Genomic DNA, 56,174 nt, shown 5'->3' with positions numbered 1-56,174 from the left:
TGGCCACGGTGGTCGGCGCCGGTTTCGGCGCGGCCACCACCGGGCGCGGTGCCGGTCGGGTGTCGCGGCTGTAGCTGATGGTGCTGCAGCGGGCACCGGCCACACGCTTGCTGACATAGCTGGTGACCCCGTCGGCGCCCTGGCACTTGAACAGGGTGCCCGCACTGGCCGGCGCAGCGGTCAGCGCAGCGATGATGATCGCCGTTGTCCCCAGTATCCCCTTCATGGCGGCGAGTGTCCCAGCTTCGCCGGGGCTTGCCAAGCGACGCCGCTCAGCCTGTGACCGGCGGCACAGCCAGCACCTGCCCCAATCCGGCCAGGCGCTGTGCCAGTTCATCGCGCAGGCCCGGCGGCGTGGTCCACAACGCTACCGGCACCCGGTCCAGGCTGAGGATCTGCGCCAGCATCATGCCGCGGCTCTCGGCGCCCATGCGCAGCAGGCAATGGTCGGGACCGTCGGCCTCCAGCACGCCACACCAAGGCGGGATGCGGCCTTCCAGCTCGGCGTGGCTGCCGGCCAGGCGCACGATGGCCTGCAGCGCGAAAGGCGCCTGGCTGACCGCCTGCCGCACCATCACATCCGGCGGTGCGGGCGTGCGGCGATGCATGCCCGGCGCGGAGCATTCGCGCACCGCGCCCATCCGGTCCACGCGCAGGGTGCGCCAGTCCTGCCGGCCCAGGTCCCAGGCCAGCAGGTACCAGCGCCGCCCGTAGTTGACCAGGTGCTGCGCCTCGACCTCGCGCTGGGTCACCGCCTCCTGCGCGCTGCGGTATTCGAAGGCCAGCCGTGACGCCTGCCGGCAGTGCTGGGCCAGCCGCCCGAGCAGGCGTGCATCGGTGGACGGAAGATCGGACAGGGTGGCGGTGGCGGCATGCACCTCGCCGGCCTGCTGGCGGCGACGGGTCGGCACCAGCGGGTCGAGCTTGGACAACAGGCCACGGGCGGTGTCGTCGATGCCGGCGACGGTCGCGGACGCGGCCCGCAGGGCGATCGCCAGGGTGGTCGCCTCCTCCTCGTCCAGCAGCATCGGCAGTACCGGTGCCCCTGCCCCCAGCTGGTAGCCGCCACCGACCCCCGACGAGGCCCGGACCGGATAGCCCAGTTCGCGCAGCCGCTCGATGTCACGCCGGATGCTGCGCCGGTCCACGCCCATGCGCTCGGCCAGCTCGGCCCCTGACCACTGGCGGCGGGCCTGCAGCAGGGCGATCAGGCGCAGCAGTCGATGGGCGGTATGGCGCATGAAGGATCGAGGACAGAAGTCGTCCGCAATAGTGCCCCAGGATGGCCTCCAGTTCACCACCCACCGCAAGGAGCAATGCCATGTCCTCACGCCAGATCACCCTGTACCACGCCGCCCGTTCCCGCTCGAGCGGCGCGGTGGCCCTGCTCGAAGCGCTGGGTGCCGACTACCGCATGCAGGTGCTGGACCTGAAGGCTGGCGCCAACCTGGCCCCGGCCTATCTGGCCATCAACCCGATGGGCAAGGTGCCGGCCATCGTCCACAACGGCGCGCTGGTGACCGAACAGGTGGCCATTTATCTGTACCTGGCCGACCTGTATCCGGAAGCCGGGCTGGCGCCGCCGATCGGCGACGCCCTGCGCGGGCCCTACCTGCGCTGGATGGCCTTCTATGGCGCCTGTTTCGAGCCGGCGATGATCGACAAGGCGATGCATCGCGAGCCGCCACCGCGCCTGATGTCGCCGTACAACGATGCGGAGACCGTGCTGCAGGTGGTCGAGGCCCAGCTGGCGCAGGGCCCGTACCTGCTCGGCGAGACGATGAGCGCCGCCGACGTGCTGTGGGGCAATGCGCTGGCCTGGACCACGGCCTTCGGCTTGGTACAGCCGGCGCCGGCCACGGCCGATTACATTGCACGGATGAGCGCGATGACCGCCTTCGACCGTTCGCGGCAGATCGATGCGGAGCTGGCGGCGGCGTAAGCGCGGTTGCAGTAGATCCGCGCCATGCGTGGATGAACCCGTTCGCGGCGCCTGCGGTACGGAATGCAGCCAGGCATGGCCTGGCTCTACCGGGCCGGCGCACGCGCCGGGATGCGGGTAGAATTGCCCGCTTTCCCGCCACCCGAATGGATTAAGCGCCATGACCGGGACGCCAGACGTCTTTCCGCCCGCCACGCCGGACGGTACCCCGCTCGTTGCCCTGCCCGCTGGTCCGCGCAAGCCCGACCAGGTCAAGGGCAAGCTGTACATCAAGACCCACGGTTGCCAGATGAACGAGTACGACTCGGCCAAGATGGCCGACGTGCTTGCCGCCAGCGATGGCCTGGAACTGACCGACAGCCCGGACGACGCCGACGTCATCCTGGTCAACACCTGCTCCATCCGCGAGAAGGCGCAGGAGAAGGTGTTCAGCCAGCTGGGCGTGTGGAAGGGCCTGAAGAACAAGGGCCGCGAAGTCATCATCGGCGTCGGCGGCTGCGTCGCCTCGCAGGAAGGCGAAGCGATCATCAAGCGCGCGCCGTTCGTGGACCTGGTGTTCGGCCCGCAGACCCTGCATCGCCTGCCGGAGCTGATCCGTGCACGTCGCGAGCAGAAGCGCCCGCAGGTCGACATCAGTTTCCCCGAGATCGAGAAGTTCGATCGCCTGCCCGAGCCGCGCGCCGAAGGTCCCTCGGCATTCGTGTCGATCATGGAAGGCTGTTCCAAGTACTGTTCGTTCTGCGTGGTGCCCTACACCCGCGGCACCGAAGTCAGCCGCCCGTTCGAGGACGTGGTGGTGGAAGTGGCGCAGCTGGCCGCACAGGGCGTGCGCGAGATCAACCTGCTCGGGCAGAACGTCAACGCGTATCGCGGGCCCTATGGTGACGGTGAGTTCGCCGACCTCGGCCTGCTGATCCGTACCATCGCCGAGATCGATGGGGTCGGCCGCATCCGCTTCACCACCTCGCACCCGCTGGAGTTCAGCGACTCGCTGATCGACGCGTTCCGCGACGTCCCGCAGCTGGCCAACTTCCTGCACCTGCCGGTGCAGGCCGGCAGCGACCGCGTGCTGTCGGCGATGAAGCGTGGGTACACCGCACTGGAATTCAAGTCGAAGATCCGCAAGCTGCGCGCGGTGCGCCCGGACATCTCGATCAGCTCGGACTTCATCGTCGGCTTCCCCGGCGAGACCGACGCCGATTTCGAAAAGACCATGAAGCTGATCGAGGACATCGGCTTCGACCACAGCTTCTCGTTCATCTATTCACGGCGCCCGGGCACGCCGGCCGCGGACCTGGAGGACACGATCAGCGATGCCGAAAAGCACGCGCGCCTGTCGCGCCTGCAGGAGCGCATCAACGCCCATGCCGCCGGCATCTCCGAGAAGATGGTCGGCACCGTGCAGGCCGTGCTGGTGGAGGGGCCGTCGCGCAAGAATCCGAACGAGCTGACCGGCAAGACCGAGAACATGCGGTCGGTGAATTTCCCGGCGCCCGCGCGGTTGATCGGCCAGTTCGTGGATGTCCTGATCACCGAGGCGCTGACCAACTCGCTGCGCGGGCGCGTGGTGGCGGAATAAGTCCCCGGTAAAGGGGATCGGAGCCCCTGCGGGGATCCGACCCCCTGCCTTCAATCCAGGCGTTTGCGGAAACGCAGGATCGCCAGGGTCATCATCACCCCGATGAAGGCCAGCAGCGCCAGTGCATCCGGCCACAGCTCCCACAACGGGGCGCCGCGCAGCATGATGCCGCGCACCAGGCGCAGGAAGTGGGTCAGCGGCAGCACTTCGGCCAGCCACTGCACCGGCCGCGGCATGCCCGCGAACGGGAACATGAAGCCCGACAGCAGGATCGACGGCAGGAACAGGAACAAGGTCATCTGCATGGCCTGGAACTGCGAGCGCGCGCGCGTGGAGATCAACAGCCCCAGCGCCAGGTTGGCCAGCACCAGCAGTACCGCGGCCAGATAGATGTCCAGCAGGCTGCCGCGAATGGGCACCTGGAACAGCCAGGTGCCCAGCACCAGCACCAGCGTGGTCTGCAGCAGGCCGATGGCTGCATAGGGCAGCACCTTGCCGACCATCAGTTCGCTGCGTGACACCGGCGTGGCGATCAGCAGCTCCATGTTGCCGCGCTCGCGTTCACGCACCACCGCCACCGCGGTGAACATCACCAGGGTCATGGTCAGGATCACCCCGATCAGGCCCGGCACGATGTTCACCGCCGAACGCCGCTGCGGGTTGTAGAAGCTGGTCACGCTGATTGGACCACTGGCGATGCTGCCTTCGCGCAGTGGCCGCGTGTTGCTGGTCGGGCGCGTGTCCAGCGGCACCTGCGCCAGCTGGATCGCCGCGCTCTGCACCACGGTGTCGCTGCCATCGACCAACACCTGCACTGCTTCGCGACCGTCGAAGCGGCGACGCTCGAAGTCGGCCGGCACCACGATGCCGACACTGATCTCGCCGCGGCGCAGCGCCTGCATCAGCTGGTCCGGTGTGTAGGCCTCGCTGCGCGGCGTGATCACGCCGGTGGCCACCATGTCCTGCACCAGCGCGCGCGAAGCGGCGCTGTTGGCCTGGTCGGCGACACCCGCATCCAGGTGGCGCAGGTTGAGATTGATCGCATACCCGAACAGCAGCAGCTGCATCACCGGGATGCCGACGATCATCGCCAGCGTGATGCGGTCGCGGCGCAATTGCCGCAACTCCTTGAGCATGATCGCCCACAGCCGGCGCAGGTTCATGCCGCCGGCTCCCGGCCGCGACCACGGGTGGCCGCCACGAACACGTCTTCAAGGTTCGGCGCCACCGTCTCGATGCGGGCCTGCGGGTCAGCGTTGGCCAGCGCACGGCCCAGCACCGCGATGTCCGCCGCTCCCTCATTGCACAGCACGCGCAGATGGGTACCGATCTGCGCCACGCTGAGCACACCGGGCAGATCGGCCAGTGCGCGGCTGGCCAGGCGCGGCTGCGACGCGGTGACCTGCAGCGTGCGCCCTTGCAACCGCGCGCACAGCTCAGCCGGCGTGCCATCGGCCACCAGCGCGCCGCGATCCAGGATCGCCAGCCGGTGGCAGCGCTCGGCTTCGTCCATGTAATGGGTCGACACCAGCACCGTGGTGCCGGCGTCGGCCAGTTCGAACAGGGCCTCCCAGAAATCGCGGCGCGATTCCGGATCGACCGCGCTGGTCGGCTCGTCCAGGAACAGCAGCTCGGGCGAATGCACCACCGCACCGGCCAAGGCCAGGCGCTGCTTCTGGCCACCGCTGAGGGTACCGGCCAGCTGGGGCTGACGGTCGTGCAACCGGTACTGCTGCAGCAGCGCCTCCACCCGCTGCCGGGCCTGCACGCGCGGCAGATCCTGGATCGCAGCGAGGAACTCCAGGTTTTCGCGCACCGACAGGTCTTCGTACAACGAGAAGCGCTGGGTCATGTAGCCGATCCGGCGGCGCAGTGCTTCCGCCTGCTCCGGCACGGACAGGCCCAGCACCTCGATCCGCCCAGCACTCGGCTCCAGCAGCCCGCACAGCATGCGGATGGTGGTCGACTTTCCGGATCCGTTCGGCCCCAGGAAGCCGTACACCTGCCCGCGCGGCACGCTCAGGTCGACGTTGTCCACGGCCAGCAGGTCACCGAAGCGGCGGGTCAGGCCCCGCGCGTGCACCGCGATGTCGCCGCCGGTGTTCAGAAGCGCACCTGGACCGGTACCCCGGCCGGCAGCGCCTGGATGTCGGCGGCTGCATCCACCTCGATCTCGGCGAGGTAGCTCAGGCGCTCCACGTCATCGCCAGTCAATGCGTAGTAGGGGGTGAATGAAGGCTCGCTGCGGATCGCGCGCACATGTCCCTTGAGTACGGTGCTTCCCCCCTCCAGCTGTATCTGCGCGGCCTGCCCGACCTTGACCTGCAGCCGCAGCGGCTGCGGCAGGTAGACGCGCGCATGGGGGCGCTCGCCCACCAGCATCACCACCAGCGGCGCACCGACCGGCGCCTGGTCACCCTGCCGGTAGGGCAAGGCATCGACCGTGCCATCACGCGGCGCGCGCAGCTGCAGCTTCTGCAGGTTGACCCCCTGCAACACCTGCTGCGCCTGCGCGGCATCGGCGGTCGCCTGGCCCTGGGCGATGTCCTGCGCGCGGCTGCCGTGCACCCGCTCCAGCCATGCCTGCTCGGCAGCCCGTACGCTGGCCTCGGCATTGCCGGCGGCGGCGCGTGCGCGGTCCAGTTCGGCAGCGGCGATCAGGCGCTGGCGTGCCAGCGGCTGCACCCGACGGTAGTACGCGCTGGCCTCGGCGGACTGCGCTCGCAGCGCGGCCAGCTGCGCCTGGGCCTGCGCGATCTGTTCCGGGCGCGGGCCGATCCTCAGTTCTTCCAGCTGCGCCTGCGCGCGCGCCGTGTCGGCCTGTGCTGCGGCGAACTGCGCATCGCCGCGGGCCGAATCAAGCTGCATCAGCACGGCCCCGGCCTTGACCTGCTGGCCCTCGCGCACCTCCACCGAGGAGATCACCTCGGCCGCCGGCGCAGGCACCGTGATCCGGTCCCATTCCAGCGTACCCAGTGCAACCGGCGGCGCCTGGCCGCACCCGGCCAGCAGGCCGAGGCCCGCCAGTCCGGCGCCACGCATCCGCTTGCCGATGCCCATGCCATCCCCTCCCGCGACAGCGCCACGGTGCCATGCCGCCCGTGCACCCGCAATGATCCCGATCAGCCCTGACGGTTTTTTCACCACGTAGCGCCAGGCCTCGTGCCACAAGGCTCGGCCCCATCTATCCACAGGTTCGTTGCACCGCCGTCCACATCGCATGTGGAAAACCCGCTGGCGCCTGGCCATATTTTCACCACGACATCATCTCCCTTGTGGCACAAGCGCTGCGAAGGACTATCCACAGCTTTCCGCAGCCGCGGTCCACACCGGGTGTGGAAAACCGCGTGGTGCCACACTGTTCCGATGCGCACGCTGGCCGCTTGCCCTGCACGCGCGTAACCTTGTCATCCCGAGTCCATCGCGGTGGACGGCGAACCCGCCCCACCCCAAGCAATGAAAAGCATCGAGCATCGAGACTTCAGCCTGTCGCCGGAAGACAACGAGCGGCTGGCCAACCTGTGCGGCCCCTTCGATGGCCATCTGCGCCAGATCGAGCTGAAGCTCGGTGTGGAGATCGCCAATCGTGGCTTCGTGTTCCGTATCAGCGGGCCCGGCGAGGCAATCGTCGAGGCGCAGAAGCTGGTCGAGGCGCTGTACGCCGAAGCCGGCGAGACTGTCTTCGACAACCATGCCATCCACCTGCGCCTGGCGCAGGCCAATGTCGAACAGATCGCCGAACGCTCGTACGAGGCACAGGAGGTGGCGATCAAGGTCAAGCGCGGTACCGTGCGTGGCCGTGGCGCCAACCAGGCCCGCTACCTGCACCAGATCGCCACCCATGACATCAACTTCGGCATCGGCCCGGCCGGCACCGGCAAGACCTTCCTGGCCGTGGCCAGCGCGGTCGAAGCGCTGAACGAATCACGGGTACAGCGCTTGATCCTGGTGCGCCCGGCGGTGGAAGCCGGCGAGAAGCTGGGCTTCCTGCCCGGCGACCTGAGCCAGAAGGTCGACCCCTACCTGCGACCGCTGTACGACGCCCTGTACGAGATGATGGGCGTGGAGAAGGTGGTCAAGCTGCTGGAAAAGAACGTCATCGAGATCGCGCCGCTGGCCTACATGCGCGGCCGCACGCTCAACGATGCCTTCGTGATCCTGGACGAAGCGCAGAACACCACCATCGAGCAGATGAAGATGTTCCTGACCCGCCTGGGCTACGGCTCCACCGCCGTGGTCACCGGCGACCTGACCCAGACCGACCTGCCCAAGCACGTGAAATCCGGCCTGCGCGACGCCATCGATGTGCTGCGCGACGTCGAAGGTGTCAGCTTCACCTTCTTCGAATCGCGCGACGTGGTCCGCCACCCGCTGGTGGCGCGTATCGTCAGCGCCTATGACCGCCGCGACCTGCATCAGATCCAACCTGGAGCAACTCCATGACCCGTGGTCCCGTGCGACTGGACGTCGCCGTCAGTTATGCCCTGCCGCGTACCGGCCTGCCGGCGGCAGTCAGCTTCCGCAAGTGGGTGGCCGCTGCGCTGAAAGGCCGCATCCGCGAAGCCGACCTGGCCATCCGCGTGGTCGATGCCAAGGAAGGGCAGTCACTGAACCGCCATTACCGCGGCAAGGACTACGCGACCAACGTGCTCAGCTTCCCGGCCGAAGTGCCCGAAGGCCTGCCCAAGGGTGTCAAGTTTCCGCTGCTGGGTGACCTGGTGATCTGCGCACCGGTGGTCGCCCGCGAGGCCGAAGAACAGGGCAAGGCGCTCAACGCCCACTACGCGCACCTGACCGTACACGGCGTACTGCACCTGCTCGGCTGGGACCACGAGGACGACAAGGAAGCCGACGCGATGGAGCAGCTGGAGCGTGAGATCCTGGCCGAGCTCGGCATCGCCGATCCCTACGCCGGCGAGCGCTGACGTCGGGCTCTGTTCCGAGCCCACGCACTCACGGAAGAGGAGCGCAGCATGACCCTGCCCGCACTTGTGCTTGCCGCGCTGCTGCAGTCCGGGGCAGGCCTGATGCCCGATCCTGACCGTCCCTCACCGTTCCCCGCCAGCGACAGCGAGGCTGACATCGCCGCAAAGATCGCCGAACTAAGGGCGTTCTTCGGCAGCAGCGAGCGCGACACTCGCAATATCGTCGCCACTGCCCAACAACGGGCGCTGATCGAGCGCCTGGAAGCGCGACACGCGGCACGCCTGGCCGGTATCTGGGTGGACAACGCAACGGGCTGGAACGTCGTGGTGCGATTGACCGGCGCCGTACCCGCGGCCGATGAGACACATCCAGGGGCGGCTGGCCCGCAACACGTGCACTACGTCACTGGCGCCGCGATGACCGAAGTGGAGATGAGGCGCCGCCTGCACGCACAGCAGGACTGGCTGCGGGCCCAGCTGCCGGACCTGTTCGGCTACCGCCTGGATGTCATGACCGGGGAGCTGGAGGTGGAGCTGCGGGAACCAGCGAACCGCGCGACGACAATCGCCGTGCGCGACCGCCTGCAGATGCAACTGGGCTACCCGGTCAGGCTGCGCTGGTACCCTGCGACATCGCAGCAGCGGTCGCCCTGATCCAGCCGGCCCGTAGGCGCCGGTCCGCGCGGCGCGCTATTGTTTGCCCCCGGCATCGGGCGCAGGGAACCATGGATGACCTCGGAAAATGACTTGATGGCGTTTACGATCGGCCTGGGCCTATTCGCCGTTTTGCTGCTGCTTGGCACTTATGCCGTGCGCCGCATCATTGCTCGGCCCGCCGGCGGTAGGCACTGGCTGCTGCGCAGCCTGGCCCTGCTCTCGCCCTCGTGTCTGCTGGTCGGGCTGGCGGTCGGCTTGATCGGCCCCCACCTCACGGATAGACCGGAACCCGCCCACCCGCCCGGGCTCTGGGAAACGTCGATGATGCTGATACTGGTCGGCGCTGCGACCCTGCCGGTGCTGTGGCGGACGGTGCTGCAGCAGCGGCTTGGCCGTCCGGTCAACACGCTTCCGTTCTTCCATGCGAGCCGCACCTCGCTGCTGGTGCTGTTCGCGCTGGCCGTGATCTACATGAAAGTAGCGAGGACAACAGCGTCGGAACTGATGCCCTGGCTGACCAGCCCGGGCCTGTGGCCGGCGGTGGCGCGCATCGCGGGGCAATCGATGCAGATCACCATGCTTGCGGTCGTGCTGACCCTCTCACTGATGGTCGTGCGGCGGGCGGCGACCGGTTTCCTGCGCCTTCTCACCGGGCCGTTCAGGCGCTCGCCGCGGCTATGATGGCAGACCTCCGTCTACGGAATCCGCCCGTGTCGCTGCGCTGCTGCCTGCCTCTGCTGTATGTCCTTGCGGCCCCATCCGCTTTCGCCTCCAGCCTGGACCTGCCCGCCCTGATCGAGTGCCGCCAGGGCGTGGCCGAGCAGGCCGCGCTGGCGCCCCTGCTGGCTGATCCGCTGAAGGCCGTGGCCCAGGGCCTGCAGCCGCTGCCGCAGGGCAACCAGTTCATGAGCGAGTACCGCCTGGCCCAGCCGATCAGCGTGTTCGGCGCCCGCACCGAACGGGTCGCCGTGGCCGGGTCCAGCGTCATGGCCATCCTCGACCAGGCCGATCCGCGGCCACTGGCCAGGCAGCTGGGGCTGGAGACCGGCTACGACCAGGACGGCAAGTTCATGGCCGGCCGCGAGCTGGTCAGCCGGGACGTGACCGACCCGAAGACCGGCGAGGCCCAGATCGAATCGATCATCCTCAGCGTCTCTACCGTGGCCTCCCATCCGGGCAAGACCCTGGCTGGCTGTACCTACAGCCTGGACCTGCCCGAGGAAGAGGCCCCCGCCCGGCCTGAACTGGCCCCGCCACCGATCACCGGGCCGGGCAGCGACGGTCGCTGACAGGGCGCCACATCCTGCTAGACTTGGGCCATCGCCCGGCTTGCCGGGTGCCCTTTTTCCAGAGATGTCAGAAGACGACAGTAGTAGCTCCGCACAGGAGCCCAGTGAAAAGAAGCGCGGCTGGCTTGAACGCCTGACCTCCGCCTTCTCCGGCGAACCCCATACCCGCGACGAGCTGGTCGCTGTCCTGCACACCGCGCAGGAAGAGGGTCTGATCGCCGCCGATACCCTGAAGATGATGGAAGGCGCCATTGCGGTGGCCGAGCTGACCGTGGGCGACGTGATGATCTCGCGCTCGCAGATGGTTTCGCTGCCGGTCGAAGCGCCGTTCCTGGAACTGATGAAGCAGGTGGTCGAATCCGGCCATTCGCGCTTCCCGGTGCACGGCGAGAACAAGGACGACATCCTTGGCATCCTGCTGGCCAAGGACCTGCTGCGCGGCGTGGTCGCCGACAACGGCCCGGCCAACGTGCGCGAGCTGCTGCGCCCGGCGGTGCTGATCCCGGAGGCGAAGAAGCTCAACGTGCTGCTGAAGGAGTTCCGCCTGTCACGCAACCACATGGCCATCGTGGTCGACGAGTACGGCGGTGTCGCCGGCCTGGTCACCATCGAGGACGTGCTGGAACAGATCGTCGGCGAGATCGACGACGAGCATGACGAGGCCGAGGATCCGTCAGCGCAGATCGCCATCCAGTCCGACGGCCAGTACGTGGTCGACGCACTGACCCCGATCGGCGACTTCAACGAGCGTTTCGGCGCCACGTTCTCCGACGAGGACTACGACACCATCGGCGGCCTGGTCACCGAGGCCGTGGGCCATCTGCCGGAAGTCGGCGATGAGCTGGCCCTGGACCGCTTCATGTTCCGCGTGGCCCGCGCCGATGCGCGCCGGGTGCAGGCCTTCCACGTGACCGTGCTGCCGCCGGACGCGCAGGACGACGCTTGAAGCGCGGCGGCCCCGTCCTGGCACTCCGCCTGACGATGTGGCTGGCACTGTGCGTGCTGGCCATGGTCCTGCCGCTGGCTGCCTTCGCGCAGCCGGCGGCGAGCACGCCCGCGCCTGCCGCCGCCGGCGCCGAGGCTGCGGCCCCGCGCATCGGCGTGGTGACCATGCAGCCGGGCACGGTGTTCTTCGAGCGCTTTGGCCACGATGCCATCGTGGTGATCGATCCGCTCAGCGGCCAAGCGACCTCATACAACTTCGGCTACTTCGATCCGTCCGAGGACGATTTCATCAGCCGCTTCGTGCGCGGCGACATGATGTATTACCTGGTGGCGCTGCCGCTGCAGCAGGACCTGTCGTACTACGACGAGACCGGCCGCGGTGCCAGCGTGCAGTGGCTGGACCTGCGCCCGGACCAGGCGCGTGCGCTGGCCGCCGACCTGGCCGAACGGGCCAAGCCGGAAAACGCGCGCTACCACTACGACTACTACACCGCCAACTGCGCCACGATGGTGCGCGACACGGTGGACAAGGCGCTGGGCGGCGGCCTGCAGTCGCAGCTGTCGGGGCGCTCGCGCGGCAATACCTACCGCAGTGAATCGGTGCGCCTGGCCTCGCCGGCGCCGTGGATGTGGCTGGGCTTCGATGTCGGCCTCGGGCCGTTCGCAGACCAGCCGCTGTCGCGCTGGCAGGAAGCCTTCGTGCCGATGCGCCTGGCCGACGCGCTGCGCCAGGCACGCAACAGCGACGGCCGGCCGCTGGTACAGTCCGAACAGGAACTGCTGCCGCACCGCATCGATCCGGAGCCGAAGGAATTCGCGCGCCGCTGGTGGCCGTGGCTGCTGCTGGGGCTGGTCGTGGCCGGCGGCGTGCTGGCGCTGCGCAACCGCCCGCGCCTGCTGGCCGGGCTGGCCCTGCCGTTCTGGCTGCTGTGTGCCATCGCTGGCAGCCTGCTGGTGTTCCTGTGGGGCTTCAGTACCCACTACGCCGCCTGGGCCAACCGCAACCTGCTGCTGCTTTCGCCGCTGGCCGTGCTGCTGCTTCCGGGCGCGATCGCACTGCTGCGCCGGCGCGTGCCGGGCCGCATGTTCAGGGTCGTGCTGTGGCTGCTGGCGGTACAGGCCGTGGCGGCACTGGTACTGCACTGGCTGAGCCTGCAGGCGCAGTACAACGTACAGTGGATCGTGCTGCTGCTGCCGGTGCACGCGGCGCTGGCGTGGGTGCTGGGGCGCCGTCCTCACTTGTCCGAAACACGGCGCTGACGCACGATGGCGGGCATGTCATTGCCCGCCTCCGCTTCCGCCCCGGCTTCGGCCAACCCCGCCTGCGTCATCAACTGCGTCCACTACGATGACGAGGGCAAGCGCCACGACATCGGCCTGGATGCCATCAGCGACGTCATTGCCAGTGGCAACGGCTTTGTCTGGGTCGGCCTGTACGATCCCAACGACGATGTACTGCTGAAGCTGCAGGAAGAATTCTGCCTGCACGACCTGGCCATCGAGGACGCGCGCAACGCGCACCAGCGGCCCAAGGTCGAGACCTACGGCAATTCGATGTTCGTGGTGGTGACCACCGCGCAGATGGTCGACGAGCGCATCCAGTATGGCGAAACCCATGCCTTCCTCGGCCCGCGCTTCCTGGTGACGGTGCGCCACGGCGCCTCGCTGTCGTACGCGCCGGTGCGGGCGCGGGTCGAGCGTGAGCCGCAGCTGCTGAAGATGGGCCCGTCGTACTGCCTCTACGCAGTGACCGACTTCGTGGTCGACAACTACCTGCCGATCGTGCACCGCTTCCGCGACACCCTGGACCTGCTGGAAAAGGACATCTTCGCCGAGAACTACAAGCGCAGCACCGTGGTGCGGCTGTACGAGCTCAAGCGCGAACTGAACAAGATGCGGATGGCGGTGGCACCGCTGCAGGACGTACTGGCGCAGCTGCGCCGCTACCAGGGCGAGTTGATCCCCGACGAAGTGAAGCTGTATATCCGTGACGTGCACGACCACGCGGTGCGCATCAGCGATGTGATCGACACCCTGCGCGAGATGCTCGGCACCGCGCTCAGCGTCAACCTGTCGCTGGTGACGCTGGCGCAGGGCGAGACGGTCAAGCGCCTCGGCGCCTGGGCCGCGCTGCTGGCGGCGCCGACGCTGATCACCAGCTGGTATGGCATGAACTTCAGCCACATGCCGGAGCTGAGCCAGCCGTGGTCATATCCGCTGATGATTGTCGGCGTGGGCGGCGTGTGCGTGGGCCTGTACCGGTTGTTCAAGCGCGCGAAGTGGTTGTGACCCGCTGCTGGTAGCGCCGGGCGCTGGCCGGCAATCGGGGCAATGCCGGCCAGCGGCCGGCACTACCCTTCGGCATCAAGCCACGTAGACGGTCTTGATGTTCATGAACTCGTGGATGCCGTGGTCGGCCAGTTCCCGGCCGAAGCCGGACTGTTTGCTGCCGCCGAACGGCAGCCGGGCGTCGCTCTTGACGATGGCGTTGACGAACGCGGCGCCGCACTCCATGCGCTGCGCGAACGCTTCGCCGCGCACCGGGTCGCGCGTCCACACGCTGCCGCCCAGGCCGAAGCGGGTGTCGTTGGCCACGCGCAGTGCCTCGGCCTCGTCGGCGACCCGGATCACCGCAGCCACCGGCCCGAACAGTTCCTCGTCGTAGGCCGGCATGCCTGGGCCGACCTGGTCGAGCACGGTGGCCGGATAGCCTGCATGCGTGCCGGCGATCGGCTCGCCACCGACCCGCACCCGCGCGCCCTTGGCCACGCTGGCCTGCACCTGCTTGTGCAGTTCATCGCGCAGGTCGGCACGGGCCATCGGCGCCAGCGTGGTACCACGCTCGTCCGGGTCGCCGTACTGGCGCTGGCCGGCCGCTTCGACAAAGCGCCGGGTGAACTCATCGGCGACCGCTTCGACCACGATGAAACGCTTGGCGGCAATGCAGGTCTGCCCGCTGTTGTCGAAGCGCGACTTCACCGCCGCGGCCACGGTCCTGTCCAGGTCGGCGTCATCGAGCACCACGAAGGCATCGCTGCCGCCCAGCTCCATCACCGACTTCTTCAGCTGGCCACCGGCATTGGCCGCGATCGAGCGCCCTGCCCGCTCGCTGCCGGTCAGCGTCACCGCCTTCACCCGCACGTCGCGCAGCACCTCGGCCGCCTGGTCGTTGTCGATGTGCAGCACGTCGAATACGCCCTCCGGCAGTCCTCCATCACGGCACACGGCCAGGATCAGATCAGCGCACTGCGGCACGTTGCTGGCGTGCTTGAGCAGCGCCACGTTGCCGGCCATCAAGGCCGGTGCAAGGAATCGGAATACCTGCCAGATCGGGAAATTCCACGGCATCACCGCGAACACGCAGCCGATCGGCTCGTAGCGCACGTAGCTGCGCTGGGCTTCGGTGTCGATCAGCTGCGGCTTCAGATAGTCGGCCGCGTGGTCCGCGTAGTACTCGCAGGCGGCCGCACATTTGTCGACTTCGGCCAGCGCTTCGGCCTTGAGCTTGCCCATCTCATGGGTCATCGCCTGCTGCAGGTCGTCGCGGCGCGTGCGCAACTGCGCCGCGATCTGGCGCAGGATCGCGCCGCGTTCCTGCAGCGAACGCTCGGCCCAACCGGGGAACGCATCGGCGGCGGCCTGCAGGCGCTGCTCGATGTCAGCAGCGCCCATCAGTTCATGGCGGTAGGTCACCTGGCCGGTGGCCGGGTCGATGATCTCGACGGTCATGGGGGGTCTCCATCAAAGTGACCCCCATTGTGCGCCGCCGGCCGTGAGCCGGATGTTGCCGGCGCTGTCGACAGACCGTGTGCTCAGCCGTTGTCCTGCCGTGCCAGCTGCAGGTCACGCTGGCGCCGCTTCTCGGCGCGGGCGTTGATGTACCAGCCGATCACTGCAGCGATCGACACGGCCGACACCAGCAGCGTGGCCAACGCGTTGATCTTCGGGCTGATGCCCATGCGCACCGAGGCGAACACTTTCATCGGCAGCGTGGTCGAGCCCGGCGTGGCCACGAAACTGGCGACCACCACGTCATCCAGCGACAGCGTGAAGGCCAGCAGCCAGCCCGCCACCAGAGCCGGCGCGATGATCGGCAGGGTGATGCGGGTGAATACGGTCAGCCGGCTGGCACCGAGGTCCATCGCCGCTTCTTCCAGCGACAGGTCCATTTCCTGCAGGCGCGAGGACACCACCACGGTGACGAAGCACAGGGTGAAGGTCACGTGTGCGATCCAGATGGTGGCCAGGCCACGCGCGGGGAAGCCGGGAATCGCGCCCATCGAGGCCAGCAGCGCCATCAGCGAGAAGCCCAGGATCACATCCGGCATCACCAGCGGCGCGGTGACCAGCGCACCGAACAGCGGCTTGCCCCGGAAACGCTTGAAACGGGTCATCACCATCGCCGCCAGCGTGCCCAGCACGGTGGCGGTGCAGGCGGTCCAGAACGCCACCACCAGGCTGGTCCACATCGCATCCATCAGCGCACGGTCGGCGAACAGGTCGCTGTAGGCACGGGTGGAGAACCCGGCCCAGACCATCGCCAGCCGCGAACTGTTGAACGAATAGAACATCAACAGCAGGATCGGCAGGTACAGGAAGGCGAAGCCGAGCAGCAGCACGCCCAGGCCCAGGCCCTTGGCGGTACGCGGGCTCATGCCTGCTTCCCTTCCAGCAGGCGCTGCTGGGAACGGTTGAACAGCAGGATCGGCACCAGCAGCAACAGGATCATCGCCACCGCCATCGCCGAGGCGCCCGGCCAGTTGCGGTTGTTGAAGAACTCGTTCCACAGCTGGCGGCCGACCATCAGCGTCTCCGAACCACCGAGCATTTCCGGGATCACGAACTCACCCACCGCCGGGATCATCACCAGCATGCAGCCGGCGATGATGCCGGCCCTGGACAGCGGCAAGGTGATGCGCAGGAACGCCTGCCACGGCTTGGCGCCGAGGTCGTAGGCCGCTTCCAGCAGGCGGTGGTCATGCTTGACCAGGTTGGCGTACAGCGGCAGTACCATGAACGGCAGGTAGCAGTAGACGATGCCGATGTAGGCGGCCGTCGGCGTATCGATCAGCTGCAGTTTCGGCAGCCCCATCGACGTCATCAGCGTCTGCAGGCCAGTGAACTGCAGGAACTGGTCGAGCAGGCCATTGCGGTCCAGGATCGCCTTCCACGCGTACACGCGGATCAGGAACGAGGTCCACGACGGCAGCACCACCAGCATCATCGCCACGTTGCGTGCGGCCGGCGACAGGCGGGCGATGGCATAGGCCATCGGGTAGCCGATCAGCAGGGTCAGGAAGGTGGAGATCGCCGCGATCCTGATCGAGCTGAGGAAGGCCTGCGCATAGATCGAATCGCGGAACAGCGCCAGGTAGTTTTCCAGGTTCAGCTTCAGGGAGAAGCCGCCGTCCGCGTACTGCAGCAGCCAGGTGTACGGCGGCGAGCCGACCCGACTGAGCGAGAAGCTGATCATCAGCACGATCAGGAACGGCACCGCGAAGAACAGCAGCAGCCACAGGTACGGAATGCCGATCACCGTGGCACGCAGCCCCGGCAGCCAGCGCTTCAGGCCGGCAACGCTCATGAGGTCAGCACCACGCCGTCGTTGTCGCGCCAGTGCACCCACACGCTGTCCCCCCAGGTCAGGCCATCGCTGGCCCAGCGCTGCGAGTTGGCGAAATTGGCCAGCACCTTGGCACCGCTGGGCAGGCGCACGTGGTAGACCGAATGGCTGCCGAAATAGGCGATGTCCTCGATCACGCCCTGGGCCTTGTTGGTATGCCCTTCCGGCTCGTCCTTGCCGATCATCACCTTTTCCGGGCGCAGCGCGAATGCGACCGGCTGCCCTTCGTAACAGGTGATGCCATGGGCGATGTAGATCGGCGCCGGGAACAGCGGCGAGCGCACGGTCACATACTCGGGCAGGTCCTCGTCGATCACTCCATCGAACAGATTGACCGAACCGATGAACTCGGCAACGAAGCGGTTGGCCGGCTGCTCGTAGACCTCGTCCGGCTTGCCGACCTGCTGGATCCAGCCGGCATCCATCACCGCGATGCGGGTGGCCATGGTCATCGCTTCTTCCTGGTCGTGGGTGACCATCACGCAGGTCACGCCCGACGATTCGATGATGCTGACCAGTTCCAGCTGCATCTGCGAGCGCAGCTTCTTGTCCAGTGCGCCCATCGGCTCGTCCAGCAGCAGCAGCTTCGGCCCCTTGGCCAGCGACCGCGCCAGCGCCACGCGCTGCTGCTGGCCGCCGGACAGCTGGTGCGGCTTGCGCTTGCCCAGGTGGCCCATCTGCACCAGGTCCAGCATCTCGCCCACGCGCTTGCTGATCGCGTCCTTGCCCAGGCCGTCCTGCTTCAGGCCGAAGGCAATGTTCTGCTCGACCGTCATGTGCGGGAACAGGGCATAGGACTGGAACATCATGTTGACCGGCCGCTGGTACGGCGGTAGTGCGTCCAGGCGCTGGCCATCGAGGGTGATGCTGCCCTTGGTGGGCGTCTCGAAGCCGCCCAGGCAGCGCAGCAGGGTCGACTTGCCACTGCCGGAGCCACCGAGCAGGGCGAAGATCTCGCCCTTGCGCACGTCCAGATTGACGTCGTCGACGGCGACGAAACCGTCGAATTCCTTGCGCAGGTCGCGAATGGAGAGATAGCCGGGCGCACCGGTCGTGTCGACGACGGTGGCTACCGGCTGGGCTTCAACGGGCATGGGGGCTCCGGGAGCGGGCGGTGGACAGCGGCGGTCATTCTAACGGCCGGGGGCCGAAGGGGATATGACGGGCTGTGGCGGCGCGCACCGTGCCGCGGCGCCCACCGGGTCGGGCCCGCCGCTGCCAGGGTGACCCCGGCGAAGGGTCTCAGCGCACGGCCACCGGTGGCGCGTCCTGCCAGCCCAGGCCCAGGCTCTTCTGCAGCGCCACGTAGCGCACCAGCACCTGCAGGCGGGCCTGGGCGGCGGCATCCTGGGCCTGCAGGCGCTGGCGCTGCACGTCCAGCAGGTCGATCTGCGAGGTGGCCCCGGCCTGGCGTCGCTGCCGCATCAGGGCCAGCGCGCGCTCTGCAGAGGCCTCGGCACGGCCGCTGGCCTGCAGCTGCTGCCGCGCGGCGCCAAACCGCGCCAGCGCGGTATTGGCATCCTGCAGCGCTGCCAGTACCGTGCCCTCGTAGGCGGCCAGGCGCGCCTGGTTGCCCGCCCGGGCCTGCGCCACCCGTGCCTTGTTCACGCCGAAGTCGAACAGCGACCAGCGCAGGAACGGAGCGATGACGGTAGCCGCCGAATCCCGTCCCAGATCGGATACCGAGGTGGCGCCGGCGCCGATGCTGCCCAGCAGCGTCACCTGCGGAAAGTAGGCGGAGAGGGCCTGCCCGATCTGTGCCGACGACGCGGCCAGTTCGCGCTCGGCCTTGCGCACATCGGGCCTGCGCTGGATCAGGGCGCGCGCATCATCCACCGGCACCCTGGCCGGCAGCTGCGGCAGCGGCTGATCCGCCGCCAGCCGCGCGTCCAGCGCACCCGGCTCGCGCCCCACCATCAGCGCCAGCAGGTCGCGCGCCTCGTCGGCCTGGGCCTGCAGCGTGGGCAGCGCCGCCTGCTGCTGCTCAAGCTCGGCCTGCGCGCGTTCCACCTGCAGGTCCGAGTCGGCGCCACGCTGGCGGCGCTGGCGCGTCAGCTGCAGGCTCTCCTGGGCCGCCCGCAGGTTGTCCTCGGCCAGGGCGATGCGCTCACGGCTGCTGCGATACCCCAGGTAGACCTGGGCCAGTTCGGCGGCCAGCTGCACCTGTGCGTCGGCCAGCGCCGCAGCGTTGGCCCCGGCCTCGGCACTGGCCTGCTCCACTGCGCGGCGGCGTCGGCCGAACAGGTCCAGCTCCCAGCTGGCATCGAAGCCGGCCACGTACAACTCGGTATCCAGATCGGTATCGGCGAACTGCTGGCGCAGCTGCGCCGCTTCCTGCGGGCGACCGTTGGCCTCGGCAACGCCGGCGACGTTCTCGCCGATGCTGCGCACACGGTTCCCGATCGAATCCGGCGCCTTGATGTTGGCGTAGCCGGCCGCAGCGCCCACGCTGGGCAGCTGTTCGGCACGGCGCTGGCGCTGCAGTGAGCGCGAGGCCAGCAGCTTGGCCTGGGCGGCGCGCAGGTTGGGGCTGTTGCGCAGGGCCTCGTCCACCAGCTGGTCCAGCAATGGATCGTTGAGCGCGCGCCACCATTGGCTCGCTGGCGCCGCAGGCTGCACGCCAGCCTGCGCTGCACGTGGCAACGCCGCCTGCGCGGTAGCGCCGCCGGCAAGGTCGGGCCGCACGTAATCCGGCCCGAGCGTGCAGCCGGCCAGCAGCAGCGGTACCACGGCCGGCCACATCCGGCACGCGCGAACGAACGGGGGCGGAGTCGTCGAAGTCATCAGTGCATCGCCAATGGAACGCCCTTGGGCAGGGGCTTGAGCAGGAAAACCAGCGGGAAGGTCAGTACCACGATCAGGCCGAAGATCCAGAACAGGTCGTTGTAGGCCATCACCATCGCCTGCATCTGGACCGTCTGCGCCAGCACCGCCGCCGCCTGGGTCGCGTCGCCCAGCTGCTGGCCATAGGCGTGCAGCGCATCCTGGGCCAGCGGCGAATTCGCGGTGACACTACTGCCGATCGCATCGACATGCAGGATCGTGCGACGTTCCTGGAAGGTCGAGATGATCGCCAGGCCGATCGAGCCGCCGAGGTTGCGCGCGGCATTGAACAGGCCCGAGGCATCACTGGTGTACTCGCGCGGTACCGACGTGATGGCCGCCTGGTTCAGCGCCATCATTGCCAGCGCCAACCCGCAGCCCTGCAGCAGCTGGCCGACGATGAAATGCGGGCCGACACTGTCCGGCGTGAGACCGAGGTTGACGAAGCAGGCCGCTGCAAAGCACAGCATGCCGCCGAACACCATGATGCGAACGTCCACCGTTTCCAGCATCTTCGGCATGAACGGCATCAGCAGGATGGTTGGAAGACCGGCCAGCAGCAGCACGTAGCCGGCCTGCTCGGTGTTGTAGCCGGCGATGATCGCCAGGAACTGCGGGATCATGTACATGACCCCGAACAGGATCATGCCCACCGCCATCACCATCACGAACACCGCACCGAAACTGCGCTGGAACAGGATGTTGAGACGGATCACCGGGGTCTTGCTGGTGAATTGCGAAAGCGCCAGCAGGGCGAATCCCACCACAGAGACCACGGTGAGCACCACGATCAGCGTGGATTCGAACCAGCGCTCGCGCTGCCCGTCTTCCAGCACCACGGTAAGCGCGGACAGGCCGGCGGTCATGCCGACGATGCCCAGCCAGTCAGCGCGCAGCAGGCCTCCCCAGTCCGATCTTTCGTGCGGGAGTCCCAGCAGCAGCAGCGCCACCAGCCCGGCGCAGATCGGCACGTTGATGAAGAAGGCGTAATGCCAGCTCACGTTCTCGGTCAGCCAGCCGCCCAGCAGCGGGCCGATCACCGGCCCGAGGATGACGGTCATGCCGAACAGCGCGGTGCCCAGCGGCTGCTGCTTCGGTGGCAGGCGCGTGCCGACGATGGTCAGCGCCGTGGGGATCAGGGCCCCACCGGCGAATCCCTGCCCCACCCGCCCGGCAATCATCATCGGCAGCGAGTCGGCCAACCCGCACATCACCGAGAAGGCGGTGAACAGCGTCGCGCAGATCAGCAGGAAGGTGCGCAGGCCCAGGGTGCGCACGAACCAGCCGGTGAGCGGGATCATCACGATCTCCGACACCAGGAAGGCGGTGGAAATCCAGGTGCCTTCGGTGCCGCTGGCGCCGACCTCGCCCTGGATGGTGGGCAGGGCCGCGTTGACGATGGAGATGTCCAGCGTGGCCATGAACGAACCGATCGTGCCCGCGGCTACGGCCAACCACGCGCCAGCGTCGGCTTTGCCTTCGGCGGCGGCGGCAGGGGCGGCGGCGGCGTTCATCGCACGGGTGCGGCCGTGGCCTCGGCCTCATCGCGGGTGCGCCTGCTCGCGTCCTTGGCGCTGCGGGTGTCCACGGTCACTTCCACCGACATGCCCGGCACCAGCACCTTGCGCGCTTCGGCACCGGCGTCGACCCGGATGCGCACCGGCACCCGCTGCACCACCTTGGTGAAGTTGCCGGTGGCATTCTGTGGCGGCAGCAACGCGAACTGCGATCCGGTGCCTGGCGAAATGCTCTCGACCGTACCGTGCAGGGTGGTACCCGGCAGGGCATCGACCTTGATCTCCGCCGGCTGCCCGGCCCGCATCAGGCCTACCTGGGTTTCCTTGAAGTTGGCGCTCAGGTACAGCGAGGCGACCGGGACAACGGTCATCGTGCGGGTACCCGCGGCGACGAACTGGCCGACCTGCACGGTCTTGTTGCCGATGCGGCCATCGATGCGCGCGCGCAGTTCGGTGTCCTCGAATGCGACCCGGGCCTGCGCGGCATCGGCCTGTGCCTGCTTGAGGCCGGCCTGTGCCTGTTCCAGCTGCGCCTGGCTGGCGTCGATCTGGCTCTGCACGCCCTGGATCTGCGCCCTGGCGGCGTCGTACTGGGCCTGCGCCCGCTCTACGTCGTGGCGCAGGCTCTCCACATGCTCGTGGGTGTCTGCGCCGCTGGCGGCCAGGGGGGTGAAACGGGCCAGCTCGGATCTTGCGAAGCGCAGTGAGGCGGTCGCGGCCGTGAGCTGGGTGCGCGCCTGCAGCAGGCTGGACTGCTGGCCCTGCACGCCGGCGGTTGCCGCCGCGATATCCGCTTCGCGGACGGCGATCACTGCTTCGGCCTGGTCCAGGGTGGCACGGTAGGTGCGCGGGTCGATGCGCAGCAGCGGCTCGCCCGCCTTTACCCATTGGTTGTCCTTGACCAGCACCTCGGTGACGTAGCCGTTTATGCGCGGCGCCACGGCAACAGCGTCGGCCTGCAGGTAGGCGTTGTTGGTGTCCTGAAGGTAGCGCCCGACCAGGAGGTGATAGACCAGCCAGGCAACCAGGGCCACCGCGACCAGCAGCCCGATGATCGCCAGCGTCCAGCGCACCCTGGGATTCTTCAGCGGAGAGGGCGTGTCCTGTTCCTTCTGCCGGTCGTCGTCGTGGGCGCTGTCGTCGCGCGCGGGCTGTTCGGTCATCGTCTCGTGGCGGTGGTCAGTGCCATACGGGACGGTAGGGGATGCAGCGCCGAGGGGAAGTGAAAGCCGCCGCGACACGGACTGCACATATGCAGAAGGAGGCCCTGCGGCCTCCTTCGACATGCGCCTGGCGGTGGGCGCCGGTCATGCCCGGCGCCGCGCAGGCGGATTCAACGCCCGGTCTTCACCTCGGTCCACAGCCGGGTGTAGAGCTTGTCGGTCTCCGGCGTGTTGATCGAGTAGGTGAACATCTTCGCGGCCACGTCGGCCGGCGGATAGATGGTCGGGTCGGTACGGATCGCCTCGTCCACCAGCGGGGTGGCGGTCGGCACCGGGTTGGCGTAGTGGATGAAGTTGGTGTTGGCCGCGGCGACCTTCGGTTCCAGCAGGTAGTTGATGAACCGGTACGCCGCTTCCGGGTGCTTGGCGTCCTTCGGGATCGCCAGCATGTCGAACCACTGCGGCGCACCTTCCTTCGGGATCGAATAGGCCACGTGCACGCCATTGCTGGCTTCCTCGGCGCGGTCGCGTGCCTGGATGATGTCACCGGACCAGCCGACCACCAGGCAGGTGCCGCCGTTGGCCAGCGAGCCGACGTACTGCGAGGAGTGGAAATTCTGCACGTACGGGCGGATCGACTTCAGCAGGTCGGCCGCCTTCTGCAGCTCGGCCGGGTCGCCGCTGTGCGGGTCCAGGCCCAGGTAATGCAGCGCGATCGGGATCATGTCGGCCGGCGTGTCCAGGATGGTCACGCCGCAGTCCTTCATCTTGCTGATGTTCTCCGGCTTGAACACCAGGTCCCAGCTGTTGGCGATGTCGGTGCTGCCACCGAAGCGCTGCTTCAGCATGTCCACGTTGTAGCCGATGCCGGTGGTGCCGATCATGTACGGCACGCCGTACTGGTTGTCCGGATCCTGGGTGGCGATGCGCTTCATCACCGCCGGATCCAGATTGGCCAGGTTCGGAATCTTGCTCTTGTCCAGCGGCAGGAACACGCCGGCCTGGATCTGGCGACCGAAGAAGTTCAGGGTCGGCACCACCACGTCGTAGCCGCTGTTGCCGGCCAGCAGCTTGGTCTCGACCATCTCGTCACTGTCAAACACATCGTAGGTCACCTTGATGCCGCTCTCCTTCTCGAAGGTCGGAATGGTGTCCTCGGCGATGTAATCGCTGTAGTTGTAGACGTTCAGGACCTGGCTGTCCTGCGCGCCGCCGTTGCCACCGCCACAGGCGGCGAGCATGGCGGAGGCCAGGCCGAGCGTGAGGATACGCAGCTTCATCGGGTGCTCCAGAATGCGGGAAGGGGGGCCGGCGGGGCCGGCGACGGCTGCCAGCCTACCCCCCGGCGGCGGATTTTTCTATTCCGCAGGCTCAGACGTTCAGCAGCAGGAACTCGCGCTCCCACGAGCTGATGACGCGGAAAAAGGTCTCGTATTCCTTGCGTTTGACCGAGATGTAGGCCCGGCAGAAGCGCTCGCCCAGCAGCGCCTGCAGCTCGCTGCACCGCTCCAGCCCGTCCAGCGCCTCGCCCAGTGAACGCGGCAGGTTGTAGCCCAGTTCCTTCGCGCTGCCGGTCACCGGTGCATCCGGTGCCAGCCGCTCGCGGATGCCGAGCAGGCCGCAGGCCAGGGTCGCGGCCATCGCCAGGTAGGGGTTGGCATCGGACCCGGCGAACCGGCTCTCCACCCGCATGTTTTCCGGCGTATCCAGCGGCACGCGCAGGCCGCAGGTGCGGTTGTCGAAGCCCCAGTGCACGTTGCTGGGCGAGACTTCGCCAAACACCAGCCGGCGGTAGGAGTTCACGTTCGGCGCGAAGAACGCCATCGCCTGCGGCGCGTACTTCTGCAGGCCGCCCAGGTAGTGGCCGAACACCGGGCTGAACTCGCCCTCGGCGTCGGTATCGCCGGCGAACACGTTGCTGCCGTCGCTCACCCGCACCAGGCTCTGGTGGATGTGCATGGCACTGCCGGGCTCGTTTTCCATCGGCTTGGCCAGGAACGTGGCATAGACGCCGTGGCGCATCGCCGCCTCGCGCATGGTGCGCTTGAACAGGAACACCTGGTCGGCCAGGTCCATCGCATCGGCGTGGGTGAAGTTGACTTCCAGCTGCGCCGCGCCCGATTCGTGGATCAGCGTGTCCACGTCCAGCTTCATCGCATCGGCGTAGTCGTACATCAGGTCGAGGATCGGGTCGAACTCGTTGACCGCATCGATCGAGTAAGACTGCCGCGCGGTTTCCGGGCGCCCGGAACGGCCGGCCGGGGGCAGCAGCGGGAAGTCCGGGTCGGTGTTCTTCTGCACCAGGAAGAACTCCAGCTCCGGTGCCACCACCGGGCGCAGGCCCAGTTCGGCGTAGGCCGCCAGCACGCGGCGCAGCACGTTGCGCGGCGCCAACTCATGCGGCTCGCCGTTCTTGGTGTAGCAATCGTGGATGACCTGCGCAGTGGCATCGGCCGCCCATGGCACCATGCGGACGGTGTCCGGATCGGGCCGCAGCATCATGTCCGAATCCGACGGCGAGGTCAGCTCGTAGTAGTCGTCGGGGAACTCACCCGTGACGGTGGTGGCGAAGATGCCCTCGGGCAGGCGCGTGCCGTAGTCGTGCGAGAACTTGTCGGCGGGAATGATCTTGCCGCGGGCGTTGCCGGTGATGTCCGGCACCAGGCATTCAACTTCGGTGATGCGCCGCTCCTTCAGCCAGCGCAGCAGGGTGCTTTCCTGCGGTGCGGGCGGCGTGGCCGTCTTGCGCGGGCGCGTTCGGGAACTCATCGGGAATCCAGTCGGTTCTGTTGGTGCCGCCGGCAAGCTTGGCCGAATGCACGGAAAATAGCGTGATAGAACGGCGCCTGCATGACGCGCCACTCCGGGTGCCACTGTACGCCGAGCACGAATCCATGGTGCAGGCTGCGCGCCGCTTCGACCAGTCCGTCATCGGCACGGGCCTCGACCTGCAGGCCCTGCGCCAGGCGGGCGATGCCCTGCCCGTGCACCGAATTGACCTGCACCCGGTCGCTGCCGTGCCACTGCGCCAGCCAGCCATCGGCCGCCAGGGTGACCGCATGCGCCGCTCCATACTGCACCTCCACCGGTGCCTGCGGGTCTTCGCGATGGTCGGCCAGCCCAGGCACCGCGTGCACCTGCGGATGCAGGCTGCCGCCCAGTGCGACGTTCAGTTCCTGGAAGCCGCGGCAGATCGCCAGGACAGGCAGGTCCAACGAGAGCGCCTCGCGCAGCAGCGCGAAGGCATTGGCATCCCGGGCCGGATCATGCGGATTGCCCGGCCAGCTGCGGCCGCCCTCGTAGTGCTGCGGTTCGATATTGCTGACCGCGCCGGTCAACAGCAGGCCATCGAGCCCCAGCAGCCAGTCACTGGCCGGCAACGGTGGCTGCAGGCTGGGCAACACCACCGGGGTCATCTCGGCCGCCTCGGCCAGCGCGCGCACGTACTTCTCGCCGGCCACCGCGAAACGGTGATGGCCGAGCACGGTGCTGTCGGTGGGCAGGCCCACCCAGGGCAGGCGGCGCATGGGGACACTCCTTGGCGTGCCGACACGTTACCCGTCGCTCACCGCACGCGGCAAGCCGGTGCCATCACGCCACGCCGTCATGCATCGGCGAAACTAGTCGGGTGAATGCTGATCGTCCTTCCCCGCTCTTCCCTGCCCCACTGCACCCGCGAGGCCTGCAGTGAGCGCCGCCTTTCCGCCCAGCTGGTATGCCGCCAGCCTGCCCGAACCGCCCGCACTGCCCTCGTTGCAGGGGCAGGTGCAGGCCGACGTTGCGGTGCTGGGCGCCGGCTATACCGGCCTGACCGCCGCACTGGAACTGGCCGCGCGTGGCCGACGCGTGGTGGTGCTGGAGGCGCAGCGGATCGGCTGGGGCGCGTCCGGCCGCAACGGCGGCCAGGCGCTGGTCGGCTACGGCTGCGAGGTGGACGAACTGGAGCGGCAGCTCGGTCGTGACGATGCGCGCCACCTGTTCGACTGGTCACGCGATGCGGTGCAGGCCATGCGCACGCGCATCGATCGCCACGGCATCGACTGCCACTGGGTCGAAGGCCACGCCAGCGTTGCCATACGCGAACGCCATGAGCGCGACCTGCACGCCAACTGCGAGCATCTTCAGCGCCACTACGACTACCCGATGCAGTGGTGGGACCGCAACGCCCTGCGCGCGCAGCTGGACAGCCCGCGCTACCGTGCCGCGATGTTCGATCCGCTCAGCGCGCACCTGCATCCGCTGGCCTATGCGCGTGGCCTGGCCGACGCCGCGCGCGCGGCCGGCGTGGTGATCCACGAGCATTCAGCGGTAACCCGCGTGCAGCGTGGGCCGCAGCCTGTCCTGCACACCGCACTGGGCAGCGTGCACGCTGCACACCTGGTGATTGCCGGCAATGCGTGGCTGCAGGGCCTGCTGCCCGAGCTGGAACGCCGGATCATGCCGGTCGGCACCTATATCGGTGCCAGTGAGCCGATCGGGGCCGAGCGTGCCCGGGCGCTGATCGGCAACAACATGGCGGTAGCCGACACCGCCTGGGCACTGGACTACTTCCGCCTCAGCCACGACCACCGGCTGCTGTTCGGTGGCCGTGCCAGTTATTCGGCGCTGCCACCGCCCGGTCTGCGCAGGGTGATGCAGCGGCGCATGCACCAGGTGTTCCCGCAGCTGGCCGACGTGGCCCTGGACCAGGTCTGGGGCGGTTATGTGGACATTACCCGCAACCGCGCCCCGCACTGGGGCCGGCTGGACGGCAACCTGTATTTTGCGCAGGGCTTCTCCGGCCATGGGGTGGCCGCCGCCGGGCTGGCCGGCGAGGTCATCGCGGCCGCCATCGCCGGCCAGAGCGAGCGCCTGGACGTGTTCCAGCGCCTGCGGCATGCGCCCTTCCCCGGCGGCCGGCTGCTGCGCACGCCGCTGCTGGTGGCGGCGATGTCCTGGTACAAGCTGCGGGATGCGCTGTGGTGAAGCCGCGTGCCGACCGCAGCCCGCGTACGGCATTTTCACCGGCGGGCGTGCCCTGGTGGCGTGTCCCGAGGTGCGACGGTGTGAAGACCGCACATTCAGACCCGCGTGATGGAATTCTCATTTGACCGAAAGATCAAATCTGCAATTGCATTATCCAATTCATCTCGATACCGTCCCTTGGAACCGGGTCCCGCGGCGAATGGATGCTGACAGGGAACGTACTCGAGGGAGAAGTGCGATTGAACTGGTGGAATGAAGGCCTGCAGCTGAAGTTGCGCATCCATCCGGCAGGCCTGGTCCTGGCGGTGTTCTATGCGATCGCTTGCTGGGCGACCCGGCAGTTGTCACTGGATCAGTTCTATCTGCCGGCGGGAATACGCGTGGCGGCGGTATTGCTTTGCCCTCCTCGGTTCTGGCCGTACCTGTTGCTCGGCGAATATGCCTATTTCGCACAGATGCGCTACCCGATGATCGAGAAGTACGGGATGGCCTGGGCGGTCCTTGCATCGGCTTCGTTGATGCCCGCAGTGATGCTCATCACCCATGGCTGCCGCAAGGTCCTGGCCAACTCGGTCAACGCGCGCCTGCTGGCCATCGCATTGCTGTCCTCCGTGCTGGTCACGCTCCTGAACGTGAGCCTGTCGCAGTTGCTCTGGCCGACGCCGCCTGCGGATTCCGTGCTCGCGTTCCTGTCCCGTGCCGTACGTTTCAGCGTCGGAGACTTCATCGCCATCCTCACCGTGGCACCACTTGCACTGCTCTGGGCCAGACGCAACGTCGAACAGGGCTGGAAGACCATCTTCACCGGTCCCACTGCCGTCGCACTGTCGGTGATGACGCTGCTTGGCGTAACCGCGACCTTGATTCCCTCCGAGGCCAGCGCGCTGAGGACATCGCTGCAGTTGCTGATGGGCTTGCCGGCCATTGCGCTGACGTGCCTGCATGGCTGGCGTGGCGCGGCCGTCGGCGTGCCTGCGTTGAATCTGATCATCGGCCTGACCACGCCGAAACCCTATGCCGCAGCCTTCGATGCTTCGGCGTTCACGACCCAGCAGATCATGGCCATTACCGGAGTGGCACTGCTGCTGCTCGGTTCCCGCATCAGTCATTATCATCGGCGCTATCAACTCCGCGAGGTCGGCGAGAAGAACGCCATCAACCTCGCGCGCAGTTCACACATGGCCAGTGAATCCGACCTTCGCGAACGTGCCATCCACCTGCGCAAACTGGGCGATGGCATCGATCTTTCGCTGTCGGAAGTCATCAACTGGCTCAACAGCCACGGTCACTCGGCCATCGCCAACAGCCTGACCCACACGGCCAACGTCCATTCCCGGTTGTTCCGCGAGCAGGCCAGCATGGTCTACCCGACCGCGCTTGAGCAGCTGGGACTGTATGTCGCGTTGCAGGCCGGTGGCGTACGCGCAGCGTGGGTCAACACGCACCGTGTGGCCGAGCCCCGCCTGGCCGGTGACCCGTGTCGGCTCAGCCTGGATCTGCAGCTGGCTGCTTACCGGACGCTCATTGACGCCGTGTCCCTGCTGCTGAAGAGCGAGCCCGGCCAGGTGATCGTGCGGGCGCGCTGCATTGGCCTGAAGCGCCAGCGCGGAATCGTCATGACGGCCTCGTTGCTGGACCGGCATCGCGCACTGTCCGACGCCACCACGCGTCTTGTCAGGGACAGACTGGCCGGTCGTACGCTGGCATTCGGAGGTTCGGTGCGTTGCCGCCAGAACCGCATCATCATGGTGCTGGTGGAATCGGCCGCGCCACTGCGACGCGAATCCGCCGAGAGCGCCGTGTCGGGCACCAGCATCGCATCCCACAGCTGGGATGGTCAGCAGGCACAGGCCTGACCCCGGCCTGCCCTGCGTACCGCACGACGTGGTCGCACGCGCCCGTTCCGCAGACAGCCGACCAGCAGGCGACGGCTGTCACCTGCTGATCGTTGGTTACTGCGTTTCGATCGCCCAGAGCACGCGGGAACCCGTGCTGTATCGCACCAGTGCGAAGCCGTTGCCACGATAGATGAGCGAACGGGTCGCCTTGGCCGGTACCGGCAGCGGCTGGCTGGGCAGCGATACCGGCACCTGCGTCTCACCGGCCGGCAACGCCCAGAATGTACCGTCGGCATTGCCGATGATCATTTCCACCCGGCCAGCAAGATCGTTGACCTGGTAGTAGGAAATGCCATCACGCTGGAATCCGTAGACCAGCCAGGCAGGATCCTGGCTCAGATTGGTTGCCGCGGGGTATGCCTTGCCCAGGCCCTGCCCACTCATGCTGATGCCGTGATCATCGGATTGGGCCAATGCCGACATCGGCAGACCTGCGGCCACGAACACTCCCAACGCCACTCCAACGTTAACTATTCGCACTGTTGCCTCCTCGGCAAAGAAAATGGTGAGCACGATGAATCTATTCTCCAGTGGTGGCCGGAGGCCGCCCTCGACGCACCCCGCATAACGTCGCTGCATCTGTCGGACGTGCGGCAACCACTATATGTCTACTGACTCCGTTGATACAGAGCGGCACACAATCGCGAAGGATCTGGATAATCGTGTCCGCTGCACGACATTGGCGGTGGGGAACTGGAAACTGCCCGCAACGCGCGATACGCCCGCACGGATTGCACCGAACGCCCTCCGTGGCCAGAGCCCGCCTGCCATTGCGGATGGACGTCACCGACAGCGCGTAACTTCACTTGGATCGGTTGAAGCACGCACGTGAACCTACGGGGTCTGTCCGACCGGCGGGCCTCTTGCACGCACATCGGGCGCGCCACGCTAAAGTTGCACCCGAAACTGCCGCTATCCGTGCCGAGTCCCTCCCTCGTGAGCCACCGCATCATGCCCGTCCTGCCGCAGGCCGCCGTCGATGGCGACCTGGCCGATCCGCTGCCGCAGCGGATCCTGCTGGTCGAAAACTCCCGTGCCTTCACCGGCATGCTGCGCGAGGCCATCGAGCAGCGCCTGGAGCTGCCGGTGGTGATCGCCTCCACCCTGGCCGAGGCCGACCGCCTGCTGAGCGAGGATGGTGGCTGGTTCCTGGTACTGACCGGGCTGGTGCTGGCCGACGGCGACCGCGACGCGGTGGTCGAGTTCTTCCTCAGGCGCGGCCTGCCCACCGTGGTGGTCAGCAGCGTCTACGACGAGGACCTGCGCAAGCGCGTACTGCAGCAGCAGATCATCGACTACGTGCTGAAGAACACGCCGGGCAGCATCGACTACCTGGTGTGGCTGGTGCAGCGCCTGGAGCGCAACCGGCGCATTGCGGCGCTGGTGGTGGACGATTCGCCTTCGGCCCGCGGCTATGCCGCCGCCCTGCTGCGCATGTATGGCCATGAGGTGCACGAAGCAGCCGATGGCAATGAGGGGCTGGCTGCGATCGAAGCGCATCCTGCGATCCGCCTCGCCGTGGTCGACCAGGAAATGCCGGGCATGCAGGGCGTGGAGTTCACCCGCCGCCTGCGCACCCTGCGCTCGCGCGACAAGGTGGCGGTGATCGGCATTTCCGGCAATACCGATGCCTCGCTGATTCCGCGCTTCCTGAAGAACGGCGCCAACGACTTCCTGCGCAAGCCGTTCTCGCGCGAGGAGTTCTTCTGCCGGGTCTCGCAGAACGTGGATCAGCTGGAGCTGATCGGCACCCTGCAGGACCTGGCCACCCGCGACTTCCTCACCGGCCTGCCGAACCGCCGCTGCTTCCTGGAACAGAGCCAGCGCCAGCTGCCGCAGCTGCAGCTGCATGGCCAGTGCGTGGCGGTGGCAATGATCGACATCGACCACTTCAAGCACATCAACGACACCTACGGTCACGAAGCCGGCTATGACGCGCTGCGCGCGGTGGCCGGAGCGGTGGCCGCGCATGCCCGCAGCCACGACCTGACCGCCCGGTTCGGCGGCGAGGAGTTCTGCCTGCTGGTGCCGGACATGGAGCAGGACGAGGCCCTGCTGTACTTCGAGGAACTGCGCCAGCGCATCGCCGCGCTGGAAGTGGACATCGGCACGGCCAGCCTGCGCATGACGGTGAGCATCGGCCTGTGCTGCCTGCGCCCGCAGCGCGATGCACTGCACCGGCTGATCTCCGAAGCCGACCGCCAGCTGTACCTGGCCAAGGCCGGTGGCCGCAACCGGGTCAGCTGCACCACGGTGGCCAGCCCGCTGCGCCCGCGCGAGCCCGCGCTGACCTGACCGGGCAGCCTTGATCCAGATCAACGCCGCGCCGCCGCGGCAGCTCTACAGTCAGCCCCGACATACGCATGAAGGGGAGCCGGGGATGGCACTACTGGTCTGGCAGGACGATCTGAACATCGGCATCGATGTGATCGACCAACAACACCGCCGCATCATCGAGATGCTCAACCACCTGCACGTGGCCCAGGCCAGCATGCAGCGTGCGGCAGTGGGCGAAGTGATCGACGAAGTGGTGGACTACACCATGTCGCACTTCGCGTTCGAGGAAGAACTGATGGAGGAAGCGGGCTATCCGTTCTGTGCCGCGCACAAGCGCGTGCACGAGGTCTTCATCAAGCGGGTATCGGAGTACCGCATGCGCTTCCAGGCCGGCGAGGACATCAGCGACGAGCTGCGCACCATGCTCTCGCGCTGGCTGTTCAACCACATCCGTGGCGACGATCAGGCGTATGCCGAACAGGTCAAGGCACACCTGAACCAGTTCGCCCGCGAACACCAGGGCGGTGGCTGGCTGGGGCGCACGCTCAAGCGCTTCTTTGGCTGAGCCGCAGCGCGCGCCGGTGCAGGGCCACCAGCGCGCACAGCGTGGCCACCGCGGTGAGGCACAGGTAGTAGCCGACCGCGACCAGGCCGAAACGCTCGGCCAGCCAGGTGGCCAGGTACGGCGCCGGCGCCGCGCCGAGGATGCCGGCCAGGTTGAATGACAGCGACGCGCCGGTGTAACGCACTTCCACCGGGTAGATCTCGGCCAGGAAGGTGCCGCAGGGGCCGTAGGTCAGCCCCATCAGGAACAGGCCCAGGCACAGGAACGCGGTGACCAGCCACGGGCTGTGCGGCTGGAACAACGGCGCGAACAGTACGCCGAAGCCGATGATCAGCACGCTGGCGACGATCATGGTGCGACGCGTGCCCCAGCGGTCGCCATAGCGTGCCGACAATGGGATGCCCAGTGCGAAGAACACCATGCCGGCCATCTGCATCAGCAGGAACTGCTCGCGGCTGTAGCCCAGCACCGCAGTGCCGTGGCCAAGGCTGAACACCGTCATCAGGTAGAACAGCACGAAGGTGGCGAACGCCCCCAGCGTGCCCAGCAGCATCGGCACCGGATGGTCACGCAGCACGGTCCACATCGGCAGCCGCACTGGCGCCTTGCGCTCCAGTGCCTGCTTGAAGTCGGGCGTCTCATGGATGTTCAGGCGCACCCACAGACCCAGGCCGACCAGCAGCGCGCTGGCCACGAACGGAATACGCCAGCCCCACTGCAGGAAATCATCCTGGCTCAGGCAGCGGCCAAGCACCAGGAAAATGCCCGCCGACAACAGGAAGCCGATCGGCGCGCCCAGCTGCGGGAACATGCCGTACCAGGCGCGCTTGCCCGGCGGCGCGTTCTCGGTGGCCAGCAACACCGCCCCACCCCACTCGCCGCCCAGCCCCAGGCCCTGGCCGAAGCGGCACAGCGCCAGCAGCGCCGGCGCCCACAGGCCGATCTGTGCGTGCGTCGGCAGCAGGCCGATCAGCACCGTAGAGAGGCCCATGGTCAGCAACGCCGCGACCAGCGTCGCCTTGCGGCCGATGCGGTCACCGAAATGGCCGAACACCGCAGAGCCGACCGGGCGCGCGATGAACGCCACGGCGAAGGTCGCCAGTGACTGCAGCAGGGCCGCCTGCTCGCTGCTGTCCGGGAAGAACAGGTGCGGGAACACCAGCACGGCCGCCGTGGCGTAGATGTAGAAATCGAAGAACTCGATGGTGGTGCCGATCAGGCTGGCCAGCAGGACACGACTGGGAGAATTCACGGGCGGTGCGGCAGCGGTGATCGTCGACATCGGCAACACGGGTAACGGCGGATCGCCCGATTCTGCCACGGGCTGGCGGCCGCACGGGACGATGGTTTCAGCCGACACCGATGCCAACGAAATTTTTCGGGCCGCCCGCTAGGCTGCGCCACCGGTCCCTGCATGGATGCTTTGCCGATGACTGCAGTCGCGCTGTCGTGGTCCGATTCGCCGAAGCTGCCGCGCATGGCGGCATGGCTGATGGTGCTGCTGGTGCATGGGTTGATGGCAGTGTGGCTGCTGGGCAGTGGCAGGATGACGCTGCCCAGCGACGAAGCTGCCAGGATTTCATTGCGCTGGTTACCGCCGGAGCAACCCGCGGCGGTGCAACCACACCCGGCGCTGCCCTCCGCATCGGCGGCGCGACCCGCCGCATCGACAGCGTCCCGTCCGGCCCCGGCCGCACCCGCGGATGCCATCGCGCCCGCGTCCGAGGAACCGCCTGCAACGGCGTCACTGTTGCTGGGCCTGCCTGCGGGCAGCATCGATGGCGGTGACGGCATCAGCGCAGCGGGCGTGGCGCCGCGCCTGATCGGTCGGCGCGAGGTCCATCCCGCGTTCGGGCCGCGCCGCAATTACTTCCGGATCCGTCGGCAGATGAGCCCCGAGCAGATCGTGCATGGCGTGGCGCAGCTGCTGGGCTTGTGGCCACCCGGGTACACCGTCGACCCGTGCGAGCTGGGCAAGCAGGACATGGACTATTTCCAGAACGCCGTCGAAGAAGCCGACCGCGACGTGCTGCGTGCGGCAGTGCTGCAGGTGAGTGCCCGCTGCCGGTAGCGGCACGCCTTTGTAGAGTCGAGCCATGCTCGACTGCGCTTCGCGGGATGCAGCCGAGCATGGCTCGGCTCCACAGAAGAACGAACGGCAGTCGAGCAAGGCTCGACTCTACAAAGGGCGAACAGCGGTCAAGCAGCCACGTCGTTACAACTGGATCCAGGTGGCCTTGATCTCGCTGTATTTGTCGAACGCATGCAGTGATTTGTCGCGCCCATTACCGGACTGCTTGTAGCCACCGAACGGGGCGGTCATGTCACCACCATCCCAGCCGTTCACCCACACGCTGCCGGCACGCAGCTGGCGCGCGACGCGGTGGGCACGGCCCAGGTCCCGCGTCCACAGGCCCGCCGCCAGGCCGTAGCGGCTGTCGTTGGCCACGCGCACGGCTTCAGCCTCATCCTCGAAGCCCAGTACGGCCAGCACCGGCCCGAACACCTCCTCGCGTGCCAACGCGTGGTCCGGACGCACCTGGTCGAACACCGTGGGCTGCACATAGCAGCCTCCGGCTTCCACGTCGGCCCGACGGCCGCCCAGAAGCAGGCGAGCGCCCTCGCCTTCGGCGCGCGCGATATCGGCCAGCACCTTGTCCACGTGCGCGGCGTCGACCAGCGCACCCATCGGTGCATCGGCGTCCAGTGGATGGCGGGGCTGCATGCGTTGGCCGTAGGCAACCACCTGGTGCACGAAATCCTCGCGGATCGAGCGCTGTACCAGCAGCCGCGAGCCGGCGGTGCAGACTTCGCCCTGGTTGAAGAAGATGCCCTGGGCCACCGACCTGGCGGCGGCGTCCAGATCGGGAGCGTCGGCGAACACCACGTGCGGGCTCTTGCCACCGCACTCCAGCCAGACCCGCTTGAGGTTGGATCGCCCTGAATACTGCAGCAGCTTCGCGCCCGTGGCCGTGGAACCGGTGAAGGCCAGCACGTCCACGTCCATGTGCAGGGCCAGCGGCTCGCCGACCCGCGCGCCCTGGCCGGGCAGCACGTTCAGCACCCCGTCCGGCAGGCCCGCCTCGGCGGCCAGCGCAGCCAACCGCAGCGCTGTCAGGGGCGACCGCTCCGAAGGCTTGAGCACCACCGAATTGCCCATGGCCAGCGCCGGTGCGATCTTCCAGCAGGCCATCAGCAGCGGGAAATTCCACGGCACGATCGCCGCCACCACGCCGGCAGGCTCGCGCGTGACAAGCCCGAGCTCATGCAGGCCGGTCGGTGCGATTTCGCCGTACAGCTTGTCCACCGCTTCGGCGGTCCAGCCCAGGCAGCGCACCACAGCGGGCAGATCGATGCGGCGCGCGTCGCGCACCGGCTTGCCCATGTCCAGGGTTTCCAGCAGCGCCAGCGCGTCCGCGTGTTTCTCCACCAGGGCCGCCAAGGCCAGCAGCACCCGCTTGCGGTGGGCCGGGCCGGCCTGCGACCAGTGGCCGGCCTCGAAGGCACGCCGCGCCGCCAGCACCGCACGCTCCACGTCCTGCGCATCGCAGTCGGCAACCGCTCCCAGTACGCGGCCATCGATCGGGCTGATGCAGTCGAAGCGGGCGCCGCTGGCGGCGTCGGTGTAGCGGCCATCGATGAAGGCCTGTCCGGGCATCGAAAGCTGCTGCGACAGCACCTGCCAGTGGCTGCGGTCGGGAAAGTCGGCCATGTCGGGCTCCTCGGAACAGTCGCCCCGGTTATACCGGCGTGGCCGCGACTCCACCGTGACGTGGCTGCGCTACATTCACTCCATCGGACCCGACGGAGCCGGCATGAAGCATCCCGCGAGCGACCTGCACGACCTGGCTACCCAGCGCCCGGAATCACTGGAGGCGTACTGGATGCCGTTCACCGCCAACCGCCAGTACAAGGCCGCCCCGCGTGTACTGGTACGTGCCGAGGGCATGCACTACGAGGATGTCGACGGCCGCCAGATCCTCGACGGCACCGCCGGCCTGTGGTGCTGCAATGCCGGCCATGCCCGCCCGCGCATCGTCGAGGCCATCGTCGAGCAGGCGCGCACGCTGGACTACTCACCCGCCTTCCAGATGGGCTCGCCGCCGGCGTTCGCACTGGCGCAGCGGTTGGCCGCGCTGGCGCCGGGGCCGCTCAACCATGTGTTCTTCACCAGCTCCGGCTCCGAGGCGGTGGATACCGCGATGAAGATCGTGCTGGCCTACCACCGCCAGCGTGGCGAAGGCCAGCGCACCCGTTTCATCAGCCGCGAGAAGGCCTACCACGGCGTCGGCTTCGGCGGCATGGCGCTGGGCGGGCTGCCCAACAACCGCAAGTCGTTCGCCCTGCAACTGGGCGGTGTGGACTACCTGCGGCACACCCTGGATCTGCAGCGCAATGCCTTCAGCAAGGGCCTGCCACGCCAGGGCGCGGAGCTGGCCGACGACTTGGAACGACTGATCGCACTGCATGACGCCTCCACCATCGCCGCAGTGTTCGTCGAACCCATTGCCGGTTCGGCCGGGGTGATCCTGCCCGCGCCGGGCTACCTGCAGCGCCTGCGCGAGCTGTGCGACCAGCACGGCATCCTGCTGGTGTTCGACGAGGTCATCACCGGTTTCGGCCGTGTCGGCATGCCTTTCGCCGCGCAGCGTTTCGGGGTCACCCCGGACCTGCTGACGTTCGCCAAGGCGGTCAGCAATGGCGCTGTGCCACTGGGCGGCGTCCTGGTGGCCGATGCGGTGCATGCCGGGCTGATGCAGGCGCCGCCGCAAGCCATCGAGCTGTTCCACGGCTACACCTGGTCCGGGCACCCGCTGGCCTGCGCCGCGGCGCTGGCGACACTGGACGTCTACGCCGAGGAGCGCCTGTTCGAGCGCGCCATCGAGCTGGGCGAGTACTGGCAGCAACGGCTGCATGCGCTGCAGGGCCTGCCAAACGTGATCGACATCCGCAACTTCGGCCTGGTCGGCGCGGTCGAGCTGGCGCCGCGCCGCGATGCGCCCGGCAGCCGGGGCTACGAGGTCTACCGGCGCTGCTTCCACGATGGCCGGCTGCTGGTGCGCTGCACCGGCGACATCATCGCGCTGTCGCCGCCGCTGATCGTGGACAAGGCGCAGATCGACCAGATCACCGGCACCCTGGGCGAGATGATCCGGGCCACTGCCTGAGCCGGGCCGACGGTGGCGAGCAGGTACAATGGGCGGTTCCGCTCCTGCTCGCTGCCGTGCCCATGGATATCGTCGTCAAAGAAGAACTCAAGGCCTACATCGACCCGCTGACCGCGGACGAACATGACGCGCTGGAGCGCAGCATCCTGGCCGAAGGCTGCCGTGACGCACTGGTGCTGTGGGGCAACGTACTGGTCGACGGCCACAACCGTTTCGGCATCTGCCAGAAGCATGGCCTGCCCTTCAACACCGTGCAGAACACCCGCTTCCAGAGCATGGAAGACGTGCATCTGTGGATGATCGAGCAGCACCTGGGCCGGCGCAGCGTGTCCGACTTCCAGCGCGGCGTGCTGGCGCTGCGCAAGCGCGACATCCTGGCCGCCCGCAAGCAGGTCGAGCAGGCGCAGCTGCAGCGCGAGAGCGATGGCACCGCTGACGTTGCCGACGAGGGCGAAGACAGCCCGCCGTGGGAGCCGGCACCGAAGATCAGCCGCGCCGAGCTGGCCCGCGAGGCCAAGCTGAGCACCAGCCAGGTCGGCATGATCGAGCGCATCCACGCCCAGGCCGCGCCCGAAGTGGTCGAAGCGGTGAAGGCCGGCGTGATCTCGATCAGCGCCGCCGCCGCCGTGGCCGACCTGCCCGAGGACCAGCAGCGCGCGGCCGCGGCCGGTGGCAAGGACGAGTTGAAGCAGGCTGCCAAGCGCGTGCGTGAATCCAAGCGCAAGCCGCGCGCACCGAAGCCGGACGCGGCCGAGATGGATTTCGAAGAGCCCAGCGAGGACGAGATCGCCAGCCGCGACGCCGAGGTCCTGTCGGCGCTGGAGCAGCTGGGCGAGGATGCCGCGGCACTGCGCCGTCGCGTGGTCGCGCTGACCCGCGAGAACGATACCCTGCGCGCGCAGCTGGCCGCGCTGCGCAAGCAGGTAGTGCCGGCCGCTGGCCGGCAACCCCATGAAGGTATCGGGTGAACTGAAGATGCCGGCCAGCGGCCGACACTACCAGATGCTCATGCCGTGCCGGTTAGACTTCCGGCATGACGCCTGTCCACGATCCGCGCCGCGCCCAGCTGCGGCGCCTGAAAGCCCTCGCACTGGGCCTGCTGCTGTTGATGCTTGCGGGTTTCGCGGTCAGCCACTGGCAGGGCGAGCGCGGCATCTGGGCCTGGGTCTCGGCCTTCTGCGAAGCGGCAGCCGTAGGCGCATTGGCCGACTGGTTCGCGGTCGTCGCGCTGTTCCGGCGGCCGATGGGCCTGCCGATTCCGCACACCGCGATCATCCCGCGCAGCAAGGAGCGCATCGGCGACAGCCTGGCGCTGTTCGTGCGCGACCAGTTCCTGGAGCCGGGCGTGCTGCTGGCCAAGCTGCAGGTGTTCGACCCGGCCAGCCGCCTCGGCAGTTGGCTGGCCGATCCGGCGCGCTCACGGATGCTGGCCGACATGGCCCGCGGCTGGGCGTTGCAGGCGCTGGATTTCTTCGATGAAACCGCGGTGCGCCGGCAGCTGCATGCCTTCGTGGTGCAGCAGCTGCGGCAGTGGAATGCCGCCGCCACCGCCGGTGAACTGCTGGCCCTGCTGACCGCCGACGGGCGCCACCAGCGGGTGCTGGACGAGGGCCTGCAGCGGCTCGGCCGTTGGCTGGAACAGCCGCAGGTGAAAGAGCGCGCCTCGCAGCTGATCGTGGGCTACATCCAGCGCGAATGGCCGACCCTGTCGAGCACGGTGAACTGGGTCAAGCCGATCGACGAGATCGGCGACAGCCTGGCCGAGCGCTTGGCACGCGCGGTACTGGAGGAACTGCAGCAGGTGCTGGCCGAGCCGCAGCATCCGCTGCGCCAGGACTACGAGGCCTGGCTGCAGAATTACGTACAGCGCCTGCGCGCGGACCCGGCGCTGGCCGAACGCATCGAACAGCTCAAGCAGGACATGATCGACCACCCCGCCCTGCAGGACTACGTGCAGGGGTTGTGGGCACGGATCCACGCCAGCCTGCGCGCCGACCTGCAGCGCGAAGACTCGGCGCTGGTCGGTCACCTGCAGCGCAGCCTGGCGTCGCTCGGCAGCAGCCTGCAGGCCGACCCGGCGCTGCGCGAGGCGCTGAACCAGCACCTGCTGGAGGGGGCGCAGCGCTTGACCGGCCGCCTGCGCGAAGGAGTGACCACGCATATCGCGCAGACCGTGAAGGGCTGGGACGAGCGCCATCTGGTCGAGCAGCTGGAACTGAGCGTGGGTCGCGACCTGCAGTTCATCCGCTTCAATGGCACGCTGGTCGGCGGTCTGATCGGCCTGCTGCTGCATGCGGCAACCGTCGTCTTCAGGTTCTAGCCACCACCGCCCGCTGGCGGCGTCATGCTTGATTCAAGAAATGCGAATGCCTATCATTTGCTGATGGGTCGTGCACTTGGGCGGACGGGTGCGGAAGACGCGTCCCTTGCCCGCCTGCCTCCCACCCAGGACTGCCCGCCGGCGCGGGCAGTGCTCCGTTGACGGGACCTCGCTCGGCCACATGCGCAGGGCGCAAGGAGGCCGCGGCGCGTTCCCTCCTCCCTTCCATCTTCAGGAACGCCGTGGACCGCTCGCCCGCAACCGCCCGCCCCTTGTTCTCCAATCCCCGCTGGGGCGTGCTGTCACGCTCGCTGGCCGCGATCTTCGGCGGCTACGCACTGGCTTCGGCCACCAGCGTGTTCTGCGCGGTGGCACTGCCCGGCCCCCGCGGCCAGGCCGTGCTGACCGGCATGCTGCTGGCCATCCTGGTGGCCGCCTGCGCGGCGCTGTGGGCGTTTGCCACCCGCAGCGCGCTGCGCGCCTGGGCCGGCATCCTGGCGCCGGCGTTGCTGATGGCGGCCGTCGCCCGGCTGCTGGGGGCCTGGGCATGAAGAACGGATTCCGCCAATCGATGGCCTGGCTGCACACCTGGACCGGCCTGCTGGTCGGCTGGTTGCTGCTGCTGATCTTCATGGCCGGCACCGCCAGTTACTACCGCGAGGAAATCAGCCGCTGGATGCGCCCGGAGCTGCCCTCCAGCAACGTCAGCATCGACGTCGCCGCGCAGCGCGCCGTCGACTACCTGCAGGTCAACGCGGCCCAGGCCGGGAACTGGTTCGTTACCCTGCCGCAGCCGCGCAACCCGGCCATGCAGATGTTCTGGCGGCTGCCGCCGGAGCAGGCCGACCCCAGTCGTGGCCGTCGCGGTGGTTTCGGCGAAGCCACGCTGGACCCGAACAGTGGCCAGGCGCTGAAAGCCCGCGAAACCCGCGGCGGTGACTTCTTCTACCGCCTGCACTTCGACCTGCACTACATCCCGGTGCTGTGGGCGCGCTACCTGGTCGGCTTCTGCGCGATGTTCATGCTGGTGGCGATCATCACCGGCGTCATCACCCACAAGAAAATCTTCAAGGACTTCTTCACCTTCCGCAAGGACAAGGGCCTGCGTTCCTGGCTGGATTTCCACAACGTCAGTGCGGTGATGGCGCTGCCTTACCACGCCATGATCACCTATACCGGCATCGTCACCCTGATGGTCATGTACCTGCCGTGGGGGGTGAAGGTGGCCTACCCGCAGGACGAGGACGCGTTCTTCAGCGAGGCCTTCGGTGGCATGCCGGAGGTGACTGCACCGGCCGAAGGACGCGCCGCGCCGCTGCCGATCGCACAGCTGCTGGACAGCGCACGTGCGCACTGGCGTGGCGTGGAAGTGGCCGGCTTCACCGTGTCCAACCCGGGGGCGGCCAATGCGGTGATCGACATCCGCCAACGCGACGGCAAGCGCCTGTCCACCGATACCCCGGCCGTGCGCTACGACATGGTCAACGGCACGCTGCTGGCGGAAACGCCGCCTTCCGGCGGTGCCACGGCGACCCGCGGCGTGCTGTACGGCCTGCACCTGGCGCGCTTCGCCGATTGGGGCCTGCGTGCCCTGTTCTTCCTGTCCGGCCTGGTCGGCTGCCTGATGGTGGCCAGTGGTGTGGTGCTGTGGGCGGTGAAGGAACGGCCGAAGCACGCCAAGAGTGGACGCACCGGCTTTGGCCTGCGCCTGGTCGATGCGCTGAACATCGGCACCGTGGCGGGCCTGCCGATCGCGTTCGCGGCCTATTTCTGGGGCAATCGCCTGCTGCCGCTGGACATTGCCGAACGCTCCAGCGCGGAGGCCAACGTGTTCTTCTGCGCCTGGGGCGGCGCGCTGCTGGCCGCCTTCCTCTGGCCGAAGCGGATGATGTGGGCCTGGCAGCTGTATCTGGGTGCGGCCGCATTCGCGCTGGTGCCGGTCATCAATGCAATGACCACGCACGCCCACCTCGGCGTGACCCTGCGCAACGGCGACTGGGCATTGGCCGGCTTTGATCTCTCGATGGTCGCGTTCGGCGCGATGCTGGCCCTGTGTGGCTGGCGCATGCAGCGCTGGACGCCACCGTTGAGTGCGGCCGAGAAGAAGAAGCGCGCGGCCACCGCCGCTGTGTCGAAGGCACCCGTGGACGCGACGGAAGCGGGAGCCCGCGCATGATGCTGCTGGCGCTGACCCTGTCGTTCTCGGCGTTCACCGCCCTGTCGCTGGCGATGGAAAGGCACCAGCACGACCTGCACGGCAAGGCCGCGGCCACGCTGGCACGGCGCACGCAATGGCGGCTGCTGGGCTGGACGCTGCTGACGGCGGCGTTCGCGGTGTGCGTGGCCGACCACGGCTGGGCGATGGGCCCGGTGCTGTGGCTGGGCACGATGACACTGGGCGGCGTGGCGCTGTCGTTCGGGCTGTACCCGTACCGGCCGAACTGGATCGCGCCGCTGGCGATCGTGCTGCCGGTGGCCGGGCTGCTGGTGGCGGTGCTGTAGCAGAGCCACCGGGGTCGGAGCCCTTGCGTGCAACGCAAGGGCTCGGGCCCCGGGCGTCGCGTTACCCCAACCGCTTCAGTTCCCACGCGCGGTGGATGCGCGCGTTGCGTTCGAAATCCGGGCCGAGGGTGCGTGCGGTGATCTCGCGGCACTGGGCGAATTCGGCGATCGCATTTTCTTCCAGCTTGAAGCGGCGGAAGTTGTTGGAGAAGTACAGCACGCCACCCGGTGCCAGCCGCGCCACGGCCGCCCGCAGCAGCTTCACCTGTTCGCGCTGCACGTCGAAATCGTCGGCGCGGGCGGAGTTGGAGAAGGTCGGCGGATCACAGAAGATCACGTCGTACTGGCCACGGTCGCCCTCCAGCCAGGCCATCGCATCGGCCTGCACCAGCAGGTGCTGGTTGCCGCCCTGCCCGTTCAACGCCAGGTTGTCGTAGCACCACTGCAGGTAGGTCGCCGACAGGTCGACGCTGGTGGTGCTGGCGGCACCGGCCACGGCGGCCTGCACGCTGGCCACGCCGGTATAGCAGAACAGGTTGAGGAAACGCTTGCCGCGCACCTGCTCGGCCATCATCCGGCGCAGCGGACGGTGGTCGAGGAACAGGCCGGTGTCCAGGTAGTCGAACAGGTTCACCTGCAGCAGTGCATGGTTCTCGCGCACCACGATGAACTCGTCCCGCTGCTCGAAGCGGCCGTACTTGCTGCCGCCCTTGCCGCGCTCGCGCGACTTCATCGACACCTGTTCCGGTGGCACGCCGAAAACTTCGCGCGCGGCGGCCAGCAACTCGTTGCGGCGGCGGCGCACGTCGTTCTCGGGAATCGCCGCCGGTGCCGCGTATTCCTGCACATGCAGGAAGGTGCGCCGCCTGCCCCCGTCTTCCTCGTAGACATCGATGGCCGCCGCGTACTCCGGCAGGTCGGCGTCGTAGGCGCGGAAGCAGGTGATGTCCTCGCGGGCACGCCAGCTCTTGAACTTCTTCAGGTTCTTGCGCAGCCGGTTGGCCACCATCTGCGCGCCTTCGCTCAGCTCGCGCGGCTGGGCCGGATCACGGCCCGGCACGGCAATCGGATCGCAGACGATCAGCGCGCATTCCAGCGCACCGTTGAACATCTGGTACTTCTTGCTGGCGCGCAGGCCGGTCGCAAAGGCCAGTTCGTCGTTGCCACACAGCAGGCTGGCGCGCCACTGCGGCACCGCTTTCTGCAAGGCATTGCCCAGTGCGCGGTACAACGCCGGATCGGCGGCCAGGCGCTCGTCGTACGGTGGGTTGCAGACCACCGCACCGATCTCCTGTTCCGGCGCGGCCAGGTCGGCGACATCGGCGCGGGTGAAGCGGATCGCGTGGGCGACGCCGGCGACCTCGGCATTCTCGCGGGCCGCCTGGATCGCGGCCGGGTCGATGTCGCTGCCGTGGATGACCGGCTTCAGCGCGGCCAGGCCGGCCGCTTCACGCTCACGTGCTTCGCTCTGGATGGACTTCCAGGCCGCCTTGTCGAAGCCCAGCCAGCGGCTGGGCGGCAAGCTGCCATGGCGCATCAGGCCAGGGGCAACGTCGGCGGCCATCAGTGCGCCTTCGATCAGCAGCGTGCCGCTGCCACACATCGGGTCCAGCAGGCCACCACCGGCGGCATGCAGGCGCGGCCATTGCGCGCGCAGCAGCAGCGCAGCGGCCAGGTTTTCCTTCAGCGGCGCCTCGTGGGCGGCACCGCGCCAGCCCCGGCGATGCAGCGGGCCGCCACCGAGGTCGATCGACAGCGAGGCGCGGCCCTTGCGCAGCGACAGGTTGACGCGCACGTCGGGCAGATCGGTGTTGACCGAGGGCCGCTCGAGGCCTTCATCGCGCATGCGGTCGACGATGGCATCCTTGATCCGCTGCGCGGCAAAGCGCGCGTGGGTGATCTTGTCGCCGGACACATGCGCGTCCACCGCCAGGGTCATCTCCGGCGTGATGTGCTCGTGCCACGGCAGCGCGCGCACCCCGTCATACAGGGCCTGCTCGTCCGGGCACTCGAACTCGTCGATCGGCCACAGCACGCGGCTGGCCAGGCGCGACCACATCACGATCCGCAGCGCCTGCGCCAGTTCGCCCTCGGCGTTGACGCCGGCAATGGTGGCGGTGGCCTTGCCAAGGCCCAGGGCCGACAGTTCATCGGCAAGCAGGTATTCCAGGCCCTTGGCGCAGGAGACGAAGAATTTCACGGGATCGGTTCGCAGGTGGTCGGGCGCGGCACAGGGGCCGGGCCGGTCGGAAAGGAGGGCCGTAGGCACGGCCGGCAGGCCCGCGCCGGGGGCGGCGGGGCTGCCATTGTAGTCAATGCGGGCGGGCGCGCCGTGCGCCCGGGCTTCACAGTTGCCGCAGCAGGCGCTCGAAGGCCTGCGCGGAAGCCTCCACGTGGCGCTCGAGGCGGTGCCCATCGTCGACCAGCAGCAGCTGCGCCGAACGCGCCTGCGCCCAGGCGATCACTCCGGCGGCCGGGACCACATCGTCATGCCAGGCCTGGACCACGGTGGTCGGCACGGCGGCGGCGTCCAGCGCCGGCATCGGGCCCATCGTGGTCGGCGGCACCATCAGGAACAGGCCGGCGACCGGTACCTGCAACGAGGCGATGGCGGAGATGTAGGCGCCCAGGCTGGAGCCGGCCAGCACCACCGGCCCCTGCCGGGCAGCGATGGCGGCGCGTTCAACCAGGCGGCGCAGGCGGGTCGGCACGTCGCCCACCCGGCTGACCTCGCTCATCGCGTCCAGGTCGGTGTAGTCGGGGCGCTCGTGGGTCCAGCCCAGGCGTTGCGCCACCTCGGCCAGCGCGGTGACCTTGGTTGCCTCCGGACCGCTCTCGAAGCCATGGGACAGGATGCAGTGACCGCGGCTCATGCGCGCGCTCCGTGGGCGCGCGCCAACCAGGAAAGAGAAGGCAGGTTCATGCCGCAATGCTAGCATCGCCGGATGCCCAACCCGCTCCTGCCCGGCCTGCAGCTGCAGCCCCTGCCCTACCACGACCGACTGCCGCTGCGCGATCCGGCCACGCTGGAGATGGTGGTGATCCACTGCACCGAGCTGCCCGATCTGGCGACCGCCCGCGAGTACGGCGAGCGCGTGCTGTATGACAGCGGTGCCGGCAACAGCGGGCACTTCTACATCGACCGCGATGGCAGCGTGGTGCAGTACGTTGCGCCCGAACGCGTGGCCCACCACGTGCGCGGCATGAACGCGCATACGCTGGGTATCGAGCTGGTCAATACCGGGCGCTACCCGCACTGGTTCGACAGCCGTCACCAGGCGATGGACGAGGCCTACACCGAGGCGCAGCTGGAAGCGCTGGAGCGGCTGCTGCAGGCGCTGGTGGTGCGCTATCCGTCGCTGCAGCGGATTGCCGGGCATGACCAGCTGGACCTGGAGCAGGTGCCGGCCAGCGATGACGCGGCACTGACGGTGGCGCGCAAGCGCGACCCGGGGCCGCTGTTCCCGTGGGCGCGGGTGCTGGCGAAGGTGCCGCTGCAGCCGGTTGGGTAAGTGGCAGGGCTGCGCCCTGCGCCCGCAGAAGCAACGTCAACGTCAAGAGCTGGCATTCCGAGGGATGGCGGGGTGGGTCCGGTTGCGGGGGCCGCTGCAAGTCCCCCTCCGGGGCCCGGCCCAGCCGCTGGCGGCTGGGCGTTCGGGCGCTTGCGAAGCAGTGCTTCGCAAGCAAAGCGCCCTCACCCATGTAAGCTCGGTCGCCGCATCCATGCGGCTCACGCCCCCGCAACCGGCCCCACCCCGCCTTCGACAGTTCTCCGCGATCCTTCGAATCGACACGGGGTCGGATCCCGTTGCTACGCAACGGGCTCTGACCCGATTTTCGGTTGATGGGGTCAGAACCGTTCTCCGTTGGAAAACGGATCCGACCCCGCGCGGCTCAGGCGCCGGTCGCCACCGGGCGGCTGCTGTCGCTCACCCAGCCGCTCCAGGAATCGGCATAGATGCGTGCGCCGGACAGGCCGGCCGTTTCCATCGCCAGCAGCAGGTGGCAGGCGGTCACGCCCGAGCCGCACATCAGCACCACCTGCTGCGGATCGCGATTGCCGATCACGCCCTGCAGTTCGGCGCGCAGCGCCTGTGGGTCGCGCAGGCGGCCGTCGGCGACGTTCAACGCAAACGGACGGTTGACCGCGCCCGGCACATGCCCGGCCACCGGGTCCAGCGGCTCGACTTCGCCGCGGAAGCGTTCGCCCGCGCGCGCGTCGACCAGCCAGCCCGGCGCGTGCTTCAGCCGTGCACTGATTTCATCGGCGTTGGCGATCTGCGTGGTGTCGAAACGGCCCGGGTAGGCAGGTAACGCCGTCACTTCAGCCGGCCCGCTCGCCAGCGCGTGACCGGCGGCCTCCCAGGCGGCGATGCCTCCATCGAGCACGGACACCCGGGTGTGGCCGATCAGGCGCAGCAGCCACCACAGGCGCGCGGCGGCCATGCTGCCATCGCTGCCGTCGTAGACCACCACCTGGGTGTCAGGACCGATACCCCACTGGCCGAGCTTCGCGGCAAAGGCATCGCTGTCCGGCAGTGGATGGCGACCGTGGCCGACGCGCGACAGATCGGACAGGTCACGATTCAGATCGGCATGCACCGCACCCGGGATATGGCCGGCCAGATACTGGCTGCTTCCCGCCTGCGGGTCGGCCAGCGAGGCCCGCGCATCGACCACTCGCACGGCAGTGCTGGCGGTGGCGCGCGCATCGACCACGCGCACGCCGTCACCCAACGCGGCGGCCAGGGTGGCGACATCGACCAGGGGGGTCCACGGCGGATCGATCGGCTTCATTGCACTTGCTCCAGGCGGCGACGCAGGTTGTAGAGAATGGCGGCGGTCGCGCCCCAGATGCGCTGGCCCGGCCAGCCATACTCCAGGACGTGTCGAACCCGGCCGCGATGGGTGATTTCGACCTGGCGCAGGTTGTCGGGCGCCATCAGATAATCCAGTGGCACCTCGAACACCTCGGCCACCTCACTGGGCTGCGGCACCGGCACGAAATCCGGATCGACGACCGCCACCACCGGCGTGACCCGGTAGCCGGTGATCGTCACGAAAGGATCGAGATACCCCAGCGCCTGCACCTGGCCGGGCGCCAATGCGATTTCTTCCTGGCTCTCGCGCAGTGCGGCCGCCAGCGCGTCGCGGTCGTCAGGCTCGGTGCGGCCGCCGGGGAATCCGACCTGGCCCCCGTGCGTGCGCAGGGTTTCGGTGCGACGGGTGAGGATCACCTGCGCACCGTTGGCACGCGGCACGATGCCGGCCAGCACTGCCGCTTCCACTGGCGGCCCGGGCGGCAGCAGGTCGATCAGCTCGCTGCGGTTCCAGCCGTCGCCGACCGGCGGTTCGGCCAGCGGGTGCAGCGCGCGCATCAGCCGTTCGTGGTCGGCCAGCGAACCGCGCAGCGACTGCTGCAGTTGCTGGCGCAGGGGCTGCACGCGATGCAGGATGCGACTGCGTTCCTCGTTGCTCATCGACGACCACCGCGCGATCTCATCGATATGCCGCGCGCAGCCGGTGCATTGCCGGTGCGGATCCAGCGTGCACACTCCGATGCAGGGACTTGCGACAACACGCGCCGATTCTTCCATTGTTTGCACCCGGCAACAGTAGCGCGATCGGGCTGAATTTGCGCGCGATGATGCGGCACGCAGCGCACTGCGCAAACAGAAACGCGCCGGTGGAATCACCGGCGCGTTTCGTCTGCTGCTTCGATTTACTTGACGCTGACCAGCTTGATCTCGAACTGCACAGCCACGTTCGGCGGGAACGGGGTGCGCGGGTCGGCACCGTAGGCCTGGTCCGGCGGCAGGGTGACTTCCCACTTCGAGCCGGCCGGCATCTGCAGCAGGGTCTCGCGCATGGCCTTCATTTCGACTTCGCTGACCTTGATCGACGGGATCTGCTGGGCCGGGCGGGCTTCGGTCGGGCGCTGGCCATACGGGAACGGACCGGCCACTTCCAGCTGCACGGTGCTGGCCTGGGTCGGCTTGGCACCCTTGCCGGCTTCGATCACGCGGTACTGGACGCCGCTCGGCAGGGACTGCACGCCGGCCTTGGCCTTGTTCGCCGCGATGAACTGATCGCTCTTGGTCTTGTTTTCGGCAGCCGCCTTTTCGTACTCGGCCTTGGCAGCCTGGGCACGGCCCTGCTCGCGCTTCTGGAACGCTTCAACGGCCGGCTTCAGCTGCTCGGCGGTGATCGCCGGCTGCTTCTTGGCGTAGGCATCCTGCAGGCCCTTCACCACCGAGTTGATGTCCAGCTGCTCACCACGACCGGTCAGCTCCGCCAGGTTGTTGCCGTAGTCGTAACCGAAGTAGTAGCTCAGCTTGCCCTTTTCGGACGAGACGTCCTGGGCGAAGGCATTGCCCGTCAGGGCCAGGGCCGCGACGGCGACCGCGATAGAACGCAACTTCATCAAACAGTTCTCCAGGGGTGGTAACTCAGGGACGTTCTGCGCCGCCCTGAGGCGACGGGTTAGGATAACGGGCGCAACGTGTAACCGCCACTCACGATGCAGGCTATGACCCGTCTGCGTTTGCAGAGTTCAATATCACTTTTTTTTAACGTTCCAGGAGTTTCCCCGTGGCCGATGCCCTGATCGCTGTCACCGACGACGGCGCCATCCGCACCGTGACCGTCCAGCGCCCGGACAAGCTCAACGCCCTCAACGCCGCCACCCTGCAGGCCCTGGCCGACGCCTTCGGCGAGGCCGCTGCCGATCCACAGGTGCGCGTGGTGGTGTTGACCGGGGCCGGCCCGAAGGCCTTCGTGGCCGGGGCGGACATCGCCGAGATGAATACCCTCAGCGCCGTTCAGGGACGTGATTTCTCACTGCTGGGCCAGGCCCTGATGCGCAAGATCGAGCGGATGCCCAAGCCGGTCATCGCGCGCGTGAATGGGTTTGCGCTGGGCGGCGGCCTGGAACTGGCGATGGCCTGCCACCTGCGCATCGCCGCCGATACCGCCAAGGTCGGCCAACCGGAAATCAACCTCGGCCTGATCCCCGGCTTCGGCGGCAGCCAGCGCCTGCTGCGCCTGTGCGGCCGCGCCGCCACCCTGGAGCTGTGCCTGCTGGGGGCGCCGATCGACGCCGCGCGTGCGCTGGAACTGGGCATCGTCAACGAAGTCGTGCCCGCCGACGCGCTGGACAACCGCGTGCAGGACATTGCCCGACAGCTGGCACGCTCGGCGCCGCTGGCCCTGCGTGGGCTGCTCGATGCGGTGCACGTGGGCGGCGAATGCAGCCTGGAAGCCGGGTTGGAGTATGAAAGCGCGCAGTTCGGCCTGCTGTTTGCCACCGAGGACATGCGCGAAGGCACCAGCGCGTTCCTGCAGCGCCGTCCGCCGGCGTTCCAGAACCGCTGACGCCATGGCATCCCGACCCAACACCGCGCAGCTGTTCGCCCGGGTCCAGGCAGACGATCTCGACGGCGCCCTGCAGGCCGGGCTGATGGACTATGTCGCCCGTGCCGGCGACGAGCAACTGCTCCCCGGTCATCCGGACCTTCCGCAGCGCCTGTGCCAGGCCCAGCAGCAGCTGCAGGCGGCCTGGGCCGCACGCGAACGCTACCGCGCCCGCACGGTGCGCCTGGCCCGGCGCGAGGCCGAGCGCGATGCGCGTCGCACCCCGGCCCCGGCGCCGGACGTGAAGCCCGCCCTGCCCGCTGCGGCCGCCGCGATCCTCGCCCGGGCCAAGGCCCGCGCCACCGGCAAGGAGCCGTAATGGCCACCGTGAAGAAGACGGCCCGCGCACCGGCGCGGCGCGGCGGCCGCATGCCGCGCGCCGACGTGGTGGAAATGTTCACCCGCCTGCGCGAGCTCAACCCGCACCCCAAAACCGAACTGGAGTACAGCTCGCCGTTCGAGCTGCTGGTGGCCGTGGCGCTGTCGGCGCAGGCGACCGACGTCGGCGTCAACAAGGCCACGCGTCGTCTGTTCCCGGTCGCCAACACGCCGGCGACGATCCTGGCGCTCGGCGAGGATGGCCTGAAGCCGTACATCTCCACCATCGGCTTGTTCAACGCCAAGGCGAAGAACGTGATCGCCACCTGCGCCATCCTGCTGCAGAAGTACGGCGGCGAAGTGCCGCGCGACCGCGAAGCGCTGGAAGCGCTGCCCGGTGTCGGCCGCAAGACCGCCAACGTGGTCCTCAACACCGCGTTCGGCGAGCCGGTGATGGCGGTGGATACGCATATCTTCCGCGTCTCCAACCGTACCGGCCTGGCTCCGGGCAAGAATGTGCGCGAAGTGGAGGACACGCTGGTGAAGGTGATCCCCGCCGAGTTCCTGCTCGACGCGCATCACTGGCTGATCCTGCACGGCCGTTATGTGTGCAAGGCGCGCAAGCCGGATTGCCCGGGCTGCGTGATCGCCGACCTGTGCCGGTTCAAGGAAAAGACGCCGGCCGAAGCGTGACCCGGATTGTGTCGTGACGAAACGAAGACGGCGGGCACAAGGCCCGCCGTCCGCGTACATGGACAAGGGTGCTTCAGGAGATCAGAACGACAGATCGCCCCACACGCCGAATTCCTTGGTCTTGTCGTTCTTCTTGTCGCCGGCGTTGGCCAGGTGCGTGTACTTGTACACGGTCGACAGCTTCAGGTTCTTCATGACCGGGAACTCGACGCCCACGTTCCAGTACTTGTCGCTCAGGGTCGGGTCCAGGGTCTTGCTGACGTCGGTGTCATCGTAACGACCGAACACGTTGATACCGCCGTCGGTGACGCGCACGCTGCCCCACACCGACCAGCCGCTGGACTTGTCGGTGGCAACGGTCATCACGTTGTTGAGGTTCTTGGCCTGGAAGTACTCGCCGCCGACGCGGAAGTCGCTGTCGGCATAGGCCACCATCGCGTTGGCGCGGGTGTAGGTGTTCTCGGCGCTCTGGATGTCGGTTTCCTTGCCCAGCTTGCCGCTGTAGCCACCCACGGCCACCACGAAGTTCTCGTTCGGGGTGTAGGCCACGCGGCCTTCCACGTCCATGCCCTTGCTGCGGGTCGGGTTCTTGTAGCCGGCGCCGGACACGACCGACACGGCGTAGTTGAAGTTGTTGCCCAGGTTGCCGAAGCCATGCAGGCCCCAGTCGGACGAGTTGCCGTACTTCAGGCGGTCGGTCAGCGTGTTCTCGACATAACGCATGCCGTAGAACTTCTCGACGTACGGGATCCACGGCATGTCGGCGGCACCGACGCGCAGGTTGAAGGCCGGGTCGAAGCTGCCCTGCACGTAGGCCTTCTTGACGAACAGTTCGGTGTTGCCGATGGCCGAGCTGTACTGGAAGTCGGTGGTCAGGTTGGCCGACCAGATGTCGTTGAACTTGTGGTCGACGGTCAGGTAGAAGCGCTTGACGTCCAGGCCGGTGCCGCTGGCGGCGGTGTCCTTGCCGTTGCTGGTCTTGTCGATGTTGGTCAGGTCGAAGAACATGCGACCGCCGATCTTGTTGTCATTGACCAGCTTGGCCAGCTTGTCGACGCTGGTCTGGGTCTTCTGCGCACCTTCCAGGGCCTGTGCCTGGGTGATGTTCACTTCAGACTGCGCGTCGGACTGCGCCTGCAGTGCCTGCGAATCGTTCTGCAACTGCTGGACCTGGGCCTGCAGCGCGGCGATCTGTGCCTGCAGCTGCTGCAGCTGTGCCTGGGATACGCCCGTGCTGGCAGGGGCTGCGAAGGCGTCGGCGGAAACCAGACCGAGGCTTGCAACGACCGCGGCGGCGAGCAAATGGGAACGCATTTTGGATTTCTCCAGAGGGTTGGAATGGCTTGGGCAGAACGCCACGCCGGCAGGCCGGTCAAGCGTTTTGCGAACGTTCCGTTAAAACCATGACAACCGAATGACAGAGTGCGCACCAACCACAGATTTCTTCCTGCGGTCATGCGTACGACTCATTTGCCTTTCCCTGCGGGCCGATCGGCTGCGGCCGCGGGCGTGATGAATCCATGGCAGTGCACGCGCCGGCCCGGCCACGCCCCCCGGCACGCGTTCCCTGGAGCCAGGGAACGAGGTTGAACCGCTGCACGCTGCGCGGCGGCGCAGGGCTGCCGGGACGCGCTGTAACGGATGCGTCATACAACGGTCCCGGCGCTGTCATCGAACCGTTATGGAATGTGCGCCGGGCGGGTAACCCCGCATCCCAATCAACCCAGGAGCCACCCCGTGATCCACGCCTTCAAGTCGCGCGTTGCCGTTGCCGTCTTCGCAGCGTCGTCCGTGTTCGCCGCCAACGCCGCTGAAATCACCGGCGCGGGCGCCTCGTTCATCTACCCGGTGATGTCGAAGTGGTCGGCCGACTACAACGCCGCCACCAGCAACAAGGTCAACTACCAGTCGATCGGTTCCGGCGGCGGCATTGCGCAGATCAAGGCCAAGACCGTTGATTTCGGCTCCTCCGACGCGCCGCTGAAGCCGGAAGAGCTGGCCGCTTCGGGCCTGGCACAGTTCCCGTCGGTGATCGGCGGCGTGGTGCCGGTGGTCAACGTGGCCGGCATCGCCCCCGGCGCACTGAAGCTGGACGGCACCGTGCTGGCCAACATCTTCCTGGGCAAGATCAAGACCTGGAACGACCCGGCCATCGCCGCGCTGAACCCGGGCGTGACCCTGCCGAGCGCGAAGATCACCGTCGTGCACCGCTCGGATGGTTCGGGCACCACCTTCAACTTCGTCAACTACCTGTCCAAGGTCAGCCCGGAATGGAAGACCTCGGTCGGTGAAGGCACCTCGGTCCAGTGGCCGGCCGGCATCGGTGGCAAGGGCAACGAAGGCGTTGCTGCCTACGTGAAGCAGATCAAGGGCGGCATCGGCTACGTCGAACTGTCCTACGCGCTGCAGAACAAGCTGTCGTACACCACGATGAAGAACGCCGCCGGCAGGTTCGTGCAGCCGAGCGACGCGTCGTTCGCCGCCGCCGCCGCCAGCGCCGACTGGGCCAACGCCAAGGACTTCTACCTGGTGATGACCAACGCCCCGGGCGCCGAGTCCTGGCCGATCACCGCCACCAACTTCATCCTGGTGCACAAGAAGCCGAAGAATGCTGCCAACGGCAAGGCCACCCAGGAGTTCTTCCGCTGGGTCTACAAGAGCGGCGACGCCCAGGCCCGCCAGCTGGACTACGTGCCGCTGCCGGACAGCCTGGTCCGCCAGATCGAGACCTACTGGTCGCAGAACCTGAAGTAAGCACGTTCCCCCGCAGGAACGGGGCCGGCGGGTCCTCTCTCCCCCGCCGGCCCCAACCGGGCGCGAGATCCTCGAGATCTCGCGCTCTTCTTCTTTTCGGGGGTGCACCTGCCTCTGTAGCGCCGAACCCACGCTCGGCGCTACCTTGCACCGGCCGGTGCTATCGGTGCGCAGATCCGGGGTCACCGGGCCCCTGCCGGATCGGCGCCCACCCTGTGAAACCCTTGTCGGAACGTGATCCAGGACACCTCTGTCATGCGCGTAATACGGCTGTAACAAAAACATCATTTCATAGCCGCATCCGCCGACGCCGTCGGCTCTACCCGCTATGGAGTGACCATGAAACTGCACTCGGCCGGCCTTGCCGCCCTTTCCCTGGCCATCGCCCTGGGCCTGTCGGCCTGCGGTGGCGACAAGCAGGCCGCGCAGCAGCCGGCGGCCGACGGTGCCGCTGCCCCGGCCGCCGCCGGTGCCAAGGTGACCGCCGAAGTGTCCGGTGCGGGCGCCTCCTTCATCTTCCCGCTGGTCTCCAAGTGGTCGGCCGACTACAACGCCAGCACCGGCGCCAGGATCAACTACCAGTCGATCGGCTCCGGCGGCGGCATCGCCCAGATCAAGGCCGGCACCGTCGACTTCGGTTCCTCCGACAAGCCGCTGAGCAGCGAAGAGCTGGCCCAGGCCGGCCTGGCGCAGTTCCCGTCGGCCATCGGCGGCGTGGTGCCGGTGGTCAACATCGACGGCCTGGAAGGCGGCAAGCTGCGCCTGAGCGGCGCCCTGCTGGCCGACATCTTCCTGGGCAAGGTCAAGACCTGGAACGACCCGGCCATCGTCGCTGCCAACCCGGGCGTGAAGCTGCCGGACGGCAAGATCACCCTGGTCCACCGTTCGGACGGTTCGGGCACCACCTTCAACTTCTCCAACTACCTGTCCAAGGTCAGCCCGGAGTGGAAGAACAAGGTCGGCGAAGGCACCTCGGTGCAGTGGCCGGACGGCGTCGGTGGCAAGGGCAATGAAGGCGTCGCGTCCTACGTGAAGCAGATCAAGGGCTCGATCGGCTATGTCGAGCTGGCCTACGCGCTGCAGAACGGCATGCCGTACACCGCCATGCAGAACGCCGCCGGCAACTGGGTCGAGCCGAGCGCGGAAACCTTTGCCGCAGCGGCCGCCAGCGCCGACTGGGCCAGCGCCAAGGACTTCAACCTGGTCATCACCAACGCACCGGGCGAGCAGGCGTGGCCGATCACCGCCACCAACTTCATGCTGATGCAGAAGAAGCCGAAGGACGCCAAGCGCAACCAGGACACCCTGGCCTTCTTCAAGTGGGCCTTCGAGAACGGCCAGGCCCAGGCCAACGAGCTGCACTACGTGCCGCTGCCGGCCGAACTGGTCAAGCAGATCGAGGCCTACTGGGCGACCGACCTGAAGTGATGGACCCGACGGTGCCCGCCCCGCGCGGGCACCGCTTCTTCCACGCCATACCGCCCCGCCCCTTCCTGGCCCTGCCGTCCCCATGAATGCCATCGCCCAGCCTGTAGCCGCCCCGTCCACGCGCGATGCGCGTGATGCCCGCAACGACAAACTGTTCCGATGGGTGCTGGTCGGCACCGTCATCTTCGTCCTGATCGCCCTGGCCTGCGCCGCGCTGTCGATGCTGTGGGGCGGCCGCCATGCCCTGCAGATGCAGGGCCTGAGCTTCTTCTTCTCGGCCGACTGGAACCCGGTCGAAAACAAGTTCGGCGCGCTCGCGCCGATCTACGGCACCCTGGTCACCGCCGTCATCGCGATGGTCATTGCCGTGCCGGTCAGCTTCGGCATCGCGTTCTTCCTCACCGAAGTCGCGCCGCGCTGGCTGCGTGGCCCGGTCGGTACCGCCATCGAGCTGCTGGCGGGCATTCCCTCCATCATCTACGGCATGTGGGGCCTGTTCGTGCTGGTGCCGGTGATGACCGAGTACGTCACCCCGTTCCTCAACGAAACCCTGGGCGAATGGCCGGTCATCGGTCCGCTGTTCCAGGGCCCGCCGCTGGGCATCGGCATGCTCACCGCCGGTTTCGTGCTGGCCATCATGGTCATTCCGTTCATTTCCTCGGTGATGCGCGAAGTGTTCCTGACCGTGCCGACCCGCCTGAAGGAATCGGCCTATGCGCTGGGTTCCACCAAGTGGGAAGTGAGCTGGGACATCGTGCTGCCCTACACCCGCTCGGCGGTGATCGGCGGCATCTTCCTCGGCCTCGGCCGTGCCCTGGGCGAGACGATGGCGGTGGCCTTCGTGATCGGCAACAGCGTGCGCCTGTCGCCGTCGCTGCTGGAACCGGGCACCACCATCGCCGCGCTGATCGCCAACGATTTCGGCGAAGCCACTGAAACCTACCGCTCGGCCCTGCTGCTGCTCGGCTTCGTCCTCTTCATCGTCACCTTCGTGGTGCTGGCCATCGCCCGCCTGATGCTGATGCGCCTGTCCCGCAAGGAGGGCAACTGATGTCCACCACCGCTGATTCGCTGTACCTGCGCCGCCGCATCGGCAATGTCATCGCCATCACCGCGTCCTGCGCCACCGCCCTGTTCGGCCTGTTCTTCCTGGGCTGGATCCTGTTCACCCTGGCCTCCAAGGGCCTGGCCGGCATCAACCTGGATCTGTTCACCAAGATGACGCCGCCGCCGATGCAGGAAGGCGGCCTCGCCAACGCCTTCTTCGGCAGCGCGGTGATGTGCGCGCTGGCGATCGGCATCGGTACCCCGCTGGGCGTGCTGGCCGGCACCTGGCTGGCCGAGTACGGCAACGCCCGCAAGGCCGGCACCGTGGTCCGCTTCGTCAACGACATCCTATTGTCGGCCCCA

The 56,174-nt window shown here is 67.8% G+C and carries 53 protein-coding genes (2 of these 53 cut by a window edge); 29 read left to right on the top strand and 24 right to left on the bottom strand.

Features of this window, described 5'->3' with window-relative positions; translation table 11 throughout:
- Both AC5P9I_RS11060 and AC5P9I_RS11055 read right to left on the bottom strand, forming a co-directional pair.
- A protein-coding gene (locus tag AC5P9I_RS11060) for a lytic transglycosylase domain-containing protein (RefSeq protein WP_049467518.1) crosses the window boundary here: on the bottom strand, positions 1-226 show its start. It extends 704 nt beyond the left edge of the window; only the first 226 of its 930 coding nucleotides appear in the window; it begins with the start codon at positions 224-226; the stop codon falls past the left edge of the window.
- Positions 227-272: 46 nt separating this feature from the next.
- Positions 273-1,241, bottom strand: coding sequence for a helix-turn-helix transcriptional regulator (locus AC5P9I_RS11055; protein WP_049467516.1), 969 nt, complete (start codon positions 1,239-1,241; stop codon positions 273-275).
- 80 nt (positions 1,242-1,321) lie between these two features.
- Here AC5P9I_RS11055 and AC5P9I_RS11050 point away from each other — a divergent pair, with 80 nt between their 5' ends.
- Complete coding sequence (locus AC5P9I_RS11050) at positions 1,322-1,942, top strand: glutathione S-transferase family protein (protein WP_049467515.1); 621 nt, start codon at positions 1,322-1,324, stop codon at positions 1,940-1,942.
- A 160-nt stretch (positions 1,943-2,102) separates the two neighbouring features.
- Positions 2,103-3,521: a tRNA (N6-isopentenyl adenosine(37)-C2)-methylthiotransferase MiaB gene (gene miaB / locus AC5P9I_RS11045; RefSeq protein ID WP_049467513.1), complete on the top strand. Its 1,419-nt coding sequence runs from the start codon at positions 2,103-2,105 to the stop codon at positions 3,519-3,521.
- 50 nt (positions 3,522-3,571) lie between these two features.
- On the opposite strand, the gene AC5P9I_RS11040 is transcribed toward miaB, so the two are convergent.
- Genes AC5P9I_RS11040 through AC5P9I_RS11030 form a run of 3 tightly spaced genes read right to left on the bottom strand, consistent with a single transcriptional unit; the run spans position 3,572 to position 6,581 of the window.
- Positions 3,572-4,684, bottom strand: a complete 1,113-nt coding sequence (locus AC5P9I_RS11040; RefSeq protein WP_049467511.1) for an ABC transporter permease — start codon at positions 4,682-4,684, stop codon at positions 3,572-3,574.
- The gene (locus tag AC5P9I_RS11035; protein WP_049467509.1) at positions 4,681-5,604 is read right to left on the bottom strand and encodes an ABC transporter ATP-binding protein; all 924 of its coding nucleotides are present in this window, start codon (positions 5,602-5,604) and stop codon (positions 4,681-4,683) included. The genes AC5P9I_RS11040 and AC5P9I_RS11035 overlap by 4 nt, the downstream gene beginning before the upstream one ends.
- Before the next feature lie 20 nt (positions 5,605-5,624).
- Positions 5,625-6,581, bottom strand: a complete 957-nt coding sequence (locus AC5P9I_RS11030; protein ID WP_088476010.1) for an HlyD family secretion protein — start codon at positions 6,579-6,581, stop codon at positions 5,625-5,627.
- A gap of 396 nt (positions 6,582-6,977) precedes the next feature.
- Between AC5P9I_RS11030 and AC5P9I_RS11025 the strand changes: the two genes are divergently transcribed.
- From AC5P9I_RS11025 to AC5P9I_RS10990, 8 genes are all read left to right on the top strand, one after another.
- Positions 6,978-7,964: a PhoH family protein gene (locus tag AC5P9I_RS11025; RefSeq protein ID WP_049469470.1), complete on the top strand. Its 987-nt coding sequence runs from the start codon at positions 6,978-6,980 to the stop codon at positions 7,962-7,964.
- Positions 7,961-8,446 carry an rRNA maturation RNase YbeY gene (gene ybeY, locus AC5P9I_RS11020; protein WP_049469473.1) on the top strand — a complete coding sequence of 162 codons (486 nt, stop codon included), beginning with the start codon at positions 7,961-7,963 and terminating at the stop codon, positions 8,444-8,446. The genes AC5P9I_RS11025 and ybeY overlap by 4 nt, the downstream gene beginning before the upstream one ends.
- Positions 8,447-8,494: 48 nt before the next feature.
- Complete coding sequence (locus AC5P9I_RS11015; RefSeq protein ID WP_049469475.1) at positions 8,495-9,100, top strand: hypothetical protein; 606 nt, start codon at positions 8,495-8,497, stop codon at positions 9,098-9,100.
- A 75-nt stretch (positions 9,101-9,175) separates the two neighbouring features.
- On the top strand, positions 9,176-9,784 hold the full coding sequence (locus AC5P9I_RS11010) for a hypothetical protein (RefSeq protein WP_049469478.1): 609 nt from the start codon (positions 9,176-9,178) through the stop codon (positions 9,782-9,784).
- Complete coding sequence (locus AC5P9I_RS11005) at positions 9,784-10,392, top strand: hypothetical protein (protein ID WP_080355582.1); 609 nt, start codon at positions 9,784-9,786, stop codon at positions 10,390-10,392. The genes AC5P9I_RS11010 and AC5P9I_RS11005 overlap by 1 nt, the downstream gene beginning before the upstream one ends.
- Positions 10,393-10,456: 64 nt before the next feature.
- Positions 10,457-11,338: a CorC family transporter gene (locus tag AC5P9I_RS11000; protein ID WP_049469485.1), complete on the top strand. Its 882-nt coding sequence runs from the start codon at positions 10,457-10,459 to the stop codon at positions 11,336-11,338.
- 35 nt (positions 11,339-11,373) lie between these two features.
- A complete protein-coding gene (locus tag AC5P9I_RS10995) occupies positions 11,374-12,597 on the top strand; it encodes a lipoprotein N-acyltransferase Lnb domain-containing protein (RefSeq protein ID WP_088476011.1) in 1,224 nt (407 codons plus the stop codon).
- A 6-nt stretch (positions 12,598-12,603) separates the two neighbouring features.
- Positions 12,604-13,626 (top strand): magnesium and cobalt transport protein CorA, encoded by a 1,023-nt coding sequence (locus AC5P9I_RS10990; protein WP_049469491.1) that lies wholly within the window; start codon positions 12,604-12,606, stop codon positions 13,624-13,626.
- A 75-nt stretch (positions 13,627-13,701) separates the two neighbouring features.
- Here the strand turns inward: AC5P9I_RS10990 and AC5P9I_RS10985 are convergent, their stop codons facing one another.
- The 10 genes from AC5P9I_RS10985 to AC5P9I_RS10940 form a co-directional block, all read right to left on the bottom strand.
- Positions 13,702-15,066, bottom strand: coding sequence for an NAD-dependent succinate-semialdehyde dehydrogenase (locus AC5P9I_RS10985; RefSeq protein ID WP_049469492.1), 1,365 nt, complete (start codon positions 15,064-15,066; stop codon positions 13,702-13,704).
- 83 nt (positions 15,067-15,149) lie between these two features.
- The gene (locus tag AC5P9I_RS10980) at positions 15,150-15,992 is read right to left on the bottom strand and encodes an ABC transporter permease subunit (RefSeq protein ID WP_005415928.1); all 843 of its coding nucleotides are present in this window, start codon (positions 15,990-15,992) and stop codon (positions 15,150-15,152) included.
- Positions 15,989-16,921 carry an ABC transporter permease subunit gene (locus AC5P9I_RS10975; protein WP_049469494.1) on the bottom strand — a complete coding sequence of 311 codons (933 nt, stop codon included), beginning with the start codon at positions 16,919-16,921 and terminating at the stop codon, positions 15,989-15,991. The genes AC5P9I_RS10980 and AC5P9I_RS10975 overlap by 4 nt, the downstream gene beginning before the upstream one ends.
- Complete coding sequence (locus tag AC5P9I_RS10970; protein WP_049469496.1) at positions 16,918-18,054, bottom strand: ABC transporter ATP-binding protein; 1,137 nt, start codon at positions 18,052-18,054, stop codon at positions 16,918-16,920. The genes AC5P9I_RS10975 and AC5P9I_RS10970 overlap by 4 nt, the downstream gene beginning before the upstream one ends.
- A 148-nt stretch (positions 18,055-18,202) precedes the next feature.
- Positions 18,203-19,744 (bottom strand): efflux transporter outer membrane subunit, encoded by a 1,542-nt coding sequence (locus AC5P9I_RS10965; protein WP_049469498.1) that lies wholly within the window; start codon positions 19,742-19,744, stop codon positions 18,203-18,205.
- Positions 19,744-21,297 (bottom strand): DHA2 family efflux MFS transporter permease subunit, encoded by a 1,554-nt coding sequence (locus AC5P9I_RS10960; RefSeq protein ID WP_049469500.1) that lies wholly within the window; start codon positions 21,295-21,297, stop codon positions 19,744-19,746. The genes AC5P9I_RS10965 and AC5P9I_RS10960 overlap by 1 nt, the downstream gene beginning before the upstream one ends.
- Entirely contained in the window at positions 21,294-22,463 is a 1,170-nt protein-coding gene (locus AC5P9I_RS10955) for an HlyD family secretion protein (RefSeq protein WP_049469503.1), read from the bottom strand. The genes AC5P9I_RS10960 and AC5P9I_RS10955 overlap by 4 nt, the downstream gene beginning before the upstream one ends.
- A gap of 170 nt (positions 22,464-22,633) precedes the next feature.
- A complete protein-coding gene (locus AC5P9I_RS10950) occupies positions 22,634-23,743 on the bottom strand; it encodes a polyamine ABC transporter substrate-binding protein (RefSeq protein ID WP_049469506.1) in 1,110 nt (369 codons plus the stop codon).
- A 91-nt stretch (positions 23,744-23,834) separates the two neighbouring features.
- A complete protein-coding gene (locus AC5P9I_RS10945; RefSeq protein WP_049469509.1) occupies positions 23,835-25,232 on the bottom strand; it encodes a glutamine synthetase family protein in 1,398 nt (465 codons plus the stop codon).
- A complete protein-coding gene (locus tag AC5P9I_RS10940) occupies positions 25,229-25,990 on the bottom strand; it encodes a gamma-glutamyl-gamma-aminobutyrate hydrolase family protein (protein ID WP_049469512.1) in 762 nt (253 codons plus the stop codon). The genes AC5P9I_RS10945 and AC5P9I_RS10940 overlap by 4 nt, the downstream gene beginning before the upstream one ends.
- A gap of 160 nt (positions 25,991-26,150) precedes the next feature.
- Here AC5P9I_RS10940 and AC5P9I_RS10935 point away from each other — a divergent pair, with 160 nt between their 5' ends.
- Entirely contained in the window at positions 26,151-27,428 is a 1,278-nt protein-coding gene (locus tag AC5P9I_RS10935) for an NAD(P)/FAD-dependent oxidoreductase (protein WP_049469515.1), read from the top strand.
- A gap of 203 nt (positions 27,429-27,631) precedes the next feature.
- Entirely contained in the window at positions 27,632-29,284 is a 1,653-nt protein-coding gene (locus tag AC5P9I_RS10930) for an MASE1 domain-containing protein (protein ID WP_053091681.1), read from the top strand.
- Positions 29,285-29,380: 96 nt separating this feature from the next.
- Here AC5P9I_RS10930 and AC5P9I_RS10925 read toward each other — a convergent pair whose 3' ends face one another.
- Complete coding sequence (locus AC5P9I_RS10925) at positions 29,381-29,905, bottom strand: hypothetical protein (protein ID WP_231353035.1); 525 nt, start codon at positions 29,903-29,905, stop codon at positions 29,381-29,383.
- Positions 29,906-30,277: 372 nt separating this feature from the next.
- Between AC5P9I_RS10925 and AC5P9I_RS10920 the strand changes: the two genes are divergently transcribed.
- Together AC5P9I_RS10920 and AC5P9I_RS10915 are read left to right on the top strand one after the other, a co-directional pair.
- Complete coding sequence (locus AC5P9I_RS10920; protein WP_495223783.1) at positions 30,278-31,621, top strand: diguanylate cyclase; 1,344 nt, start codon at positions 30,278-30,280, stop codon at positions 31,619-31,621.
- Between the two features lie 85 nt (positions 31,622-31,706).
- On the top strand, positions 31,707-32,168 hold the full coding sequence (locus AC5P9I_RS10915) for a bacteriohemerythrin (RefSeq protein WP_004151683.1): 462 nt from the start codon (positions 31,707-31,709) through the stop codon (positions 32,166-32,168).
- Here AC5P9I_RS10915 and AC5P9I_RS10910 read toward each other — a convergent pair.
- Positions 32,149-33,450, bottom strand: a complete 1,302-nt coding sequence (locus AC5P9I_RS10910) for an MFS transporter (protein ID WP_049469519.1) — start codon at positions 33,448-33,450, stop codon at positions 32,149-32,151. The genes AC5P9I_RS10915 and AC5P9I_RS10910 overlap by 20 nt on opposite strands.
- Positions 33,451-33,597: 147 nt before the next feature.
- Between AC5P9I_RS10910 and AC5P9I_RS10905 the strand changes: the two genes are divergently transcribed.
- On the top strand, positions 33,598-34,239 hold the full coding sequence (locus AC5P9I_RS10905; RefSeq protein ID WP_049469522.1) for a hypothetical protein: 642 nt from the start codon (positions 33,598-33,600) through the stop codon (positions 34,237-34,239).
- Between the two features lie 144 nt (positions 34,240-34,383).
- Here the strand turns inward: AC5P9I_RS10905 and AC5P9I_RS10900 are convergent, their stop codons facing one another.
- Entirely contained in the window at positions 34,384-35,880 is a 1,497-nt protein-coding gene (locus AC5P9I_RS10900; RefSeq protein ID WP_049469526.1) for an aldehyde dehydrogenase, read from the bottom strand.
- Positions 35,881-35,983: 103 nt separating this feature from the next.
- On the opposite strand from AC5P9I_RS10900, the gene aptA reads away from it, so the two are divergent.
- The 6 genes from aptA (at position 35,984) to AC5P9I_RS10870 (ending at position 42,158) form a co-directional block, all read left to right on the top strand.
- The gene (gene aptA / locus AC5P9I_RS10895; RefSeq protein WP_049469529.1) at positions 35,984-37,336 is read left to right on the top strand and encodes an omega-aminotransferase AptA; all 1,353 of its coding nucleotides are present in this window, start codon (positions 35,984-35,986) and stop codon (positions 37,334-37,336) included.
- A 62-nt stretch (positions 37,337-37,398) separates the two neighbouring features.
- Entirely contained in the window at positions 37,399-38,304 is a 906-nt protein-coding gene (locus AC5P9I_RS10890; RefSeq protein WP_049469532.1) for a plasmid replication/partition related protein, read from the top strand.
- A 65-nt stretch (positions 38,305-38,369) separates the two neighbouring features.
- Positions 38,370-39,656, top strand: a complete 1,287-nt coding sequence (locus AC5P9I_RS10885; protein ID WP_049469536.1) for a DUF445 domain-containing protein — start codon at positions 38,370-38,372, stop codon at positions 39,654-39,656.
- Between the two features lie 242 nt (positions 39,657-39,898).
- Positions 39,899-40,207, top strand: a complete 309-nt coding sequence (locus AC5P9I_RS10880) for a DUF3649 domain-containing protein (RefSeq protein ID WP_049469538.1) — start codon at positions 39,899-39,901, stop codon at positions 40,205-40,207.
- Positions 40,204-41,832, top strand: a complete 1,629-nt coding sequence (locus AC5P9I_RS10875) for a PepSY-associated TM helix domain-containing protein (protein WP_130768546.1) — start codon at positions 40,204-40,206, stop codon at positions 41,830-41,832. Before AC5P9I_RS10880 ends, AC5P9I_RS10875 begins: the two co-directional genes overlap by 4 nt.
- Positions 41,829-42,158, top strand: coding sequence for a DUF3325 domain-containing protein (locus AC5P9I_RS10870; protein WP_049469543.1), 330 nt, complete (start codon positions 41,829-41,831; stop codon positions 42,156-42,158). Before AC5P9I_RS10875 ends, AC5P9I_RS10870 begins: the two co-directional genes overlap by 4 nt.
- Positions 42,159-42,219: 61 nt before the next feature.
- Here AC5P9I_RS10870 and rlmKL read toward each other — a convergent pair whose 3' ends face one another.
- Together rlmKL and AC5P9I_RS10860 are read right to left on the bottom strand one after the other, a co-directional pair.
- Positions 42,220-44,358: a bifunctional 23S rRNA (guanine(2069)-N(7))-methyltransferase RlmK/23S rRNA (guanine(2445)-N(2))-methyltransferase RlmL gene (rlmKL, locus tag AC5P9I_RS10865; RefSeq protein ID WP_053505180.1), complete on the bottom strand. Its 2,139-nt coding sequence runs from the start codon at positions 44,356-44,358 to the stop codon at positions 42,220-42,222.
- A 145-nt stretch (positions 44,359-44,503) separates the two neighbouring features.
- Entirely contained in the window at positions 44,504-45,031 is a 528-nt protein-coding gene (locus tag AC5P9I_RS10860; protein ID WP_024958728.1) for an alpha/beta hydrolase, read from the bottom strand.
- A 72-nt stretch (positions 45,032-45,103) separates the two neighbouring features.
- On the opposite strand from AC5P9I_RS10860, the gene AC5P9I_RS10855 reads away from it, so the two are divergent.
- Positions 45,104-45,670: an N-acetylmuramoyl-L-alanine amidase gene (locus AC5P9I_RS10855; RefSeq protein WP_049469548.1), complete on the top strand. Its 567-nt coding sequence runs from the start codon at positions 45,104-45,106 to the stop codon at positions 45,668-45,670.
- A gap of 382 nt (positions 45,671-46,052) precedes the next feature.
- On the opposite strand, the gene AC5P9I_RS10850 is transcribed toward AC5P9I_RS10855, so the two are convergent.
- The 3 genes from AC5P9I_RS10850 to AC5P9I_RS10840 form a co-directional block, all read right to left on the bottom strand.
- On the bottom strand, positions 46,053-46,955 hold the full coding sequence (locus AC5P9I_RS10850; protein WP_049466974.1) for a sulfurtransferase: 903 nt from the start codon (positions 46,953-46,955) through the stop codon (positions 46,053-46,055).
- Positions 46,952-47,755, bottom strand: coding sequence for a CoA pyrophosphatase (locus AC5P9I_RS10845; RefSeq protein ID WP_049466976.1), 804 nt, complete (start codon positions 47,753-47,755; stop codon positions 46,952-46,954). The genes AC5P9I_RS10850 and AC5P9I_RS10845 overlap by 4 nt, the downstream gene beginning before the upstream one ends.
- A gap of 125 nt (positions 47,756-47,880) precedes the next feature.
- A complete protein-coding gene (locus tag AC5P9I_RS10840) occupies positions 47,881-48,582 on the bottom strand; it encodes an FKBP-type peptidyl-prolyl cis-trans isomerase (RefSeq protein ID WP_005408797.1) in 702 nt (233 codons plus the stop codon).
- A 167-nt stretch (positions 48,583-48,749) separates the two neighbouring features.
- Here AC5P9I_RS10840 and AC5P9I_RS10835 point away from each other — a divergent pair, with 167 nt between their 5' ends.
- From AC5P9I_RS10835 to nth, 3 genes are read left to right on the top strand one after another with little or no spacing between them, the layout of a single operon-like run.
- Positions 48,750-49,532, top strand: coding sequence for an enoyl-CoA hydratase/isomerase family protein (locus tag AC5P9I_RS10835; protein ID WP_049466979.1), 783 nt, complete (start codon positions 48,750-48,752; stop codon positions 49,530-49,532).
- Between the two features lie 4 nt (positions 49,533-49,536).
- Entirely contained in the window at positions 49,537-49,890 is a 354-nt protein-coding gene (locus AC5P9I_RS10830) for a hypothetical protein (RefSeq protein WP_049466981.1), read from the top strand.
- Positions 49,890-50,582: an endonuclease III gene (gene nth / locus AC5P9I_RS10825; RefSeq protein WP_049466982.1), complete on the top strand. Its 693-nt coding sequence runs from the start codon at positions 49,890-49,892 to the stop codon at positions 50,580-50,582. Before AC5P9I_RS10830 ends, nth begins: the two co-directional genes overlap by 1 nt.
- 81 nt (positions 50,583-50,663) lie before the next feature.
- On the opposite strand, the gene AC5P9I_RS10820 is transcribed toward nth, so the two are convergent.
- Entirely contained in the window at positions 50,664-51,896 is a 1,233-nt protein-coding gene (locus tag AC5P9I_RS10820) for a porin (RefSeq protein ID WP_049466984.1), read from the bottom strand.
- Between the two features lie 423 nt (positions 51,897-52,319).
- On the opposite strand from AC5P9I_RS10820, the gene pstS (AC5P9I_RS10815) reads away from it, so the two are divergent.
- The 4 genes from pstS (AC5P9I_RS10815) to pstA form a co-directional block, all read left to right on the top strand.
- Positions 52,320-53,336, top strand: a complete 1,017-nt coding sequence (gene pstS, locus AC5P9I_RS10815) for a phosphate ABC transporter substrate-binding protein PstS (protein ID WP_049466986.1) — start codon at positions 52,320-52,322, stop codon at positions 53,334-53,336.
- 339 nt (positions 53,337-53,675) lie between these two features.
- Positions 53,676-54,764 (top strand): phosphate ABC transporter substrate-binding protein PstS, encoded by a 1,089-nt coding sequence (pstS, locus tag AC5P9I_RS10810; protein WP_049466989.1) that lies wholly within the window; start codon positions 53,676-53,678, stop codon positions 54,762-54,764.
- Positions 54,765-54,846: 82 nt separating this feature from the next.
- Positions 54,847-55,815, top strand: a complete 969-nt coding sequence (pstC, locus tag AC5P9I_RS10805) for a phosphate ABC transporter permease subunit PstC (RefSeq protein ID WP_049466991.1) — start codon at positions 54,847-54,849, stop codon at positions 55,813-55,815.
- A protein-coding gene (pstA, locus tag AC5P9I_RS10800) for a phosphate ABC transporter permease PstA (protein ID WP_049466993.1) crosses the window boundary here: on the top strand, positions 55,815-56,174 show its beginning. Its footprint extends 504 nt past the window's final position; the window shows 360 of its 864 coding nt (coding positions 1-360); it begins with the start codon at positions 55,815-55,817; its stop codon lies beyond the right edge, outside the window. The genes pstC and pstA overlap by 1 nt, the downstream gene beginning before the upstream one ends.

Source organism: Stenotrophomonas sp. YJH_SMC_29 (assembly GCF_059371235.1).
Note: the sequence above shows the minus strand (reverse complement) of the source record. Positions and strands in the feature narration are given on the sequence as shown.

Bases quoted from the DNA above. Each gene is read 5' to 3' on its own strand.
- AC5P9I_RS10915 (WP_004151683.1), top strand. From the start codon at position 31,707: ATGGCACTACTGGTCTGGCAGGACGATCTGAACATCGGCATCGATGTG.
- AC5P9I_RS11040 (WP_049467511.1), bottom strand. From the start codon at position 4,684: ATGAACCTGCGCCGGCTGTGGGCGATCATGCTCAAGGAGTTGCGGCAA.
- AC5P9I_RS11015 (WP_049469475.1), top strand. From the start codon at position 8,495: ATGACCCTGCCCGCACTTGTGCTTGCCGCGCTGCTGCAGTCCGGGGCA.
- AC5P9I_RS10980 (WP_005415928.1), bottom strand. From the start codon at position 15,992: ATGAGCCCGCGTACCGCCAAGGGCCTGGGCCTGGGCGTGCTGCTGCTC.
- AC5P9I_RS10990 (WP_049469491.1), top strand. From the start codon at position 12,604: ATGGCGGGCATGTCATTGCCCGCCTCCGCTTCCGCCCCGGCTTCGGCC.
- AC5P9I_RS10930 (WP_053091681.1), top strand. From the start codon at position 27,632: ATGCTGACAGGGAACGTACTCGAGGGAGAAGTGCGATTGAACTGGTGG.
- pstC (WP_049466991.1), top strand. From the start codon at position 54,847: ATGAATGCCATCGCCCAGCCTGTAGCCGCCCCGTCCACGCGCGATGCG.
- AC5P9I_RS10965 (WP_049469498.1), bottom strand. From the start codon at position 19,744: ATGACTTCGACGACTCCGCCCCCGTTCGTTCGCGCGTGCCGGATGTGG.
- AC5P9I_RS10890 (WP_049469532.1), top strand. From the start codon at position 37,399: ATGGATATCGTCGTCAAAGAAGAACTCAAGGCCTACATCGACCCGCTG.
- AC5P9I_RS10845 (WP_049466976.1), bottom strand. From the start codon at position 47,755: ATGGAAGAATCGGCGCGTGTTGTCGCAAGTCCCTGCATCGGAGTGTGC.
- AC5P9I_RS10970 (WP_049469496.1), bottom strand. From the start codon at position 18,054: ATGCCCGTTGAAGCCCAGCCGGTAGCCACCGTCGTCGACACGACCGGT.
- pstS (WP_049466989.1), top strand. From the start codon at position 53,676: ATGAAACTGCACTCGGCCGGCCTTGCCGCCCTTTCCCTGGCCATCGCC.
- AC5P9I_RS10955 (WP_049469503.1), bottom strand. From the start codon at position 22,463: ATGACCGAACAGCCCGCGCGCGACGACAGCGCCCACGACGACGACCGG.
- AC5P9I_RS10925 (WP_231353035.1), bottom strand. From the start codon at position 29,905: ATGCAGCGACGTTATGCGGGGTGCGTCGAGGGCGGCCTCCGGCCACCA.
- AC5P9I_RS10830 (WP_049466981.1), top strand. From the start codon at position 49,537: ATGGCATCCCGACCCAACACCGCGCAGCTGTTCGCCCGGGTCCAGGCA.
- AC5P9I_RS10945 (WP_049469509.1), bottom strand. From the start codon at position 25,232: ATGAGTTCCCGAACGCGCCCGCGCAAGACGGCCACGCCGCCCGCACCG.
- AC5P9I_RS11030 (WP_088476010.1), bottom strand. From the start codon at position 6,581: ATGGGCATCGGCAAGCGGATGCGTGGCGCCGGACTGGCGGGCCTCGGC.
- AC5P9I_RS10860 (WP_024958728.1), bottom strand. From the start codon at position 45,031: ATGAGCCGCGGTCACTGCATCCTGTCCCATGGCTTCGAGAGCGGTCCG.
- AC5P9I_RS10875 (WP_130768546.1), top strand. From the start codon at position 40,204: ATGAAGAACGGATTCCGCCAATCGATGGCCTGGCTGCACACCTGGACC.
- AC5P9I_RS10920 (WP_495223783.1), top strand. From the start codon at position 30,278: ATGCCCGTCCTGCCGCAGGCCGCCGTCGATGGCGACCTGGCCGATCCG.
- ybeY (WP_049469473.1), top strand. From the start codon at position 7,961: ATGACCCGTGGTCCCGTGCGACTGGACGTCGCCGTCAGTTATGCCCTG.
- AC5P9I_RS11055 (WP_049467516.1), bottom strand. From the start codon at position 1,241: ATGCGCCATACCGCCCATCGACTGCTGCGCCTGATCGCCCTGCTGCAG.
- AC5P9I_RS10840 (WP_005408797.1), bottom strand. From the start codon at position 48,582: ATGAAGTTGCGTTCTATCGCGGTCGCCGTCGCGGCCCTGGCCCTGACG.
- aptA (WP_049469529.1), top strand. From the start codon at position 35,984: ATGAAGCATCCCGCGAGCGACCTGCACGACCTGGCTACCCAGCGCCCG.
- nth (WP_049466982.1), top strand. From the start codon at position 49,890: ATGGCCACCGTGAAGAAGACGGCCCGCGCACCGGCGCGGCGCGGCGGC.
- AC5P9I_RS10995 (WP_088476011.1), top strand. From the start codon at position 11,374: ATGTGGCTGGCACTGTGCGTGCTGGCCATGGTCCTGCCGCTGGCTGCC.
- AC5P9I_RS11025 (WP_049469470.1), top strand. From the start codon at position 6,978: ATGAAAAGCATCGAGCATCGAGACTTCAGCCTGTCGCCGGAAGACAAC.
- AC5P9I_RS10960 (WP_049469500.1), bottom strand. From the start codon at position 21,297: ATGAACGCCGCCGCCGCCCCTGCCGCCGCCGCCGAAGGCAAAGCCGAC.
- AC5P9I_RS10950 (WP_049469506.1), bottom strand. From the start codon at position 23,743: ATGAAGCTGCGTATCCTCACGCTCGGCCTGGCCTCCGCCATGCTCGCC.
- AC5P9I_RS11050 (WP_049467515.1), top strand. From the start codon at position 1,322: ATGTCCTCACGCCAGATCACCCTGTACCACGCCGCCCGTTCCCGCTCG.
- AC5P9I_RS11005 (WP_080355582.1), top strand. From the start codon at position 9,784: ATGGCAGACCTCCGTCTACGGAATCCGCCCGTGTCGCTGCGCTGCTGC.
- AC5P9I_RS10850 (WP_049466974.1), bottom strand. From the start codon at position 46,955: ATGAAGCCGATCGATCCGCCGTGGACCCCCCTGGTCGATGTCGCCACC.
- miaB (WP_049467513.1), top strand. From the start codon at position 2,103: ATGACCGGGACGCCAGACGTCTTTCCGCCCGCCACGCCGGACGGTACC.
- AC5P9I_RS10975 (WP_049469494.1), bottom strand. From the start codon at position 16,921: ATGAGCGTTGCCGGCCTGAAGCGCTGGCTGCCGGGGCTGCGTGCCACG.
- AC5P9I_RS11000 (WP_049469485.1), top strand. From the start codon at position 10,457: ATGTCAGAAGACGACAGTAGTAGCTCCGCACAGGAGCCCAGTGAAAAG.
- AC5P9I_RS10900 (WP_049469526.1), bottom strand. From the start codon at position 35,880: ATGGCCGACTTTCCCGACCGCAGCCACTGGCAGGTGCTGTCGCAGCAG.
- AC5P9I_RS10820 (WP_049466984.1), bottom strand. From the start codon at position 51,896: ATGCGTTCCCATTTGCTCGCCGCCGCGGTCGTTGCAAGCCTCGGTCTG.
- AC5P9I_RS11010 (WP_049469478.1), top strand. From the start codon at position 9,176: ATGACCTCGGAAAATGACTTGATGGCGTTTACGATCGGCCTGGGCCTA.
- AC5P9I_RS10870 (WP_049469543.1), top strand. From the start codon at position 41,829: ATGATGCTGCTGGCGCTGACCCTGTCGTTCTCGGCGTTCACCGCCCTG.
- AC5P9I_RS10940 (WP_049469512.1), bottom strand. From the start codon at position 25,990: ATGCGCCGCCTGCCCTGGGTGGGCCTGCCCACCGACAGCACCGTGCTC.
- AC5P9I_RS10905 (WP_049469522.1), top strand. From the start codon at position 33,598: ATGACTGCAGTCGCGCTGTCGTGGTCCGATTCGCCGAAGCTGCCGCGC.
- AC5P9I_RS10885 (WP_049469536.1), top strand. From the start codon at position 38,370: ATGACGCCTGTCCACGATCCGCGCCGCGCCCAGCTGCGGCGCCTGAAA.
- AC5P9I_RS10985 (WP_049469492.1), bottom strand. From the start codon at position 15,066: ATGACCGTCGAGATCATCGACCCGGCCACCGGCCAGGTGACCTACCGC.
- AC5P9I_RS10910 (WP_049469519.1), bottom strand. From the start codon at position 33,450: ATGTCGACGATCACCGCTGCCGCACCGCCCGTGAATTCTCCCAGTCGT.
- AC5P9I_RS10855 (WP_049469548.1), top strand. From the start codon at position 45,104: ATGCCCAACCCGCTCCTGCCCGGCCTGCAGCTGCAGCCCCTGCCCTAC.